Genomic DNA, 57,671 nt, shown 5'->3' with positions numbered 1-57,671 from the left:
CTGTGCGGCAACGTAGGGGTCGACCTTTCGTTTTGGTCGACCCGCAGAATTGAAAGGCCGACCGGAAAAGAAGGTCGGCCTCTACAGGATTGCCGCAGTCAGGTCGTCGGGTTTTCGTCCTGGTCGACCGCGAAGCAGGCAACCTGCTGACCGCCGTAGGACTTCAGCTGCGGCTGAAGCTGCACGCAGGTGCCGAACTGGCGGCGGCAGCGGGCATTAAAGGCGCAGCCCGGTGGCGGGTTGAGCGGGCTTGGCAGCTCGCCGGTCAGCTTGATGCGCTCGCGGCGCTCATCCGGGTTAAGGCGTGGGGTGGCCGACAGCAGCGCCTGGGTGTAAGGGTGGCGCGGATTGGCAAAAATCTCCTCTTTACTGCCCTTCTCCACGCAGCGGCCCAGGTACATCACCATCACTTCATCAGCGATATGCTCAACCACCGACAGGTCGTGCGAGATAAACACGTACGACAGCCCCAGATCCTGCTGCAGGTCCATCATCAGGTTCAGCACCTGCGCACGCACCGACACGTCGAGCGCGGAAACCGGCTCGTCGGCAATCAGCACGTCCGGGTCGAGCATCAGGCCGCGTGCAATGGCGATACGCTGACGCTGGCCGCCGGAGAACATATGCGGATAGCGGTCGTAATGCTCGGTTTTCAGGCCGACCTTGGCCATCATCTCCAGGGTTTTCTCGCGGCGCTCCGCTTTGCTCAGACTGGTGTTAATCAGCAGCGGCTCTTCAAGGATCTGGCTGACCTTTTTACGCGGGTTCAGAGAACCGTACGGGTTCTGGAAGACGATCTGGATTTTCTGACGGCGCAGCTTCTGCGCTTCCGGGTCGTGCTTCAGCAGGTCCTGCCCCTGATAGAACAGCTGCCCCTCGGTCGGGGTTTCGATCATCGTCAGCAGGCGGCCCAGCGTGGACTTGCCGCAGCCGGACTCGCCGACCACCGCCAGGGTTTTGCCGCGCTCCAGATCGAACGACACGCCGTCCAGCGCTTTGACCAGTCGCTCCTGGCCAAACAACCCCTTTTTCACCGGGTAGTGTTTTTTCAGGTCGATGGCCTGCATCAGCAGCGTGGCTTTATCGTGTTCAGGCTTCATAAGTTGGTCTCCCGGCATCATCCAGTGGGAAATGACATTTGGACTGACGCCCGGCAATATCATGCAGTGACGGCTCTTCGCTGCGGCAGCGATCCTGCGCATACGGGCAGCGCGGGTTGAGCAGGCAGCCGTTCGGGCGGTCATATTTGCCCGGCACCACGCCCGGCAGCGATGCCAGACGCGCTTTATCCGCCGCGAACTCCGGCAGCGCACGCAGCAGCGCCTGAGTGTACGGATGGCGCGGCGCTTTAAAGATGTCCACCGCTTTACCGGTTTCCACCACCTGCCCCGCGTACATCACGATAATATGCTGGGCGGCTTCCGCCACCAGCGCCAGATCGTGGGTAATCAGGATCAGCGCCATATTCTCCTGGCGCTGCAGATCGAGCAACAGCTCGATGATCTGCGCCTGAATCGTCACGTCGAGCGCCGTGGTTGGCTCATCGGCGATCAGCAGCTTCGGCCGGCAGGCGATCGCCATGGCGATCATCACGCGCTGACTCATCCCGCCGGAGAGCTGGTGCGGGTAAACGTCAAGGCGCGAAGCCGGATCAGGGATACCGACCTGGTTCAGCAGGTCGATAGCGCGCTGGCGACGGGTGCGCTTGTTGCCGCCCTGATGCACCTTTATCGCTTCCATAATCTGGAAGCCCACGGTGTAGCACGGGTTGAGGCTGGTCATCGGGTCCTGGAAAATCATCGCCACTTCCGAGCCCACCAGCTGGCGGCGCTCTTTTTCGGAGATGCGTTTCAGGTCGCGCTGGTTAAACACCAGGTTGTCGGCCATCACTTTGCCGGGGTAATCAATCAGCCCCATAATCGCCAGCGAGCTGACCGATTTGCCGGAGCCGGATTCACCGACGATCCCGACAACCTGCCCCTGCTCGACCTGATAGCTGATGCGGTCGACGGCGCGGAACGGTGCTTTTTCGTCACCGAAATGCACCGAGAGTTTATCTACTGTTAAGAGTGCCATCTCGCTGCCTACTGTTTGAGTTTCGGGTCAAGAGCGTCGCGTAAGCCGTCGCCCATCAGGTTAAATGCCAGTACCGTCAGCAGAATGGCAACACCCGGGAAGGTGACCACCCACCAGGCACTTTGCGCGAACTGCAGCACGTCGGAGAGCATCGTGCCCCACTCCGGCGTTGGCGGCTGCGCACCCATACCCAGGAAACCCAGCGCGGCCATATCGAGGATCGCGTTGGAAAAACCGAGAGACGCCTGCACGATCAGCGGTGCCAGGCAGTTTGGTAAAATATTGACGAACATCTGGCGCACTGCACCGGCTCCGGCCACGCGGGAAGCGGTAACGTAATCACGCGTCACTTCCACCAGCACCGCAGCACGGGTCAGACGGATGTAGTGCGGCAGGGCAACAAAGGTCAGCGCTATCGAGGCGTTAACAATCGACGGGCCGAAGATAGCCACCAGCACCAGCGCCAGCAGCAGGCTTGGCAGCGCCAGCATGATATCGACCAGGCGCATAATCGCCGCGTCGACCGCCCCGCCGACATAACCGGCAATCAGGCCGAAGATCACGCCGAAAATCAGCGACAGCACCACCACCAGGCAGCCGACCAGCAGCGACAGGCGCGCACCGTACATCAGACGCGACAGCACATCGCGGCCCACGTCATCAGTACCGAAGAGATATTGCCAGCTGCCGCCTTCCTGCCAGGCTGGCGGCTTCAGCAGCGCATCGCGGAACTGTTCGGCGGGCGCGTGCGGGGCCAGTACGTTGGCAAACACCGCGATAATGATCATCAGAACCACGTAAACCAGGCCGATCACCGCGCCTTTGTTACGCTTAAAGTAGTGCCAGAATTCCTGTATCGGGGTCATCGGCTTGGGTGCAGCGCTGACGCTGCCTGGATCCACAACAGACATGTTGGCCCCTTATTTCTTGTGACGGATGCGCGGGTTAACCACGCCGTAAAGCACGTCGACCAGCAGGTTGACGAAGATAATCAGCGTAGCCACCATCAGCACGCCACCCTGAACCACCGGGTAGTCACGGCGCTGTAGTGCGTCGATTAACCAGCGCCCCAGGCCCGGCCAGGAGAAGATGGTTTCCGTGAGGATGGCCCCGGCCAGCAGCGTGCCGACCTGAAGACCGATCACCGTGACCACCGGCAGCATGGCGTTGCGCAGCGCGTGAACCACGATCACCCGCATCGGCGTCAGCCCCTTGGCGCGCGCGGTGCGAATGTAGTCTTCGCCCAGCACTTCCAGCATCGCCGAGCGCGTCATACGCACGATCACCGCCAGCGGGATGGTGCCCAGCACGATGGCAGGCAGGATCATATGCATCACGGCGTCTTTAAAGTCGCCCGGCTCGCCCCAGAAAAGCGTGTCGATCAGCATAAAGCCGGTCAGCGGCATGCTGTCATCGAGGAACACCGTATCGCCCACACGCCCGGATACCGGGGTGAGGTTGAGCTGCACCGACACCAGCATGATCAGCATCATCCCCCACCAGAAGATAGGCATGGAGTAACCGGTCAGGGAGATGCCCACCGCGGTGTGGTCGAAGATCGAGCCGCGTTTTACCGCAGCCAGCACGCCTACCGGGATGCCGACGGCAACGGCAAACAGCATCGCGCAGATGCCCAGTTCCAGCGTGGCCTTAAAGCGCGGAACGAACTCGTCCCACACCGGCACGCGGCTTTTTAGTGACAGGCCCAAATCGCCATGCATGACACCGTTGATATAGGTGATGTACTGCTGCCAGAGTGGCTTATCCAGACCAAGCTGGGCCATCAGCTGTGCGTGACGTTCCGGGGAGATCCCGCGCTCGCCCACCATAATCATCACCGGGTCACCGGGGATCATATGAACAAACGCGAAGGTTAACAGGGTGATACCGATAAACGTCGGGATGACAAGTCCCAGACGTCGGAGTATGAACTGCAGCATAATCCGTGTTCTCTTTTATTTCCTGCAGCCGTAACCGACAGGATTATTATTGCTCACATCTTGCGAAAGAAGGGCCAGGAATGCCTGGCCCCTACGCAATTTACGGGGAGTTGTAGCTCTCCAACCCGCCGTATTATTCCTGGATATCAACCTGCGCGAAGTAGTGACCGCCCAGTGGATCCACTTTGTAATCTTTCACTTTCTTACTCACTGGCTCATACACGGTAGAGTGGGCGATGATCAGCGCTGGAGCCTGATCGTGCATCACCACCTGAGCCTGCTTGTAGTACTCAATACGTTTGTTGTGATCGTCAGTGGCACGCGCCGGCTGGATCTGATCTTCAAACGGCTTGTAGCACCAGCGTGAATAGTTAGAACCGTCTTTCGCTGCGGCACAGCTGAACAGGGTGGCGAAGAAGTTATCCGGGTCCCCATTGTCGCCGGTCCAGCCCATCATCACGGTCTGGTGTTCACCCGCTTTGGCACGCTTCAGGTACTCGCCCCACTCGTAGGTGACGATCTTGGCTTTCACGCCCACTTTCGCCCAGTCGCTCTGGATCATCTCGGCCATACGGCGCGCGTTCGGGTTATAAGGGCGCTGTACCGGCATCGCCCACAGGTCGATGGAGAAACCATCCGCCATGCCCGCTTCTTTCAGCAGCGCTTTGGCTTTCTCCGGGTCATAGCCATAGTCCTGAATCGCGTCGTTGTAGCCCCACATTGTTGGTGGGATCAGGTTCTTCGCTTCCTGGCCTGCGCCCTGGTAGACCGCTTCGATAATCGCTTTCTTATTCACCGCCATGGTCAGTGCCTGACGCACTTTCAGGTTATCCAGCGGCTTTTTCTCAACGTTGAACGACAGGTAGCCAACGTTCAAGCCAGGCTGTTCCATCAGGTTGATATTTTTATCTTCTTTCATGCGCGCGATATCAGCCGGGTTCGGGTACGGCATCACCTGGCACTCGCCCTTCTGCATTTTGGCATAGCGTACGGAAGCATCTGGGGTGATGGAGAACACCAGACGATCAATCTTCGGCTTGGTGCCCCAGTAGTCAGTGTTCGCTTTGTACAGAATGCGTGAATCTTTCTGGTACTGCAGCAGCTGGAACGGACCGGTACCGACCGGGTTCAGGTCGAGTTTGTCCGGCGTGCCGGCTTTTAGCATGTTGTCAGCGTATTCGGCAGACAGGATAGACGCGAAGTCCATGCCGAGGTCAGCCAGGAACGGTGATTCCGGGCGCGTCAGCTCGAAACGCACGGTGTAATCATCAACCTTAACGATTTTGCTAATCAGGTTAGGCATATCCATGCCTTCGAAATATTCGTAGCTGCCGCCGGAAACGCCGTGATATTTGTTGTTTTTATCCAACTGGCGTTCGAACGAGAACACCACATCATCCGCGTTGAAGTCACGCGTTGGCTTGAAATCTTTGGTGGTCTGCCACTTCACGCCTTTACGCAGGTGGAAGGTATAGGTTTTACCGTCTGCGCTGACATCCCATTTCTCTGCCAGGGCCGGGTGTAATTCAGTGGTACCGATGGTGAACTCAACCAGACGGTTGTAGATCTGACGCGAGCTGGCGTCATAAGTAGTGCCAGAGGTGAATAACTGTGGGTTAAAACCTTCAGGCGAACCTTCAGAACAATAAACCAGGGTTTTTGCCTGAACACCTGTGGCGATCAGCAGTGCAATGGCGCTGAGACCGACTTTCAGCATCCCGGATTTAGCCAGGGAAATACTCATGCTTTAGCTCCAATAAGTGATGTGATGTTGTGTGCTGTACGCCGACCGATAATTTTTGTGGGTGGTCTGTGCGTGGTGCCTTGCGGCTACAGTTAATCTGGCGGGGTTTGTGGGTTTCTGAAGCCGTGGACACTATCAGACAAATCCCCTTACCTTTTGTACTGAGGGTCCAATTTGTCAATAGTTTCAAGGAACGTCAATACAAGCGTCGGGTATTTACTCAGAGTGTGAGAAACAGCAAGCAAATATTAAAAAAACAATTCAATAACATTTGCAGTTTAAAAACGCACCACATCCATTCAACCTGGAATGAATCACTGCCTGACAGCCTGCATGACAGAACATCACGCCGAAAAAAAACTCGTAAAATAGTCCATGAAACGCTGCATTTTGCGTCATAAAAATGTCTATATGACGTACTTATAGGTAAAAATGCTGCAACGCAGGTATAAGAAACGATCAACAAGTCAGGAGCGGTCATAAGCGCAACGCGGCGCGAATTAAGTGAGCGATCGCAGGTGGGATAAGGAATTTATGCGGGTAATAAGGAATTTTTTTGGCAGGGAAAGTAGACGGGTAAAAACAAGGGAGTAGCAGAATATCCGGCGGGGATATTATAACCGTAGGGTCGAGGCATGCCTCGACCGGGCCAGGCATGCCTGGCCCCTACCAAAGCGGGTATTTACGGTTTCGCACACCAGTTGTTGGCCTGCTTGATGCCGCCATCCGGCGAGGTGTAGCCCAGGCAGCCGAGAATGGTGTCGAACAGCTCAACGTGACGGTGGGTTTTACCCGCCTTCTGCTCGGCCTGCAGGCGCTCAAAGGCGCTTTTGTTATTCGGGTCTTCAAGATACTTATCCGACGCCCACACCATCATCGGCACGCGGAACTGCTCCGGTGGTGCCATGTTGCGCGGCGTGCCGTGCAGGTGCATGTTCTCGTCGATCGACTCGCCGTGGTCCGCAGCATAGAACACGATGGCTTTCTTATCGCGCAGCTGATCAAACACGCTGTCGAGCATGGTGTCGACATACAGAATCGAGTTGTCATAGGCGTTAATCAACATCTCTTTACTGCAGGTATCGTCCACGCCCATACATTCCGGCTGGTAGCGGGCGAAACTGCGCGGATAGCGCTGAGAATACAGGTAGTGCGAGCCTTTGGTGTGCAGGATAACCAGATGCTTGCCCTTAGGATGGTCATCAATCGAGGTTTTCAGCTCCGGGATCAGCAGCATATCGTCAACCGATTTACCCTGATTACGCTGCTCTGAACCGATCTGCTCGCGGAAGGCATAGCTGTCCGCGTTGGTGTTGTTGTAGAACCACACTTCGCTCTGCATCGCGTACAGATCTGAGCTGAAGCCCAGCTCTTTCAGCACCGAGAAGACGTTCTGCTCTTTCAGCGTGCGCGCCGGGCCTTCCTCTGTCCCGCCTTCGCGCACGAACATGCAGCGCAGGGAGAGCTTAGTTGAGGTGTCGCAGGATTCACCGCGGAATGCCACCAGGTTCTTCTCTTTCGACAGCTTCGGCGTGTTATCGCGACTGTAACCCAGCATTCCCATATGGTCCCAGCGCGTGGTTTCACCAATCACAAACACCACATAGGTATCGTCCAGTCCCGCCGGGGCGTTATAGGTAAACTTCTTTGCCGGGTCGAACAGGCCTTTGCTGTCCATCTCTTCGTCATAGCTGGTGTAGGCAAACAGCCCCAGCGCCGTCACCCAGTTAGACGGCAGATAGGAGTGTGCAACAACCCCGCCATAGCTAGGCAGGTCAACGTTGGTCTGCTTTTCATTGGCACTTTGCTGCTTGTCGAGGTAGCGGATAGGCCCCCAGACCAGCAGCAGGGAGAGTAACAGCGTCAGCAGCGGCTTTATGCGCTGCCCCGGGGTTTTCATCTGTGCCAGCAGCGTGCCGGGCAGGCGGTTACACCAGATCAGCATCAGCGGGATGATGCTGACCAGCACCATCCACAGGATAAAGTGGTAGCCCACCACTTCTTTTGACAGGTCGGTATCGGTGGTCATCACTGAGGCAATAATGCCGTAGCCGATCACCACGTTGAAGAAGGTCATATAGTAGCTGGCTGAAACGGAGATCACCGTCAGCAGACTGACGGTAATGCGCCAGAACCATTTTCCGCCCAGCGAGAGCAGGCGCAGCAGAAAGAAGGAGAGCAGGAATGCCGCCATCACTTCGGCCAGCATCGAGAACGCCTTGAGGGCGTCAAATTTCGCCAATAGGGGTTCGAAACGACGATAAAATACCGGGATATTCAGTAAAATCCCGATATAAAAAGCCAGCAATAACGACAATTTCTGCTGGGTAAGCATTTTAATATAATTCATTCGACCTTAATCCTGGCTTTAACCAAACAATTACTAAACACGTTCTGAACGCTAATCAGACCCTGGCACTGCGTCAGAGTTCGACCACAAAGCCAATAATCCTTAATGCCGCCAATAACCAGAGAAGTCTGATGGTGGGTAAGGGGCGATCTCACAGGAGGGGCGTTAGTAAAACACACTTGCGGGGGTTAGTCTGCGCAACGGCGATATTTTCGGCAATATAGCGATAAAACGGTCACGTGGTTGTCTGGTAAAACAGCAAACGGGGGGAGAAAACTGCCCCGTTGCGGCAGCGATACCTGGCGGTATCGCTGCAAAAGTCAGGTGTTAGTCGTTGATAATATTCAGCGTGACGTCAATATTGCCGCGCGTGGCGTTAGAGTAAGGGCAGACGATATGTGCCGCATCCACCAGCTTCTGCGCTTCAGCGCTGTCCATGCCCGGCAGATGAATATTCAGCGTCGCTTCAATGCCAAAACCGGTCGGCAGCGGGCCAATACCCACTTCGCCTTCGATAAATGCCTCTTTCGGCATGGAGAACTTGTCACGGCCGGCAACAAACTTCATCGCGCCGAGGAAGCAGGCAGAGTAACCTGCGGCGAACAGCTGCTCCGGGTTGGTCACTTCACCGCCTGCCCCGCCCATCTCTTTCGGCACGCCCAGTTTAATATCCAGCACGCCGTCGGAGGAAGTGGCACGGCCATCACGACCACCGGTGGCTTTGGCTTTTGCGCGGTAAACAACTTTTTCTAAAGACATGGTAAGGCTCCTCAGTTGATTTATTCGCGATGAAATCGCGTGCTATTTAAATGGCTCTATAGGGTTAATGTTGCTTTTATCTTCGCCACGCGATCAGCCGTTAAGGTTATCGCGCAGCGTTTCCAGTTCGCCTTTCAACGCCTGTAATTTTTCGACTTCGCAGGCAGAGGCACAGTGCACCGACTCGGGTATATTCAGCGCCTTCTGGCGCAGCTGTTCACCCTGCTGCGTTAAGGTCACTACCACCTGACGCTCATCCTTGCGCGAGCGCTGACGGTGCAGCAGCCCCGCCGTTTCCAGCCGTTTCAGCAGCGGGGTTAAGGTTGCCGAATCGAGAAACAGGCGTTCGCCAATCTCAGAGACCGTGACATCATCCCGCTCCCACAGCACCATCATCACCAGATATTGCGGATAGGTGATCTCCAGTGGGGCCAGCAGCTGGCGGTAGAGCTTATGCAGCGCCAGGTTGGCAGAATAAAGTGCGAAGCACAGCTGCTGGTCGAGCAGCAGTGGCGCATCCTTCACTTTTTTGTCATCTTTATCTGTAGTCATGACAAACAATATAAATAGTGCACTATATAATTGCAAGCGACTTTATGCCCGGGAGAAAATCATGCTGCAAACACTGGAAGAGCAGGCGCGTCGCTATGCCACCAAAGCCCATGCCGACGCGGGCCAGCGCCGCAAATATACCGATGAGCCCTATATTGTCCATCCGGCGGCGGTGGTTGAACTGGTGCGTAGCGTCTGTGACGACGAAGAGATGCTGGCCGCCGCATGGCTGCACGACACCGTTGAAGACACGCCGAACACCTTAAATGATATCCGCAACGACTTCGGCGAGCGGGTGGCTTCGCTGGTTGAGATGCTGACCAATCGCGGTGCCACTGCCGGGCAGAACCGGGCAGCGCGCAAACTCGCCCATTTCCGCCACACCCAACAGGCCAGCCCCGATGCACAAACCATCAAGCTGGCCGACATTATCGACAACACGCGTTCAATTGTTCATTTCGATCCGCATTTTGCCAGGGTCTACCTGATTGAGAAACGCGTGCAGATCCAGCTTCTTACCGCCGGAAACCGGACGCTGTGGCAGCAGGCAGAACAGGTTATCGAGCAGGGGATTAGTCAGCTCAGCCAGCCGCCGCATAACGTCCCGGAAAGCTGGTTTATTCAACAGGAAGCAAAATATCGCCTGAAAGAGTAACGCTGCGGCGCGCTGGTTTGTGACGCACTGACTTAGCTTTTTGTGTCGCAAATTTCAGTAAAGCATAAAAGGAGTAGTTTCCAAAAAAACGCTCCCTATAATTGCCGTCCCTTGTGACACCGGGAGGCAACATGTCTGCAGATTTACGAATAATTATAAATAAAACACTCTCTTTTATCGGCCTGGCAGCCTTTCTCAGCCTGATGATGGGCCTGATCTTTATCGACGTGGTGTGGATGAATAACGCCGTCCATGAGGCCTCTTTCACCGAGTGCGCTCAGGAGATCATGCTGGGACTGATGGCGCTGCTGTTTTTCTGGCGCGCCTGGCGTTCGCCAGCGGAGCGGTCGATGATGGTGCTGGCCGGTGGCTTTTTCTGCTGCATGCTGATCCGCGAGATGGATTTCCTGTTCGATGAGTGGCGCCACGGCAGCTGGTTCTGGTTTGCGCTGGCCGTTGCGCTGAGCTGTCTGGCTATCGCTCTGCGTAAACCCGCCACCCTCATCAGCGGTCTGGCGGCCTTTATGCGCCACCCGGCATGGAACATGATGACGGCAGGAATGATCACCATTCTGGTCTTTTCACGGCTGTTTGGCATGCACGAGCTTTGGCAGCATCTGATGCTGGATGGTTACAATCGGACGGTGAAGAACATGGCAGAAGAGGGCAGCGAACTGTTGGGCTATTCACTCTGTCTGTTCGCTACCTTCAGCTATTTATGGCAACGCGCCGGCCATGCTGTAGAGCAGGAAGATAGGTCTGCCTCAACCATCAGGCTTGCCCGGACATCTTCAGCTCGGTAGCCAGCGCATCGGGTTTGGGGCTCGCAACGTCGGCAAGCGGGGTTGCGGAGGTGATGTCTTCCTGTTTCTCCGGCAGTAAGAAAACATGTTCGATAAAGATTTCGTGGCACCGGTGGCGTGAGCCTTCTGCTTTTGTTTTACGCGCCTGGATGCGAACAATCGCCGTTTTTCGCAGGATGTAGGATATCTGGAAGGAGGCCCGTCGTTCCGTAATAGCAAACGCGGCGGAGATCTGCTTGCGGCCGACCCAGCTCTTCTGGCGGCAGCACCACAGGGCGATCAGGATATATAACGGCTTGTCGGCATATTCACTCAGTTCGTCAGGCACGCGCCCGCCGTCATGATTGCTTTGCCTGACAATTTTGCTGGTCCCGGGTTGTTTTTTTTCTGTACACACTGCGATTTTTTTCATCATATGCTCGCTATCCTTAGCCGGAAAAATATCCCCATCCCAGGACGAGATGGGGATAGTGTTAACAGGCAATTACCATGAGTAACTTAACCCTACGTTCGCCTGCCATGGGCGAGAGATATCATCGCCTTTGGTGTAGTTGAAGCTGGCGTAACCCCCGACATCCTTCATCAGTTTCACCTCGGCACCGGCCCCCACCTGAACCGCAGCGCCATCGATACTGTTGTTCATGCTTACGTTGTTCAGCTTCATCTCATTGCTGTCGGCAAATTCGTTGATGCCTGCCAGATGAAAGTAAGGCTTTACGTAACCCTGATTGATATCGAAGGTGTAACCCACATCAGCACCTATCTCGCCTTGCAGTGATTTGTAGTCGTCACCATTCACCACCATCCCGTTGTTCATGGTGTAGTGCACACCATCAAAGGTACGGCCGGTCGCTTTGATATAGGGTTCAGCGAAGTAGCCCCGATCGGTCCAGGTGTAACCCAACTTCATGCCCAGACCATAGCCGTTGCCGGAGAAGTCAGAACGTGAACGCTGGCCGTCCAGCATATGGGCGTCGCCGCTGTTGCTGAAGTGGTCAAACTGCGCGTGAGTATCAACAAAGATGCCACTATCGAAGTGACGTGACAGATAGAACTGCGCACCGTAACTGTCCAGATCGCCGCTGCTGTTCATCACATTCATATCTGAACGTGCAGAAGAGAAGGCCAGACCGGCTAACCAGCTGCCACCATTCCTGGCATCAAACAGGTTATCCACACCCAACATCACACCGTTGGTGTTCAGCTTATATTTAGCCCCGGCATTGGTGGTGTTTTTGCTCTTGCCGCCGAAGTATGAAACCCACACGCCGCCCTCATCACCCGCGTGACGCGAAGCCGTCATATGCTGGGCCAGTGCATCCGTCTCCATACTGGCAACGTTGACCTGTGAGGCGGCCATGCTCAGCGCCGTGGCGGCGCTGTTGGACAAGTGACCGTTGTTTTTAAAGTACACGTTGTGTTCGTCATGAACGTTATCGTTGTACTGATCAACCGCCTCATACTGCCAGACACCCATCTCAGTGCGGCCATAGAAGTGTGCATCGCTGCCCTGGCCCAGATAGTTGATAAAGCTGTGCGGGTTATAGCTGCTGGCGCCATTATTATCGCCACGGTCAGCGATATAGCCCTCTTTGGCATAGGGCTCAGCGCCGGAGTTAGCTATCGCCAGCTGATACAAGCCCTGTGCTGAACCTTTCACCTGCATGGAGCCGTAGGTGTATTCACCGCCCAGATTCAGCAACGGCTCAGCCACGGCTTTACCGATATTAACCCGTGAGGTCAGGTAGTGACCTTTGCCATCTTTATCCTGCGACAGGTTACCGTGCACCACCACGCGGGCGGCGCCGAGGTCTTCATAACGACCGCGATCGCCAAGGGTTGAGCCGTCGGTATCCACATTGATCATATTCAGGGTGGAAGCAGACAGATTCAGGTCATGCACATCACTCACGGCCGGATAATTACTGGCGGTGGCTGCGGCATTCCACACGGCACCGTTTTTCACGTTCAGATCCGGATTCCACGCGATCACATTGGTGCCACCCACAATAAAGTCCGGCTGGGATAGAGAAGTGTTGCCCGCGACGCGACCATTCAGAGTGCTGTGGTCGAGATTAACCGTTACGGGAGTCCAGGCGCCGCCGGCGTTTGCCAGCAGAGTCTGGTTTGCGCTGCTCACGGCATTTTTATAGATTGCGCTGGGGGAAAGTGAGGCGAGGATATCGCTTTGTGCCAGCGGGACGGGGGCATCTGTCGCCGTCACATCCACCAGCTGCACGTCATAACCGCTCTGACCAGATGCGGTGATATCACCATTCACCACGCTGCTGTTGCCGATATTCACGGTAGTGCCGTTGTGCTGACGGTCCAGCAGGTTGGTGTTATCCACTGCTGTGCCATTAGCCACATAATCACCGGTTTTACTGTCGCGCACCACGGATACGGTGATAACCGGGCGGTAGCCATCATGGTTCAGCTGCACGCTGCCGTTCAGCGTCGAGTTGTTCAGGTCAACGCGGTTAGCGTGGCCCGACATACTCAGCGCATTACCGGCATTGTTGACACCCCCGGTCAGGGTAGATTGGTTGCCGATCGAGACAAACAGGCCAGAACCGGCGATGGCGACTGCCGTTGAGCCTTTGTCGGCATAACGGCCATAATCGATGCCGTGATTGAGGGCCTCGCCATTATCGTCACTGCGCACCGCAGCAATGTTCTTCGCCACGATGTGCGCGTTATCCAACAGCACATTTGCGCTTTTTGCCACCTGATGAGTCAGCACGCCGCTGTTGAGCTTATGGCCCTCTTTATCAAACTGATAGTCAACGCTGCTGCTGTTGATGCTCAGGCCGATGGCGGATGGACGTTCGCTATGCGCGTACTCATCATTGCCGCCCCCGCCGACATTACCGGCAGCACCAACGCGCACCGCGTCCTGATTCAGCGTGTTATCGATAGTGGTATTTTTCACGATCAGCAGGTCGCGCGCGCGCTGGCTAGCGCTGTTTTCCTGCAGGTTACCGTTAACGGCAACGGCGGCGGTGATATCGTTTTTCAGGCTAACGACTTTGGTGTAGATCGCCGCATTTTGCAGGCCGAAGCTACCGCCGCTGCTGGTCACCGGTTTGATATAGACATCAGAGTTACGTTCCAGTACCAGGGTTTTGCTGACGGTCACAGGTATCTGATTGCCCGCAGTATCCAGCTTAACGCTACCGTCGGCGTTCTTTTGGTACTGGATAGCGCCTGATGCATCACGCTGATAGAGCGTAACGGTCTGGGTTTTTTGATAGCGCCCCTCGGCAGTGCCCATTTTCAGGCCGTCAACCACGCCAACGGGCTCGGAATAACTCTCTTTACCCTGTGAGTGGGCCAGACGTTCACCGTGAACGGCACGCTGGTCGTCTTCACCGATTGGAGAGTGAGCATCTCCGGCGAGGGATGGCGCATTGGCATCCATGTAGGCTTTGTAGCCGCTGCTATTCACCAGTGCGGCAAATCCGGGGGTGTTTGGGTTGATACCGACCCAGCGGGAGCCGGTCATGGTATCATTAACGACTGAGAGGTTGTCACCGCCAATAAATACCGACCCGCCGCCAGTATATTGTCCCGGGCCGTTATGACTGAGTGCCGTGGTGTCTTTTACTGCTGGCGTTGCGCCTGCAGTACCGCTAAAACCGACGATAATGGCAACGGTTAATGTACTCAGCCTGAAGCTATTTTTTTTCATCACTGCAATTCCTTTTTTTATAAAAAATGATTAAACAACCGGCCTGCTGGCAGCTGTTTTCACTTATCCTTTTATTTCTAAAAAAGCTCCCCACACCAGAATAAGATTTATTCCAGCGACAGAGTTTGAGCAACTTAAATTATCAAAAACGATTAATGCGGACGCTTAATACCCTCTTTTAAATAGATAGAGTACTAGTGAGTCTGTTGATTGCAGCTAATAAGTGTAAAGTAAGAATAAATGATCATAAGGATCAATTTATTTTATTAACACGCTAACACCTAACGACAGAAGCCAGAGCGCTAAAAAAACCTATCACCATGATTTTTAATCATAAAAAACCTTAAATACCCATTATCAGCTGATTATAAGTGCAACATAAATGCCGATTTAACAGCTATAAATGTCGCTATGGATTTTTTAAGAGATGACCAGCCCATTATTTCCATGTTTAAAATAAATCGCCCTGTCTATCTGTAGCACATTTAATCAAAGGCAGTAAAAAGGCGTACGGGAATATATTTTCAATCCTTAAAATAATTAAAATACTCCAGAAAAAATCGCAATTCATCCAGCAAAGTTATTCTTTTTGAAAATTTCACAAAGAATTAATAAAAGGTTCATTCAGCTTCGCTAGCTTAGTTCACCTTTAGGGAACCAGGCGCAGAAGCGGCATCACCACATGAACTCATTTGAAGCCCACCCTCACCCACTCTCGACGCTGCAGCAGCAGGCGCTCGGCTGCGTCGCGGCGCTCTACCGCCCGCCGCAGCTGAATGCGGTTACGCCGCTGGACGCCACGCTGCGCTTTGGCCTGATCGCCGACCCGCAGTACGCCGACGTCGATGCCGACGTGCCGAAGAACCTCTATTACCGGCACGCGCTGCACAAGCTGCCGCAGGCGATTGATGCGCTGAACCAGCAGCCGCTCGATTTCGTCGTGACGCTCGGTGACCTGGTGGACCGCCACTGGCCCAGCTACCAGGCGATTCTGCCGCTGTATGAAACGCTGCGCCCTCCGCATGCGATGGTGATTGGCAATCATGATGCGCGCGTCATCTCCGACCGCCTGAGCGGAGCGCATACGCCGCCCGCCGGGCTGCCGAAAAGCTACTATCAGTTCCGCCTCGCCGGGTTCCGCTTTATCGTCTTTGATGGCAATGACATCAGCCTGTACTGCAATCAGGGCAACGGCGACGAGCGGCATCAGGCCGAAGCGCAGCTCGCCGATCTGCTGGCGCGCAACCAGCCGCAGGCTAAACCGTGGAACGGCGCGGTGGGTGCGCAGCAGATGGCGTGGATTGAGCAGCAGCTGATTGCTGCTGAGCAGCGTGCAGAAACGGTGGTGGTATTCGGCCACTATCCGCTGGCGCCACACAACAGCCATAACCTGTGGAACGGCGGCGAACTTGCCGCGCTGCTGTGCCGCTACCGGGTGCGCGCCTGCTTTAGCGGCCACGACCATCGCGGCGGCTATGCGCGCATCGGCAATACCGATTTTATCACCCTGAAAGGGATGCTCGACGGCGCCGATAGCGTGCCGTTCGCGGTGGTTGAGTTGCTGGATGGCGTGCTGCGGGTGAAGGGTTCCGGCGGGGAAGTGAGCCGGATTCTGGCGGCGGATTGATGGAGTCATATTTCCGGGCCAGGCTTTTCTGACCCGGAAACCGTCAGCGGCTAACAATTTAGCACCAGTAAAGTACCTAAATCTCAATTGCTGTAGTGGTCGACTGCGGTTCTGGTCAACCATAATGGATAGCAGGCATAGCAGATTAATTATCCCTAGCATATCAGGTCATCGCCAAGCCCATAGCTACAGGCAAAAGGATCGTCCCATTTATTACCTTTCAGGAAAAAAGTTGCTGATTTTCCATTGTCAAAAAAAACCCACCCCAAACCACTTGATTGCACTGTCCATCTTCCGGATGCTCCGTCCTTAAATTTTACTTTTCCTTTTGCCAGACAAGGTGAGTAATATTCATGAAGTAAGGTCCCATTATCTTTCGACTCTTTGGCGTGATTGAAAAAAAGTATCATCTGCTGTTTATTCGGCCTGAATGTTTTGCAGGCTCTTTTCTCATTTTCATTACCTCCATCATCATCTAACCCTACCTGATGGATACTCAGGCTGCTGACTGTCCTTCCTTGAGATTGAAATGAACAAGCACCTAAGAGAAATAAAGTTAAGAACATCATTTTTTTGTCATTTACCATTTGGCGCCGCTAGCCTCCGTGCGGTTCTTTCTGCTTATTTCAGGATGTCGGTATATTTGCATACTGACCATCCAGTGCCAGTAATACACTGCACTTTCACCTTTGTTAGTGGTCGACCGCTGTGTGGTCGACCCATGATGAGAAGCAGGTATAGCGGATTAATTATCCCTAGCATATCAGGTCATCGCCAAGCCCATATGTACAGGCATAAGGGTCGTCCCATTTATTTTCTTTATGAAAAAATACTGCCGATTTTTTATTTTCAAAAATCACAAAACCCAAACCGCTGGATTTTACGGTCCATCTACCCGATGATCCATCCTGGAATTTTATCGTGCCAATCGCCAGGCACGGCGAGTAATACTCATGAAGTAGTGTTCCATTTTTTTCAGACTCTTTAGCTAAGTTAAAAAAAGCAATCATCTGACTTTTTGTTGGCTTAAATGATTTACATTCTCTCTCTTCGCTCTTATCATTCCGTCCGTCCTCAACCAATCCAACGCCTTTTATCTCCAGCTGGCTTACTACCCGCCCCTTAACCTGAGGAGATAAAATACATAAAAAGGACAGTGTAATTAATAGCATTTTATTTGCATTTACCATGTTGCAGAACTAGCCTCCGTATCATTTTTTCTTCCTATTTCTGGATGGCGATATATTTCATTCATAGATACACTTAGCGTTTCCACTAACTCTTTCACTAACCATTTTAGGGCGTCATTTTGCTGTGATGTCACAGATTCATAAACATCCTTTCCTTTTCCCGTTTTAATGTCATCTATTTTTTTGGATTCGCCTACGATTTCGACTCCAATACTATCAGTATTATCAGGAAAACGGTCGGGGAATACTTTTTGCGTTTCTCTTTGATGCACTTTAAGCGTGTGCCCCAAAGACCTTTCCAGCACATCCATAGTTTTAAATTCGGTCGGCGCACATTTTTTGGTGAGTAAGCAGCGAGATTGTAAATATCCCACGTGCCACGTCATCTTATACAACGAGGCTGTTTGATAAATAGTGCCATCTTTATCTATCAGAAAGTGGGCACCGTTGGCATTGGCATTTTGATAGCTGTTGAAGGTGCTGCTGGCGGTTGGGCTGTCGGTCTGGTGCACGACAAGACCGTTGACCTTATCCATTCGTCCATGCTGTATCTTACTGAATATTTTCACGATAATACGTTCTGCATCTACGTGTCCGAGTTCATCAACATGTAACATCACTCTTCCTTAATTAATGTGGTTACCTTCAGGTGATTTTATTCGCCTTGATGTCGTACCCCATCGCCATCGTGCCCGCCGGGCCTCCCTCTGCGTTCTGTAGCACGTATTCCATTTTGACCCGTGAGAAAGACAAGCCGATCCTTTCGCGTGGCATACGCATGCTCTGATACTCGTGGGACTTTACCTTGCTGATGATAATTTCCTGCAGCGTGATGCGCAGAAACTCCAGCGGCGACCCCCCGGCCTTACGCACGGTGAGTATTGCTTCAGGGATATGCTTGCCGCTCAGGCAGTACTGCAGCAGGCTGGTGCTGGCTTTATCGAATCGGTGATCGAAAATGAGATCCTCAACGCGGCTTTTACCCGTGCCGCCCCCGCTGCCCGCGTGCATATTGGCCGGCTGGCTGACCGCTCAACGCCAGTAAAGCACCTCAATTTCACCCTGGTGAGCCGCATCGAGGGATTCACCTTCAATCCCTTTGATTTTGATGAAGATATCCTGAGACATCCGCTTACCTCCTTGTCGTAAAATAATCCGCGAGAGAAATAATATGAACAAGAAAGCCATTTTGATAGCGGTGGAAATGCTATTTTTAGCTTCACCTGATTGCAGGGGAGATAATTAATTACGGGTTCTACTAATAAGTAAAATAAATAATTTCATTCAATTCCGATAGTTATTGATGTCGGAGTAGGGATGACTGAAAAATTAAAAAAAGTTTGCCGCCAAAGAGAAACCATAAACCGTCGGGCCGACCGCTGCTCTGGTCGACCCGACAGTAAACAAAAATACAGGCTGAATTATTTCAAACGATCCTTAAAGAACGCAGCCAACCTGGCGAACGGGATCAGATCGGTACGATCGTAGAGATCGACATGCCCGGCATTCGGCACGATCACCAGCTCTTTCGGCTGGCCCGCCAGCTGGTAAGCCCGCTCACTGAACTCCTTCGAATGCGCCGCATCGCCGGTGATAAACAGCATCGGACGCGGAGAGATGGTTTCGATATCGTTGAACGGATAGAAATTCATAAACTTCACGTTGCTGGTCAGCGTTGGATGCGTGGTCAGCAATGGGGAAGAACCTTTCGGGGTAAACTCCCCGCGCGGCGTGCGGTAGAAATCATAAAACTCTTTTTCAATCGCGGACGAGTTTGCATCAATTTTATGCACGGTGCCGCTGGTGTATTTTGTTTCACCGCCGTCGAACTCCACGTCGCGCTGGGCAGCCGCTTCGGCGATAATTTTTTTGCGCTGCTCCAGCGTCAGCGAGTGATTAAGCCCGCTGCGGTTCGCGGCGCCCATATCGTACATGCTGACGGTGGCGATCGCTTTCATGCGCGGGTCGATCTTCGCGGCGCTGATCACAAAGCTGCCGCTGCCGCAGATCCCCAGCACGCCGATACGCTGGCGGTCAACGAAGGAACGCGTGCCCAGATAGTCCACTGCCGCGCTGAAAGATTCGGCGTAGATATCCGGCGCCACTGCGTTACGCGGCTGGCCGGCGCTCTCGCCCCAGAAAGAGACATCAATAGCCAGCGTCACAAATCCCTGCTCCGCCAGCTTCTGCGCATACAGGCTGGCGCTCTGCTCTTTCACCGCGCCCATCGGGTGGCCGACAATTATCGCCGCATGCTTATCATTCTGATCCATGCCTTTCGGCGTAAACAGATAGCCGGTGACGTCCATCTGATACTGATTTTTGAACGTGACTTTCTGCCGGGTGAGCTCTTTACTCTGATAAAAATTATCCGCGCCGCGCGACATATCGGCGGAGCTGGCGGCAAACGCGCTGATTAACAGCCCTAACAGCATGGCAAATCTTCTCATGGTCAGTCCTCAGTGGGGTTTAGTTATCTTTGCGCGAGGCCAGCAGGGCCAGCAGGGCTGCCGCCAGCAGCAGCAGCGCGCTAATCGTGAAGGTGCTGTGATAGCCGCGGTGGTCAAAGGCCAGCCCGCCGACCGTGGAACCCAGCGCGATAGAGAGCTGCACCACGGCGACCATCAGCCCGCCACCCGCTTCCGCATCCTCGGGTAACGTGCGGGCGACCCAGGTCCACCACCCGGTCGGTGCGGCGGTAGCAACCAGCCCCCAGAACCCCAGTAGCGCGGCAACTGTCCACAGCTGATGGGCGAAGAGCATCAGCGCTATCGCGGTCGCGGCCATCAGCAGGGGAATGGCGATCAGCGTGGGATACAGTCCCAGGGTTAACAACCTGGCGATCGCCAGCGTTCCCACCAGCCCCATCACGCCGATAGCCAGCAGGATCAGCGACAGCGTGGAGACCTCAACTTTGGTGACGGTTTCAAGGAACGGGCGCAGGTAGGTAAACAGCGCGAACTGCCCCATAAAGAACAGGCCGCAGGCCGCTATCCCCAACGCCACTAGCGGGTTCGCCAGCAGGCGAAAGACGTTGCCGCTGCGCGCTGCGCGGCTGTCGGTGTGCATTGCCGGCAGCGTGAACCACTGCCAGATGAAGGCAATCAGCGCCACCGGCACCAGGCAGAGGAACGCGCCGCGCCAGCCGATCACCGCGCCCAGATAGCTGCCAAGCGGGGCGGCAATAACGGTAGCCAGCGCGTTGCCGCCGTTAAAAATCGCCAGCGCGCGCGGCACCTGCTGCGCGGGCACCAGGCGGATGGCGGTAGCGGCAGAGAGTGACCAGAAGCCGCCGATAGCCACGCCAATCAGCGCGCGGCCTGCCATATAGCCCGGATAGCTGGCCGCCAGCGCGATGGTCGCGCCGGAAATCGCCATCAGCGCGGTCATCGCCAGCAGGAGCGTTTTACGGTTGAGATTACCCGCCAGCGCCGGGATCAGCAGGCTGGCCAGCAGGGCAAAAGCCCCGGAGATAGCAATACCCTGCCCTGCCAGCCCTTCACTGACGCCGAGGTCACGCGCTACCGGCGTCAGCAGGCTGACCGGCATAAATTCGGACGCCACCAGGGCAAACACGCACAGCGTCATCGCCAGTACCCCGCCCCAGTGGGCGGCAGCCTGCTGTGCCCCACTATCGCTCATGGTCATCACACTGTTTCCTTATCATTGCGCCGCGCGTGGCTGCGCTAGCGCCAGTTTCTGGGTGAAAATTCTACACGCGTGAAGTATGCTGACTAGCTAATCAATACTTAATGGCTTAATAAGCTGAGCTAATTAATCAGGGCGAAACAGGGCGATGAAGCGTAACCTCAATGATTTAATCTCGTTCGTCAGCGTAGCGCGCGAGGGCAGCTTTACCCGTGCGGCTGCCCACCTTGGCGTCACGCAGTCGGCGCTGAGCCAGGCCATTTCCGGGCTGGAGAACCGCATGCAGATCCGCCTGCTGACGCGCACCACGCGCAGCGTCTCCCTGACCGCTGCCGGTGAACGACTGCTGCTGGCGATTGGCAACCGCTTTGACGAAATTGAAGCCGAGCTGGATATGCTGACCGAGCTGCGCGATAAGCCCGCCGGAACGGTGCGCATCACCTGCGGCCCCAACGTGCTGCACACCACGCTGCTGCCGAAGCTGACGCCCCTGCTGCTGGAATACCCTGATATCAAACTGGAATTTGATGCCAACCACGGCTTTCGCAACATCGTGACCGACCGTTATGACGCGGGCGTGCGGCTGGGGGATACCATCGATAAGGATATGATCGCCGTGCCGATTGGCCCGCAGTTGCGCATGGCAGCGGTGGCTGCGCCGCACTATTTTGCCCGCCACGCCCCGCCGCAGACGCCGCAGGACCTGGTGCGCCATAACTGCATCAATATGCGCATGACCAGCTCGGGCGGCCTGTACGTCTGGGAGTTTGACGATGCAGAGGGGCCGGTCAACGTGCGCGTGGAGGGCCAGCTGACGTTTAATACTTCAGCGCATATGGTCGACGCTGCGCTCGCCGGGCTGGGCATCGCCTTTCTGCCGGAGGAGGAGTTTGCGCCGCATATTGCCGAAGGCCGCTTAGTGCGCGTGCTGGAAGAGTGGTGCCACCCTTTTCCCGGCTATTACCTCTACTACCCCAGCAGAAAGCAGCCCTCCCCGGCCTTTAAGCTGGTGTTAGAGGCGCTGCGGGAGTAGCGGCATGCTGGTTTTGTCAGAAAAACAGCCTTTTCGCGCAATAGGTTCAGGCTGGGGGATTTGTTTGAATCCAGGAATTGGATTTATCGGCGAGGCGCCGCAGCTGTTCGGTAAAACCGAACAGCTGAATGCCCGTACAGGGCATGCAGTAAGCCTTACGTTGAAGTTTTAAATAGGACTTACAGGCTGCTTGTCGTGGTCAACAAAACTGGCCACGGCTTTAGATTTTTGCGTTTAAAGACTCATTCTTTTTTTCGGCAAAGGTATTTACCTTTAATTACACCATCAAAAAAACGGCCTTTGGATTTTGCCGTTATGAAGTCATTATGAGTTTTTTCAGACACTTTAATGAACTGATAGGACAATGAATCAACAAAAGCCACCTCCAGCACTTTTTCTAATGAAAAATAACTGATGGATGTGATTCTTGATGATATGACTGTCTGAAAGTGCATATTATTCCCTCGTTATTAACCCTTAGTGCAACCATAGTTGTCTTTAAGGTTTGCTTCACAAAATAATGTTATTTTTGGACGAAAAAATTGTCAGTAAGCCATGTCGCAGACATTGTGTATCCGGGTCGAAAACAGCTTAAATGGAGTCCTATTATTCACTCTGACCGTAAAGTCATGTGAGACACTGCGGCCACTATACCACTGGCGATTTTAGCCTGATCGGGCACAGAAAGACTTACTGTGAACGTTACTGATAACTGCTTATTCTGAAAAACATGCGCACCGGTTGACCTGTGAATCATGAATATTATTATCTCTCAGGCATATTAAAAACACTAAGGGAGGGCAGGTAGTGGGCTGGAAATTACTCATCGGCGTTCTTACTGTCGCCATCGTTGGTTTTGCACTATTTGGTTTCGCTCTTTCACTCCAGCAGTTGAAGTAAAACGACGACCATCCTCTGAGCTACCCTGCCTGAAACGTAAAAAAACCGCTCAGGGCGGTTTTTTATCACGTTCACTTATCTGCTCAGGCTGATGCCGTCATCGCTGTCGTAAGTGTTCATGTCATTATCAGCTATTACAGCGTGATAACGTTAGCAGCTGCCGGACCTTTAGCACCATTCTCAATCGAGAACTCAACCTTCTGCCCTTCGTCCAGCGTTTTGTAATCGTTACTCTGGATGGCTGAGAAATGTACGAATACATCTTTGCTGCCATCTGCTGGCGTAATGAAGCCGAAGCCTTTTTCAGAGTTAAACCATTTTACTAAACCAGTCATTTTATTAGACATAGATACTTCCTTAAATTTTCTTTAGCCACATAAGGTGGCGAACATGGCCTGCTTGCAGATGAGGACTTATTGGGCACTTAGGAGGAGGCTCATGCAGAAGGGTATCTAAGGATAACGCTTGAAATGAGGACTGCTTTACTAAAACTGCTTTCATAAGGTCTGTATGACAAACCGATGAGGCATAGTGAACTCTTATGGGGAAACAATCAAGATTAGTTTTGTCAATGATTTGCTGGGAAAGCTTACAATTCAACGGAGGGAGTAATCTTAAAAGCCCTGCCCGTTGCAGCCAGGGCTTTTAAGGTACTACAGACTTCAGATTTAACATTAATGGACTTATTAAAGTGATACTACTATTAGTACTGCTTTTAAATGTACCCGTTAATTAAAGATAATACAGGGTGTTAATACGAAAAGCCCCCTCTGTTTATCCCGTTATACGCCTGTCTGCGCTTTTAAACCCAGCGTGACAATGCAAACAAGCACATCCCCCATCGCGACATAAACTCTTTGATGCGCTGCCCTTTGCCGGCATGGTTACGATAAATACACAAAACCACCCGCATGAACTCAAAAACAAGGCCTTACATCGTCGCGCTAACACTACCATTTTGCGCACCAGCACAAACACTACAAGGCCTGAAAGCGAACTACATCCCAAACAACAAACTTCGTGGCCTGTAAAGCAAAATGGGTTTCAAAATACTTCTTACTATTTAGTAACTTACTAACAACGTTTGTCGTGCTGATGGATACTAATTTACTCATTTAAGACTTGAGGTCAATGCTGTTTTTTAAAACATGTTTTTATTTACAGCGATAGTGACAGTGCTGCCTCACGCTACTCATTGTAACAACCTGCCAGCGGGATGGTGCTGGCGCCACAGAGGTAAGAAAGACTCTCCATATCAAGACGGGTCGGAAAAAAAGTCGCCCCCTACAGAAAAGGCGTTAACGGTAGGGGCTGGGCATGCCCAGCCCGGCTCAGGCATGCCTGAACCCTACGAAGGGCGGCTCATAGGGTTGTGCTTATTGCCCAATTCCTAAAGAGAGATGTTTTGTGGCTGACTTTCCAGACGTCTTAAGTCTGAACTTTTAAGCGTAACTTACAGGCTGCTCTGGCTGGCTGTTCGATTGCTAGTTGAGCCGGGGAGTAGGATTTGGCGGAAGATCACAGGAGTGATAAAAATCATTCAACTTCATGTTTTTATTGTAAATTCAATAAATGTAAAAACACTCCTATACACAATCTTATACACAAGCAATCTGGGTGAGATCATTCTTCTGAGTAAAAAGATTGAACTGATGCCAAAGAAAAATGATTTTGTAGAAAAGTGTTCACCCTGTTCACCTATGTTATTTATGTAATAAATATCAAAGATTTAAGTGGTGATTAGTTAGCCTGTGACTCTTCACTACTCTTCACCCCGGGTGAACACTCCTCTCTCATAGCCCAAAAATCCGGTCTGAGCCGGTTCAGTGGTTTTGGGTGGCTAAGGTGCTCAGACTGAGCTGGTCACATTCAAGCAGGGAGTTAAGCGTCAAGATCACGGTAACGAAAACGTATCAGGCCGTTAAAAATTGTCTTAAATTAGGCCGAGTAACCAGCCACAACGTCACAACTGCTTTGCAAAAAACCATCGTTAACGATGTAAGCCAGCTATTAGAAAAATGGAAGTTAACATCGTACCAATTCTTTATTTTTGCGGGGTGACCTAAAAAATTCGCATACATAAAATAGGAGTACTTACAAGCAGTTCCCCATATTTTTCTTCTTTACGCCGGCTGTTAGATCAGCTTTCGATACTCCTTCGATCTGTACCAGAATGGCGATAGCAAGGCTGTAAGCGCCAGAATGAACGTTGAGAAACTGCTGCATACGCCCTCGATTACATCCGCGTAGGTGCCAACATTGACTAACTAATCTGGTCTTTGCCTCACATGACCTCCGGCTCACGTTTTTTGAAAGACTGTTGGAATTTATTGCTATTATTTGGTCTTATATAGATAAGCAATGTTCACTTTGAGAGCCTACATGGAAATCCAAGAGTTCGTAAGTCACTACAAAAACCACCCTGTTCTTTTTATAGGGACAGGATTTAGTTTAAGATATTTGCAAAACTCATTTAGTTGGGATGGCTTGTTGATGAAGGTTGCAGTAGATTTGACTGGAAACCCTGAATTTTATTATGATATCAAAGCAGAGAGTCTTGAAAATGATGAATACCGATACGACTCTTTAGCAACAAAATTAGAAGAAGTTTTTAATAAAAAACTAGCTGAGGACAGAAACGGAAAGTTCGAAATAATAAATGATATTTTTTATGAAAACATGAAGATCGGAAAAAAACTTAGCCGTTTCAAAATATATTTAACCTCGATCTTAAAAGAACTGCCCTTAAAAGAAGATTTAAGAGAGGAAATTAACAGCCTAATAAAAACAAGAAAAAACATCGGCTCAGTGATTACAACAAACTATGACCAACTTATTGAGAACTTTTTCGATTTCATACCATTAATTGGAAATAATATATTACTAAGCAACCCTTACGGGTCTGTTTATAAAATACACGGTTGCGTTAGCGACCCAAATAACATAATAATAACCTCCAGTGACTATAGTAATTTTGATGATAAATATGAATTAATACGAGCCCAGCTCTTGTCCATTTTTATTCACAACCCAATAATATTTATAGGATATAGCATTAGTGATAAAAACATTAAATACCTCCTTCAAACAATATTTTCATATGTGGATTTAAATACTGAACTAGCGAAGAAAATAAAAGACAATTTCCTTCTCGTCGAATATGACGAGGGAAATATGTCCACAGTTATTTCTGAACATGATATTAATATTGAAGGGTTATCGATAATAAGAATTAATAAGATTAAAACCGATAATTACAAAGCCGTCTATGATGCTATATCCAACCTTGTCCTTCCTGTATCAGCAATGGATATAAGGAAAGTTCAAAAGGTCTGGAACACAATTAAGAGTGGGGGTGAAATTAAAGTTAAAATAACAGAAAATCTTGATGAGTTGCGAAATGAAGAATTAGTTATAGCTGTAGGGTCTGAAAGAACAGTCACTTACGAATACCAAACCAAATCTGAAATGATGCAAAACTATTTTAAAATAATCGATGAGGCTAACACACAACTTATCGCGCTCCTGAACAAACAAACTATCGCAAATCATGAGCACTTCCCAATTTATGCATTTAGCTCATTATGCCCGGAACTGGAAAACACTAAGTTATACAAAGAAAGGCAAGTAGATAAAATAATAAGCCAACTAACTAGAATTAAAGCTTGCAAGTGTGATGCAACAACTATAGATGAAATATTAGCAACTACTAAGGAATATAAAGTACCGAATACGATAATGTATTGCGTACTTAACGACTCAATATCTTTAATGGAACTCAGAAAATATCTCACATCCAAACCACATAAAATTGACACCCACTACCGTCGGCTATTGTGCCTGTATGACTTCTTATCGTATTAGAACCCCATCAAAACCACGCCAATGGTGTGGTTTTGATGAGCTTTGTGAATACACCCGATTAAATATCTTTTCCCAATTTATTTACTCAAGCGATTACCTAACATTTTCCTACCATGTTCAAACGAACAAATGATTAGAATCAGATTATGCACTGAGTTTGCTACAAAACCTTGTGAACATTTTTTATTAAAGAGAAGCTGGACTTATTCACGTTGCCGCATTACACAAACCGGCCGGAACCGGTTTGATGTTATTGGATTACTCAACCATCGCAACGCGGCAACCAGTCAGATTCGCAGTCGTCACTCAGCTCCAGGCTGGTCTGAATGCCGTTCTTCGTCTTGCGTTTCAGCAGCTCTATCTCGTACTCCTTGAGCGTCTGCGGGATGGCCTGCCCGAACGCCGTCAGGCTCATGGGGTGCTGGTGCCCCCTGGACTCCATAAACGACAGGTACGCGTGGTACAGGTAGCGCTTCGGGTTCAGGGGCCGGATGTTGGCATTGCCGATAAACAGCCCGGTCGGACTTGCCAGCGGCATCAGGTAGCCGCAGAAGTCGACCAGCGGGTCGGCGTGGCGTTTAATCTCCAGCGCCTCCCCCGAGGTCTGCTGCGCCTGTAACAGCTTTCTCGCCTCCTCCGGCTTTGCAAAGCGCTGCATCAGGTGACGTACGATAACCGCCAGCTCCAGGCGGATTTTGTCCAGCAGCTGCGGGTCGCGCTCGTCCGGCGGTATCGTCTCCGGGAACGGCAGGATAACCCGGCGGCGGGACACGCCCCCGCTGCGGTCGCTGAAGCGCATCGGGTTGTTGTTCACCGCCAGTATCACCGCAGGAATATAGGCCGAGTAGGCGTCGCGGTACTTCGGGTCAATCGCCACCGCGTCGCCGCCGGTAATGGCCTTGATGCCCGCCCCGTCGCCGCTCCATTTCTCCTGGTCAGGCAGGGTGATAAACGAATAACCGACCACGCTGGCGCGTTCACGCGACGACTCCAGCGTTTCAATGCTGGCTGAGGTGGTGTTGTCCTTCCCGGCCAGCAGCGTGCCGATTTCCGCCATCATGCTTTTCCCGCTGCCGCCGGGGCCGGTCACCTCCAGAAACATCTGCCAGTCGTAGCGGTTTGCCAGCACCATAAAGAGCGCCGCGAGGATGCGCTCCTGCTTGTCGTGATTGCAACCGGCGGCCCGCGTCAGCCACTTCCAGAAGTTTGGCGCGTGTTCTGCGAGGCTTTCGCCCGGCTTCGGCGCGGTGTAGCTCACGCTGTTGACCGAGCGCAGCCAGTTCTCCCGGTCGTGCGGGCTGAAGGTGCCGGTGGCGGTGTCATACACCCCGTTACGAAAGCCAATCAGGCGGCGCGCCGGGTCGCCCATCTGCGGCACCATCAGCTTCAGGGTGTCCAGGATACTGTTAATCCCGGCGGCGGAGAACGGGGCGCGGGCGGTCTGGAACAGCGCGGCAATCTCCCGGCGCAGCGTCTGCTGGGGCACGACCAGCCAGGCGCCGTTCTCATAGCGGCAGATTTCCTCCCCCACCGGCGGCACGGCCAGCGCGTTACCGTAGTGCGCAACCAGCAGCTCCGCCTTTTCGCTGGCGCTCATGCCCTTCAGGTCGGCCTCGCTCACCGACTCAAACGGGCCGGGCGCAGGCGGCTGCATGAACGCGGTCAGCAGCGCACGGGCGGCGGTATCGCCCTGCGTCTGCCACAGGTCGTTCCAGTCGCCTGCCACCGGCGGCAGGGCCGTCTTTCCGTCGCAGGCTTTTGCGGCCTCTTCGGCCTTACGCTGGCCCGCGCCGTTGTCGTCGCTGTCAGCGGCCAGCAGCATCAGCGCGTCGGGGTACTGCGCCCGGAGCTGGCGCGCCAGCTCAGGCAGGTTGTTCGCGCTGAGGGCGACGTACGCCGCTTGGCCGGTGAGGCGATGCACGGTCAGGCCGGTGGCAACCCCTTCGGTCAGCCAGAGCGTTTTACCGTCCGGGACGCCGCACGGGTGGAAGCTGCCCTTTACCCGCCCGTCCGGCAGGGTGCGCTTGTCGCCTGCCGCGTTAATGAGCTGCACGTTAACCACGTTGCCCTGCGCGTCGGTCAGCGGCACCAGCAGGTCACCGGCCTGAAAGGCGACGCCGCCGCAGCGCAATCCGGCGGCCAGCGTCAGCGCCCGCGTGCCGTCCAGCCCCTTCGACAGCAGATAGGCGTTATCCGTGCGGGCCACGGCGGCGGCAATCAGCCCGGCGGCACGTTCAGCCGCGTCAGCCCGGGCGCGGGCTTTCTCCTCCGCGCTCTTTTCTGCGTTCACCGGCAGGCCGGATACGGGCAGCGTGCCGAGCATGGCAGCGACCTTCAGCGCGGCCTCCTTTGCGCCCACTTCCAGCACCTTTTCAACCAAGTTCAGGCCGTCACCGGCTCCGCACTGATTGCACAGCCAGGTACCGCGACCGTCGCGGTCGTCAAAACGGAAGCGGTCTTTGCCCCCGCAGGCCGGGCAGGGGCAGTGTTGGCCGCCCGTGGTAACGGGGATGCCAAGCGCGGGCAGCAGCAGCGGCCACTGACCGGCGGCAGTCTTTACGGTATCTGAGACAATATTTTTCATGGTCTGCTTCTCCCTCAGTGCAGCGTGGCGCGGCTGGCGGTAGAGAGCTGACCGCAGAACAGCTCGTCCATCATGGTGACGCCGAGCGGGGTCAGGCGCGGCGGTGCGGTCAGCAGGTCAGACCCGACCATATCGGCCAGCATGGTGCAGGCCATCTCCATGCCCACCTCCGGGCCGTGGCGGCGCACGTAAAAGCCCTCCAGCTCGAAGGCGATGGTCATCTGAAGTTCGTCGAGAGTGGCCGCCACGCGGATGCCCTGCTGCCCGCAGGCGTTAAGGTAGCCCTGCGCCAGCGCACGGCGATAAACGGCGGTGCGCACCTCCACCGGGAGGCAGGAGTGGTTAGCTGTCATGGCGCAGCTCCTTTTCCAGAAAACCGTTCTCGCAGGTGGCGACCACCTTGCCGAGCTGGTCGGTCAGCAGGGCAATCACCGAGGCCAGCGCCTCGCCGTCAGGAACGTGACGCCTGTCGCCGGTAGCAATGACCAGCGAGAACATGTCGAGAACGGTAACGCCGACGCCGTGGGCGTGCTGGAGGCGCAGAAAGTCGGCGTGAGGGATGGCGTAGGTTTCGTCGCCGTGCATGCGTGCGGACAGGGTATTCATGCAGCCACCGCCTTAACGGGCAAGCGCCCGGCAAACGACAGCATGTAGTCACGTACCAGGCTCAGGCGGGCGGTGCGCTCGTCGGCGGCCACGGTGCGCAGCATGCAGGGACGGGCGTCGGCGCGTGAGCGACGGACGGCTGCAAAGATAAAGGTGAATTCGGGGTGAGCGGTAAGGTGAACCGTAGCCATGATGGCAGTCTCCATTGAGTAGCGGTTAACGCCACCACCGGAGTTCCTACACTCATGGGTGGTAGCCCGGACGGGGGTAGGAATACCGGCCTCAATGAACACCGGCCAGCCCGAAGGCTGCCCCGCCCGGGCCACCATTACGCAGACGGTATAACGGCGTGAGAACCGTTGCCCGTTAAATGGGTGCACTGAGGCGAAGACACAAAAAAACACGCGTGGCGCGTGCTGTGTCGCCATTGAGTAACTCGGGTTCCTACGCCCGGCTGCCGATTTTGCGGCAGCGGGAAAACTATAGACCGGCGGCTCGCCAGAGAAAAGGCTTTTTTCACACATCGGGGCTTTTTCCTCAGCAATCGGTCAGGACGTGATCGGACTGCTGCGGATTTGATCGGAACGACACTTTCTCTTTTGCGCCGTTTACGGCTTCAGGCTTCTGCCGCTCCGTTCGCACGCAGATATACCCGTGCGCGCCGCTGTTAAAGGCGGGAATAACGCCGGTCTTCCCCGCTGCGGCGGCCAGCAGGTTTTCAGCCACGTACGCAGCTTCGTCAGGCGTCAGCGGGAAAGTACGGGTGCCAATGTTGAGCGCGATCATGCTGCACCGCCTGAGCGCTGCGCGATACGGGCCTGCATCCAGTCGTCAACCTCTGACGCCAGCCAGGCGACGTTCTTGCCGCCGAGGGAAATCTGCGACGGGAACTGTTCCCGGCTGATTAAGTCGTAGATGGTTGAGCGCGACAGGCCGCAGGTGCTGATGACTTCGGGCAGGCGCATAAAACGGTCACGGGGGTAGTGCAGATGGCCCGCTGGCGGGGTGGCAGGGGCGGATGATGGAGAAACTAAAAGCATGGTGTTACCTCGTTTTTGTATCCGGGCGGCGCTGGCCGGTTCCGGCGGAATTGTTGCGGTAACCCCTTATTCTCAGCATATTTACCCCGGATGCAACAAGCTCCAAAAGCTCAGATAATGAGCTAATTAAAGGTTCGTCTGGGGCGCTGATTACTAAATAGTGCTGAATAATGTTAAATAGTGCTCATTAGATTTCAGGCTAAAAAATAATCGCAGTTCAAAATTTCTGATATCAAATATAATTCAGAGCATAAGTCTGAGTTAATTCATCAAAACACCAGAAAATCATTGCTAATAAAAAGAGGTCAACGGATTGAGATGTTTTGATCAGCAATCTGTCAGAACGTGATCATTCTGAAACATAATTGAATCCTGTTGTTCCCCCTGGCGCCCGCCGGGTGGCGTTCTTACCGACGAGTGAAATGCGCTAAGTAGCAGCTCGCTGCTGATTAAGTCGTAAATGAGCGAACACGTCTGGCGACGGGTGCTGATGACTTCCGGCAGGCGCATAAAGTGGTCACGCGGATAGTGCAGATGGCTAACTGGCGGAATGGCCGGGGATGATGAAGGGGAAGCGCAAAGCATGGTGTTACCTCGTTTTGTGTATCCGGGCGGCGCTGGCCGGTTCCGGCGGTACTGTTTCGGTAACCTCTTATTTTCAGCATATTTATCCCGGATGCAACAAGGTGCCTCTTGCTTAGAAATGACCAAAACCCGTTTCTGTTACACCCTGTATGCCAACAAATGCCAATGAGTGCCATTCAAATATTCCACCTATCAAACTCATGAAATTAAAAGATTTAAACATTCAAAAAAGCTCGCCAGAGAAAAGGCTCTTCATAACAAAGGTGAACAGTGGTGAACACTTAGTGAATACACTTCATCGAAGTATTCACCTCTTTACTTACTGTATTTACTGTCTTTTTTCTAAAGGTGAATAGTAGTGAATAGTTTTTATTAAAACTAAAATCTCAAAGGGGGTATGTCAGGGCTGAGGCAGGTCTGTTTGCTCACCGACAGGCAAGAGGCAATGAAATGATTTGCCCGCTGGTGAACGACAGAATAGCGACATACTTTACAGACGGAGAGATAACGCTATGAGCACCCCGGAAAAAAGCCCCGCCCTGAAGCACCTGGAAGAGACCCGCACCGCCCATACGGCGCAGATGATGAAAATAAACGACATCACCGCCGCAATTGCCCGTAGCAAAAAAGAGCGTGAGGCGGCTATTGATAACGGGAAAGAAGCGGAAACCAGCTGGCGCACCCGCTTTCGTGACCTGCGCGGGGCAATTACGCCAGAGATGCGCGCCGAGCACAGCCAGCGCATCGCCAGCCGCGAGCTGGCCGACGAGTTCGCCGGCCTGATTGAGGTGCTGGAGTTTGAGCATGAGGGCGAGATGATTGCCGCCGTATCCACCGGCCGCGCCTGGGTTAGCGCGCACAGAACTGCATTCACGCAGTACGCGGAGGAACAGTGGAATGCTGCCATGCGCACCCTCAGTCCGACGCTGATACGCGGTATTATTCTGAAGCTGATGTCACTCCGTCTCAACGACACCGGCCGCCAGACCGACCCGCTACACGAAGAACCTGCGGTGATACTCGCCCGCGAAGTCGGTAAGCGGCTGGTTGACCTGGCGGAGAGCTCGCAGCTGGATATGAGTACCGAGCCGGTACTGTCTGAGATTGGTATGCATCGCCCCGCGCTGACCGGCGTGGATATGCGTCTGTACAATAGCCCTGCTTCCATTCACACGCTGATAAGCGAGCGTAAAGCAAAAAGTGAAAGAAACAGTCAGAAGGAGAACCAGGCATGATGCACTGCCCGTTCTGCAAAAGTCCGGCACATGCCAAATCAAGCCGGTATATGTCCGAACAGGTGAAGGAGCGCTATCACCAGTGCACTAACCTCGACTGCTCATGCACGTTCAAGACGCATGAAAACATCACTAAAGTCATTACCTGTCCGCCTCAGCAGGAACCGGAGCCGGTGGCTCCAGAGCCGCAGAGTAAGGCACAAACAATCGGGCGCTATGGTTCAGCCTTCCGGTCACACTAACCCCGCATCCGGCCGCTGCCCGCACAGCGGCTTTTTTATGCCCGCCGTTTGCCTTTCGAAAGCCTTTTTTTTTGGCCAGCCCGCTTTGTAAAGAGCCGTGCATGCATAAGATGCATGGTTTTGCATGCAGATTGCAGGGTACATAATCCCCGGAAAAGGCAGGCACAGTGCGGCCTAAGCCACCCCATGCAGCTGCATTAAATACGACCGATAAAGCGGGCAGGCGAGGAGGGGGTAGCATTGCGCGCGAAGGTGATAATTACGATTCATTGTTATCTAGAGCATTTTCAAGAAAATCGAAAAATTCTTTCACTAATTTATCATTATTAATGGTCGTAAAACTTCTTTTGTAGAATCCAATACATGCGGAAAAGATTACTTTACTTGTTAACTCACTATATCTAGAAGAGTACAAAGGCTGCACTTCTCTATATAATGACCAAGCGCCATGAGCTATATCAGATCTAATTTCATACATTTCTTTTGAAATCTGACGCCAGTCTTTCTCATTTTGATAATAAATGGAGGCTAATAATGAAACTCGGCTCACAAAGTTCTTGGTAGTAGATGAATCTTTTTTCTCACTTGGTAGACTCACCAGTCTTTCAAGAGCTGTTGCTAACTTCACTATGCGCGAACTTTCATCTTTATCTTGCTGTGCACTACTAAAAAAATATATTGCATCTATCAATCGATCCGCAATGATAGATCTTTCACTTGGTTCTAATGCTAACTTTATCAGTTGAGATAAAACGACCCCCAAATCAGAATTATAATCGGCTTCAAAATTACTCCAGAACTTGTCACTCTCGAATATCCTTCCATTGGAAGAATGATTATAGTTAAAATCACCATCAGATTTTTTAGTAAAATAAAACCCCTCATAATTAGGGTAGGGGTTAATTGATAAACTCAAAAAACTTGATGGTATTTGATAGTGCTCACTAAAGAGTTGAAGTATCCCAACTACGAAACTTGCCACGTTTTTAGAAATTCTCTCTCGGCTTTGTTTTGAACGTTTGCTGACGGGAATTTTTAAGTAGTGTTCGTATGGGAATTTATTTGCAGAACAAAAACTTTTGGATAATTCAATGTGATGTTCCGTAAGTTTATCACCGATCATAGAATACATTTGCTTTGAAGATATTATTTCAGCACAACCAATAGAGATTCTTTCTTTTTTTAACCCTAAAGCTAAAATTGGAAAATAGAACTCTTCTTCAGACATCCCTCTTCTTGTTATTTTTAGTGCTTTATTAAGGAGTTGAGTATAACCTTTTTTACCATCATCGCCATTATCAATAAAGATATGTATGTATAACGCTCTTTTAAGACTGTCAACAAACTCACTAACATTAACCAGCATTTCTAATCTATTCGATTTTATAAATCTGGCTGCAATAGCATATAGTGCTTCTCTTGAAACGTATGAAAGATGTATCTGCCTATTTGGAATGGATTTATATTTACCGAGAAGATCATAAGGTGGATTTATAGTCATACCTATAGAACCGTGCGGACGATTATACTCTTTATCATAAAAATCCCTGAAATTAGATAAGTTCAACCCATCAGTTATTCTATATGCTTCAGAGATAATGAAGTCAAAGTCCTTAATATCCTCTAAACTTGCACTCATGATTTTCACCACTCTTTATCTGTAAGAAGATCGCTATACCATTGCATCATTTTCTTTCTACTTTCCCAATATTGGGCATGATTATATATCCCGCGAATTTTATTTTTATCTACATGAGCTAATTGCATTTCAATCCATGCACTATCAAACCCTTTTTCATGCAAAATTGTCGACATGCTATGTCGAAAACCGTGACCTGTAGCTCGCCCCTTATAACCCAACAATTCAATTACTTGCGAAACTGTTTCCTTAGAAATGGGTTTACTGCGGTTGTTCCTGCCTATGAAAATGTATGAATAATGGCCCGTAATAGGTTTTAGCTGCTTAAAGAGATCGATAACCTGAGTAGAAAGCGGCACGATATGAGGCCTACGCATTTTCATCCGTTCCGCTGGGATCTCCCAGATGCCTTTCTCAAGGTCCACCTCATCCCACGTCGCGAAGCGCATCTCCTGAGTTCTGACGCCAGTTAGCATAACAATCTTAGTCGCATTTTTCGTGATGATGCTGCCGGTATACGCTTCAAGATCTCTAACAAAATGAGTTAGCTCTTCGGCGGATAAAAACGGATGGTGCTTTTGCTTAGGAACGGCCAAAGCTATTGCTAAATCAGGAGCTGGGTTGTATTCAGCACGGCCAGTTATGATTGAGTAGCGATAAACCTCACCGCATCTCTGACGCACCTTACGTGTTTTCTCTAGTGCACCACGCTTCTCTATTCGTCGTAGCACCTCAAGTAGTTCCAGAGGTTTGATCTCACTGATAGGGCGTTTACCGATGTACGGGAAAACATCTTGCTCAAATGTCTTAATGATTTCTTCGCGGTATGCCAGGGTCCAGCGATCGGCTTTATTAGCATGCCATTCCCGACTTATTGCTTCAAAAGAGTTCTCGCTTGAGAGCTGCTGCGCCAGTTTCTGCACTTTGCGCTCCTCAACGGGATCTATCCCGTTAGCAACCTGTTTACGCGCCGCATCGCGTTTTTCCCGCGCTTCTGCAAGTGATACGAGGCTGTAGGAACCAAAGGATATCAGGCGAGCTTTACCTGCGAACCGGTAACGGAATCTCCAGCCCTTACTCCCATCGGGATTGATGAGTAGTGATAAACCCAGTCCATCGCTCAGGGTGAAAGGCTTGTCTTGCGCCTTTGCGCGTCGGATTTGAAGGTCAGTAAGTGGCATGTGTATAAGCTAATTTTGTGTATAAGGAATCTATACACACCACTATACATATTTTTCACGGATTTCGGGAGATGACCAGGGACTATTACGGACAACGAAACATCATAACTTTATGATTTTAAGTAAATTAAAGAATTAACCAGGAATCATGCGGACATTCTTTGGCGGAAGATCACAGGAGTCGAACCTGCCCGGGACCGCTGGCGACCCCAACTGGATTTGAAGTCCAGCCGCCTCACCGGAGACGACGATCTTCCCTTTTGCAGAGGCGGCGAGTATATCACTGCCTTTGCCCCTGTGAAAACTATGGCTTTAGCCATCACACCTTATGTCCCTCCGCGACGGCGATCTGTCCTTATGGGGAATTTAAGCGCAGCAATCTCTATAACCCGACATATCAACTTTTGATCAAGCTAATGACATTAAAGGCGTGAAGATTCATCATAATTAATTAAAATACATTTTATTTTTTTAGAGAAATTATCTTTTTGCTTATTGCTATTAGGCTTTTTAAATAGGGTATTGAATATATAAAACTCGTTAAGTCTATCACTCACCACTTAGCCTAGCACTGTCATAAAGTAATTTAAATCCTGAATGGGTGAATAAGACAACAGGAAATACAATTCATGTAAAAACCGTTAGAGAGATACGATAGTGATTACTCTTTATTAATACCGCCATCGCCAAAATAATTTTATGCAGAAACAAAATCTTGGCATCATCTGCTTTGACGGGTAAATTCTAAATATCCCTTCAAAAAAAACCTGACTAATAAAGATTGCTAATGTAATTCCTGGGAGACTCTCCCATTACTTTCTTGAAAGCGGTACTAAAAGCGCTTTCGGACTCATAACCCAAGTCAAATGCAATTTGACTTATAGTTTCTTTATTCCTTATCATGCGATCTATTGCAAGACTGAAGCGCCATATACGAATATATTTTTTAACACTACACCCCAGCAGCCTTCTAAATTTTGAGGTGAAAGCAGAGCGTGACATACCAGCAACGCTTGCAAGTTCATCCAAAAGCCACTTTCTTCCAGGCTGCTGGTGCAAACAGGTTAGAACAGGGCCAATATTATTATCCGTCAAAGCATAAAACATACCTTCCTCACCTCCTGACGCTCCTGTAAAAATATGAACTCTTAGTGCTTGTGTCAGAATTATTTGCAATAAGTGCTCAGTAATCAACTCACTACCCGGCTTAGGCTTCTTTATCTCTGAAAAAAGATGAATTAAGAAATCGCTGATCACGTTGTTCTCTTCACTTTGCGCTGAAATAATTATAGGCTCAGGCAAAGCAGTGATAAAACGAATCGTTTCATTTATATGAAGCACAAACCTGCATCCGATAAAAGAGAAATCGTCACCTCCGTTGGTAAAAAAAGTGGAGCCCCCCTTTACCACTTGGATTTTATCTATATCGATGCATTCCGCTGAGTCGTGGTCAAAAATATCAAATGCCTTTCCACTTGATAAAATTACAATATCACCTTCATTAAAAGGGTATATTTTTTTATCACCTTGTGCCTTAAAAAAAAGTCGGCCTTTTTTTGCTATATAGATCTTCATTCCATCATATTCTGGAAAAACCGCTTTAGTATTATTTTTAAACTCAAAACTAACGACTCTTTGGCTACTTATTTTTAAACGTGAAACAATATCAGATAAAGGGCTCATGAAGTCCTACTTAGAGCATGGTTACTTGAGTTATATAATTGTTAAGGGAAGTTGATTACGAGGAATTTTCAGCTTCAAAACCCCGCCCCCCCCCATAAAAGCACACACAAAAATCACATCCTGATATTAATATCTAATTTATTAACATCAGGATATTTAAAATTATCTTAGCGCATGTACTTTACATCCCAGAATCTTTTCTTTATATGATAAAGGGAATTTTACCATGCTGTTAATTATCTATATGCATAAGTGAAATTCTTGAGTGAACTTAATTACTCTGAGAACAAACATATAGAGGTGATGCATTCTCCGTTATGATAATATCACCACCTTTAGTTTTCAACACTAATGGATAATACTGCAACCCGGGTGAGTAAGATTTATTCCAAGCATCCTCATCTGGCACGCTATCATTAGGATTCTTTTCAACCCCTGTGAGCTTCAAAGTTAAGAGTCCACCTTTGTTTTTATTCTTTATGATGAAATCTATTTGTCTATTTATAAGGTACTTTTCCTGCCCAACAATTAAACTCCCTCTATGTATTATTAACCCAGTTTCATCACTGTACATAAGGATTTGAAAATCTGAATGCAAAGACCCTTTCGGAAAAAAATAGTCAACATGCGAAGAGCAAGAGAATGTATTCTCTTTTTTCTTTGCATAAAAAACCAGCGTCATAGATATTATCACTGAGATTACTAACATCACATTCTGAATTTTTATTTTCATTTTATTTATTCACCGAATTCATGAATAGTTTCACATTTTCTAGAGTCAGAGTTATGAATATAGGTACATGCAGCTATAAAATAATTTTGCTTATTACCCCCTCTCCCAAAAGTAGTTTGGTAGTAAATGTTTTTTTTAACATTTATACAGGATATATCGTATTGCTTTAACTTTTCGATGATATTGCTTTTGAAGATTTCTTTATCCGGCACATGACCTAAAGAAATGTCGTGACTAAAAACGTCGCAAGTTCCATATTTAAATGCATATTCATCTTTTGAAACACCAATGGGAAGCTTCCTTTCGAAAGTCGAAATGAAATATAGTATTGATGGTATCACTATCGCTAATGATATTAAAGCTTTAATTTTTACGTGAGATCTCTTATCTTTTAGGAAATATGTCTCCAATTCATTGTCAGATACTGGTAATTCCTCAACCTCTACCAAGGAAACAGTTTCACTATTTATCTCTTTTTCTGCTGGATTGGTGTCGCTTGATAGTTGTGTGTTTGAAACACCATCTTTTATCTCGAAAACATCAATAGCAGCCTCAAGCGTCAAACCAACTTTTGGAATTGTTTTTATTAGTTCAATATCCTTCCAAAGAGATGTGAATGCCTTTCTCAACTCACTGATAGCCATGTAAAGGTTGTTGTTTGATGGGGTATATCCATAATCCTCCCAAACATTTTTTAGTAGAAAATCTCGCGTCACAACATTATTAGCATTCTGAATTAAAGTTAAAAGCAGCCTAGTGGCTGGTTTTGAAAGCACCACACTGTTGTGTTGATCATTTATGAGGGAGATCTCATTAACGTCAGGGTTGAATTTCAAGCCCTTGTTTAAAATGAAGTACATGCGCCATACCTGTGTTTATGGAAATTTTTTCAATGCTTTTATCTAGCATAAGCCTATTTTGTCAATTTTTATTAAAAATAGATAATTTTTTTCATTAACAAAGCCAGAAAATGCATCTTTGACGATGCTGACAAACCTTTTTTTAACTCTAAATAAAACTGTACTGAGATAGTAGAATAGCACAAAAATCTGTTTTTTGTCTATTTTGCAATACAAATAACCACCAATGCCGTTCTCCGATAAAGTATGTCCTATCGCAACAACAGAACAGAGACGTATGTAATGCAATGTTCACCAGGCTGTTGTGACTACTACGTAAATAGAGAGTGCGTAGAAAAGCTAACCTTAAAAAATTTGGAGATAAAAATGAAACTGAACAAAATCATGATGGCAGCAGTAATTGCTTTCGGTGCATCCTCTGTGGCTCATGCGGCCAACCAGGGTCAGGGTGTAGTTAACTTTGAAGGTTCTATCATTGACGCTCCTTGCTCAATCAACCCTGAGTCTGTTGACCAGACTGTTAACCTCGGCCAGGTTTCTAAAGTTGCCCTGAAGAACGGTGGCCAGTCTACACCAAAAGAATTCCAGATTTTACTGGAAAACTGCGAAATTGAAGAAGGTAAAGAGAATGTTTCTGTAACCTTTACTGGTGTTGAAAATGAAAGCGGTCGCCTGGCTATCAACGGCGCAGCCAAAGGTGCAAGCATCGCACTGACCGATACTGCTGGTAAACTCATCAAAATGGGTGAAGCAACTTCAACTCAGAAGGTTATTGAAGGTAAAAACATCCTGCGTTTCCGAGCTTATCTGCAGGGTGATAATGCATCCGAAGCTGTTATCCCTGGTGACTTCACCAGCGTGGCCGACTTCACCATGGCCTATCAGTAATATTTTTTGATGTAGCAATATTCAAGCATGCGGAAAATTCCGCATGCTTTATAAATGACTCAAATGGTTATCAAGGTTATGACTCAACATCATTATTGGGTAGTGCCTCCTTCATTGTTGATAATACTGGCTTCGTTTTTTTCTGTGTCGCAAGCCTCTGCCACTTTCTCAGGATGGGGCATTGTCAATATGGAAGGAGCTATTATTGATAGTGCATGTGCTATTTCATCAGGAAGTCGCGACCAGACTATTGATATGGATACAGTGCCAACTGGTGAGATAATTCAGGAGGGTTTTGGGAGATCAAAACCATTTAGTATCAAGTTGATTAACTGTGAGCTTACACGCCCTCACTCAAGTTTACCTGGCTGGCAGTATTTCCAGGTAACCTTCGACGGCAATGTAGACGGTAAGTTTTTTGGGATAGATGGGGATGCTAAAGGAATCGCACTTGAAATAAAAGATTCCCAAGGGAACAGTGCGATCCCTGGCGAAGCCATGCCTATGCGAGAAATAAGCCATGGAAGCATGAAGTTGGATTATACAATGAGGCTTGTTTCCAACAAGCAGCTCTTAGTTTCTGGTAGATACAAATCATCAATACGGTTAAAAATGGCTTATTATTGAACGCCGGGAATTGATTGTAACAATAACTGTTGCTCTTCATTTTAAAGGTCTGGTTTTATGGTTGGGTTATTATCCACAACGAGGAAAATCTTTCGTCTTAATGCATTGGGGTTGAGCATTTCTTTGGCTATTGGGAGTTCCTCAATTTGGGCTGCAGAAACGATTGAATTCAACATTGATGTGCTGGACGTTAACGACCGGAGCAATATTGACCTGAGTCAGTTTTCTCGCGGTGGGTATATTATGCCAGGAGCCTACACCATGGCTATACACATCAATAAAGATGACATTCCTGAGCAGGTCGTCAATTTTTTTCCACCGGAAAATGATCCCAAAGGAAGTCGTGCCTGTTTGTCACCAGAGCTGGTTGGCCTGCTTGGTTTAAAGCCCGATGTAGCTCAAGATCTGCTCTGGTGGCATCAAGGTGGATGTTTAAATGTTGATAGCTTGAAGGGGATGGAAGTGCGCCCTGATCTTGCGACGTCCTCCTTATACCTGAGTATTCCACAGGCATATCTGGAGTATTCCTCGCCGGACTGGGATCCACCTTCTCGCTGGGATGAAGGAATTCCAGGAATAATTTTTGACTACAACGTTAATGCTCAAACACAGCGTCAACAGCTTAATGGCAACCAAAATTATTCCCTGAGTGGTGCCGGAACCGCAGGAGCAAACGTGGGGGCATGGAGGCTACGCGCGGATTGGCAAGGTAATGTCGACCATCAGGCCGGAAGCGGCCAGGCAGCGACTAAAAGACTGGACTGGAGCCGATATTATGCTTATCGAGCCCTTCCTGCTCTGCGATCCAAGCTGACCATTGGAGAAAGTTATCTTGATTCCGGTATGTTCGACAGCTTCCGCTTTACTGGCGCAAGCCTGGTATCGGACGACAATATGCTACCGCCTAACCTGCGAGGTTATGCCCCGGAAGTTGTCGGCATAGCGAAAACTAACGCCAAAGTGGTCATTAGCCAGCAGGGGCGGATTTTATATGAAACTCAGGTTGCTGCAGGGCCATTCCGCATCCAGGACATCAACGATGCGGTCTCGGGCGAGTTGGTCGTGCGGGTAGAAGAACAAGATGGCAGCGTGCAGGAGTTCACTATGAATACTGCCAACATTCCATACCTGACGCGACCGGGTTCGGTGCGCTTTAAGTTCGCCGCCGGAAAACCATCTGACATTGCGCACCGCTCAAACGGTCCAGTGTTTAGTACCAGTGAATTTTCCTGGGGAATAAGCAACGGCTGGTCGTTATACGGTGGGGCCCTGTTTGGGGGCGATTACAACGCCCTTTCAGTCGGTATCGGTCGCGATCTGATGATCTTAGGTGCGTTGTCGTTTGATGCCACGCAGTCGCGGGCAAAACTGCCAGGAGAAGCGGAGACGCTTAGCGGCGGATCTTATCGGGTCAGCTATTCAAAGACCTTCGAAGAGATCGACAGTCAGGTAACTTTTGCAGGCTACCGTTTCTCGGAAGAGGATTTTATGAGCATGAGCGAATACCTCGACGCGCATAATAACGGTTACCGGGTTGGTGGCAGTAAGGAAATGTACACGCTCTCTTTCAATAAGCAGTTTCGTGATTTAGGGCTAAGTGCATATCTGAATTACAGCCATCAAACGTACTGGGATCGCCCGGCTAACGATCGCTACAACATGACACTATCACGCTATTTTGATATCGGCCGCTTTAAGAATCTTAGCATGTCACTGTCGGCTTATCGTAACCGTTACAACGGTAGTGATGATGACGGTATGTATCTATCGCTGTCAATGCCGTGGGGTAACAATGGCAACGTCAGTTACAACGCCACCGTTGATCGGAAAGATATCACTCACAGAGTGGGTTATTACGACCGCATTGATGAAAACAACAATTACCAACTGTCTACGGGAACGTCTCGTAGCGGAGCTAATGTGAGTGGTTACTATAATCACGACGGTGATATGGCGCGATTAAGTGCTAACGCGAGCTATCAGGAAGGGCGTTACAGCGCAGTCGGATTCTCTGCTCAAGGTGGTGCGACTCTTACTCCAGAAGGCGGAGCGCTTCACCGTGCGGGCATGATGGGTGGGACACGTATGCTGTTGGATACCGAGGGAGTGCCGGATGTGCCAGTACGTGGGTATGGTGCAACATCAAATACCAATGCCTGGGGCAAAGTGGTCGTGGCAGATGTCAGCAGCTACTACCGAAATAAGGCCAGTATCGACCTTAACAAGCTAGGTGAGAACGCAGAGGCAACTAAATCGGTGGTTCAGGCCACGCTGACTGAAGGTGCGATCGGCTATCGTAAATTTGGTGTAATCGCGGGAGAAAAAGCGATGGCCATTATTAAGCTGGCCGACGGTAGTTCTCCACCATTCGGGGCAACTGTCCTGAACAGTCGTAAGCAGGAGACAGGGATTGTTAATGATGGCGGAAGCGTATATCTGAGCGGAATTAACGCAGGCGATCGCATGATGGTGCACTGGGATGGTACGGCAAAGTGCGAAATAAACCTACCGGCTCCGCTATTAATAGACTTGCAGAGCAATCTGCTACTGCCCTGCCATGTAATGGCAGCGGAAAACCTTGTTACAGATGACAGTAAGCAGAATATGACAAAAAAAACAGCTCAATCATAAGCTCGATTAAAACCTGAATTGTATCTGGTGAACCACATTAATAAAACATGAGAAATTAGCGATGAAACAAAAATATATTTTGACGACGGCCCTGGCAGCAGCGTGGATGTTCTCAATAGTTGCACAGCAGGCTCAAGCCGCGATTGCTCTTGACCGTACCCGAGTTATTTTCAACGGAGATCAATCATCGATCAGCCTAAATATCAGCAATCAGAATAAGCAGCTGCCTTACCTGGCTCAAGGCTGGCTGGAAGATGAGTCTGGCAAAAAAATCCAGGAACCGATGACGGTCCTGCCACCAGTGCAGCGCATCGAACCGGGTAAGCCAAGCCAGATTAAAATCCAGGCCCTACCGCTAACTAAACGACTGCCACAGGATCGAGAGAGTCTGTACTACTTTAACCTGCGTGAAATACCGCCTAAAAGCGATAAGCCCAACACGCTGCAGATAGCGCTACAGACGCGTATCAAGCTCTTTTACCGCCCCGCCGCGATTGCAATTCAAAAAAATGCAGCGCCGGCTCAGGAACAGATGACGCTGACCAGGCAAGGTGACAAGTTTGTGGTAAACAATCCCACGCCTTACTACGTCACTATCGTGGATGCCAGCAACAAGATCGCAGGTGCCGGCGCGAAAGGATTTGAACCTTTCATGGTGCCACCTATGAGTAACGCACCGCTGACAGTCAGTGCTGCGAGTGTAGGTACCACACCGGTACTGACCTACATTAACGATTACGGCGGGCGGCCACAGCTGAGTTTCAGCTGTAGCGGAAGCAGTTGTCAGGTTGTTCAGAATAAAAAAGCGCCATAACCAAACAAATCGTGCATAACGATTAAAAAGCTTAGTGTTTCATGAGGTAACTAAAATGACTGAAAACAATAATAAAAAAGCAAACTCAGATCGCTGGCTTAATGATTTTCGCTATTACAGTTACATCGGTGCGTTAGCGATAACGTTGTGCGCGATCCAGATGACGTTGCTGCCGCTACACGCGGCAGATAACTGGGAGGTAGAGGGTGCTAACGGCACCTTGCATATACAGGGTGTGTTGACTGAAAGCGCTTGTCGGCTGGAGATGAATAGCGCACGTCAGGATATCTGGCTCGGAGAAGCCGGTACAGCACAACTAAGTTCCCCTGGGGAAAGGGCTTCGCCAGTTGCTTTCGAACTGAGACTAACGGACTGCTTACGAAACTCTGCCAGTCAGCGTGATGAACGGACTGGCGCCCGGTACTGGGCAGCTATACAGCCGACGGTCAGCGTTAGCTTCATTGCTCCCGCTGATATGGACAACCCTCAGCTAATCAGAGCAGATGGAGTTTCCGGACTTGGGCTGCGCTTGCTAGACGGCAGCGGGCATGATGTGCGGCTTGGGAGTCGTGGCGTCCCCCTGTTCCTTGCTCAAGGCCAGGACAGTCTGACTTATACCGTGACGGCTGAACGAACTCCGGCACCCCTGGTGGCCGGAGCTTACCGCGCAGCGGTAGATTTTCAGCTCAGTTATAACTGAGGAGATTCCTGTGAAAATAAAAAACAATCATGCTGCTGCTGCCTTAGCTTTACTGGTTTCAATTATGTCTATTTGGAATTTTAGCGCGGGTGCTGCTATGTCGACGGTTCAGGTAAAAGTCACCGTGGTCGCTCCTCCTCCCTGCATCATTAACGGGGATAAAACGATCGACGTGGACTTCGGTACTAATGTAATTACGAAGAACGTAGACGGCATCAATTACCTAAGATTAGTAGATTACAGTCTTGAATGTAATGGTAACTTCTCCAACGCTATGAAACTAATGGTCATGGGAAATCAGACCTTTTTCGATACCAGTGCACTACAAACGAACATCGCTGATTTTGGGATAGCGCTACGGGCAAACGGGCAGCCATTAACCATTAATAACTGGGTACAATTCACCTATCCCGATAAACCTGTATTGCAGGCAGTCCCGGTAAAAAAGGCGGGGGCTACGCTAACGGGTGGAGAGTTTAATGCTGGCGCAACTCTGATGGTGGCGTACCAGTGAAAGGTGATAAACAGATGAAGATAAAAATTTTGCTAGTAGCCCTGGTGTTATGCATAGTCAGTGCATGGTTGGCTTCTCCCGTTATGGCGGATGATAACATGACTTTTCATGGTACCTTAATGGAGAACCCCCCCTGTGAAATAAATAATGGCCAGCCAATTGAAATCTCTTTTGACGAAGTAGGTGTTAATAAAATCGATGGCCAGAATTACGCACAGACATTCAATATGATGTACCAATGTTCGGGTAACGGTCAAGACGTCGTCGTCCGATACGTCGGCGATGTTACAGCTTTTGATAATGCCGCAGTGAAAAGCAATATTACGGACTTTGGCATTAACTTACGTAGCCAGTCGGTTAACGGCGTTCTGACGGATTTTAACGTGGGAACGACGCTTCCTGTTTCGGCCGACCAGACTTCGTTGACCTTTGTAGCAACACCCGTAAAACGGAAAGGAGCTGATTTACCCGGTGAACATTTTATCTCGTCCGCCATGTTGCAGCTGGAATATCCGTAGGAGTAATGAAGTGCATTTAAAAAAAGCAAGCTATGGATTGATCTTAGTATTGGCAACAATTAATACAGCTCAGGCCGCCTCTGCACCATCAGTAAATGTATCCTATAGTGGTAATCTGGTGGCGGAACCCTGTACGCTTCTTCCTGAAGATGAAAGTATTGCAGTTAATTTTGGTTCAGTAATCGATAAATACCTGTATTTGAATACGCGCACTCTCAGCAAGCCATTCCAGCTGCGCCTTATGGACTGTGATACGACATTAGGAAATACAGTAAAAGTAACGTTCAGCGGCACGGAGAGCATTAGCCTGCCTGGGCTGCTTGCTCCAGCCAGTGGTAGTGAAGCCAGTGGTATCGCCATCGGCCTGGAGACACAAGATGGTGTTGCGTTAGCGTTAAATAAACAAAGTCGCGGGCAGGATATTACCGATGGCAACAACGTTATCTTTCTCCAGGCTTATGTAATGGCTGAACCGGATGCTCTTAGCGAACGAAAAATCAAGAAAGGTGATTTTAGCGCGGTGGCTAATTTTAACATTGCATACGAATAACAAGTAATATCACACTATTGGTGGGAAACCCCGACCATGTACTTGTTTGTCACCCTTATAATGGCTGAAAATATGGAATTGGAAAGTTGTAAAACTTTGCTGTATTCGTGCAAGTAGGGTTTCCATACTTTCCCTAATTGAGTGAAAACCTAGTCCAATTATGGCGTAAGCTTTTTCAAATCAATGAAAAAATTTATCATGACGCTTAAAGAATGAAAATATGACACACGCCTTATCAATATTTTTCTTTAGATTATTTAACTGTGGAAGATGATTTCTTTATCGCATCTTAATGCCTGAGTCAGGTCTTGATTTTTTATTTATTAAAATTATTTTTATGGGGCTCTATTGATGCAAAAGGTTATTTTCGCCTGCCCGGTTATAATCTCGTTTTTTGGCATGCATGGCTACTTCTTGAATCAAGGAGCTACAGGCCTGTCGTTGCCTATGAATATTTTTTCATGGGCTACAATGGCACTATTTATACTTATAATCACCCTGAACTTCAAAGCTAAGAAAATAATTTTTAGCACTATTGCATTACCGATGTTTATCGTTGGTGTGGCCGTGCTTACCGTTCCGCTATTGTATGCCGATCCGGCTGCAGCACCGCGTGCGGCCTGGCGTTTAGCCGGTTTGTTTGCCGGCCTCGTATTTTATTTTACCTGGCTACAGTTGCGTCTTCGACGGGATCAGCGCCAGGTGCTGTGGCTGATTCTACTATTGGCGGCCTGCGGGCAGGCGGTTCTGGCGCTGGTGCAGTTGTTTTTCCCCGAGTTTGCCTGGGTTCCTGTAAAGGGTAATCGCCCTTATGGCATTTTCCAGCAGCCGAATATACTGGCGAGTTTTACGGCCACCGGGTTGGCGTTGGCGCTGATGCTGTTTCTGCTACCGGGTTTTATCCTGCGTAAGGCATGGCATGAGCACTGTCGCCAGGCTTTCCTGATATTTTCGCTGCTGGTTATGCCTGCCTTACTGGTATGGACACAGTCCCGGGTAGGTTGGCTGGGCGGGGCATTGGTTGCAGTGCTGTTCCTGTTGCGTTTTAAAAATGCATCACCCTTAGCCTGTAAGAGAGCCGCGATGCTAATAGTCATCGGGGTTGTGACTGGCGTTGCTTCGATGCTGCTTTCAACTGCCGAAAGCAATCTGGAGTACATAGCTCATGATGCGTCCAACCACGCACGCTGGACTATGCTCCGCGACACGCTGCGCATGATTGACGAAAGACCCTTCTCAGGTTGGGGCTATGGCGGATTTGAATACCAGTTCCTTCACTATCGTATTAACCAGGTGCCGCCCACGCTAGTGACAGAGATCGCCAGTCATCCCCATAATGAGCTTTTGCTCTGGTGGGTGGAAGGCGGTGTTGTAGCCCTTCTTGGTATGGGGCTGCTGATATCAGGTGGCTTGCGCCTTGCGGTACGCGCGTGGCAAATGGATCGACGTGAAATCGCTGCAGGCAGCAACCAGGCCGGCGAACAGATAGCTCTCTGTCTGCTGTTACTACCAATGGCGCTGCACACCCAGCTTGAGCACCCTTTTTACCTGTCTGCGCTGCATTTTATGATTTTCCTGATCATCTTGGGAACACTGGAGTGCCAGGTCAGTGGTATAGCAGAGCGTAAACCCTTACCACGCTTTGCTGGCCTCACATTGCAGTATCTACTCCCTCTGGCAGCGGCAGCCACATTAGTGCTCATGTTTTTCACCCTGCAAGGCGGCCTGACGCTCACCCGTGCAGAACGGAACGGTCTTATTGATGTTAAGGAGGTGCGCGCAATGCCGGCGCTTTCGCGCTGGGTACATCAGGAACGCGTGGACTTTGATGAACAGGTAAATGCCTTACTGACCTATAACCAGACGCAAAATGAAGCATTGCTTACGGGTTATGCCCGCTGGGCACAGGGCTATCTGACCCGCCGTATTGATGCCAATGTTTACGCCAGCCTGATATCCATATTGCACTACCAGCAGCAATACCAACTGGCAGAGCATTATCGTCGTGAGGCAGCCCTGTTATTTCCTGACGATGTACTTTTTAACGTGGAGATTCGCCGCTCAACTGAATCAGTCGGGGACACTCAATGAATAAGATCATGACTATATGCGTAATTGATACCAATAGATTTTTTGCTCAGGGTGTAAAGCTGATTTTATTACCCTATTTTAAACAACGGGGACAAGGCGTCTTTTTTGTCGGTGAGGAGAGCATCGCGCGGGCTGATCTGGTCCTATGGTCCGTAAATAACGAGTTGCCGAAACCATTATTCATTCAATCGCGCCGCCGGGGTGCAAGATCACCGATATACATAGTCGTACGTGACAGCATGGAGAATAAACCTGGTGGATACCGGTGCCTTTGTCACTATGGCAGCCTGTTACGTGCAGCCTCCCCTCAGTCCCTTCTGGCCATAGTTGAGAAGGCGTTAAGTGAACGTGATTCATCAGTCTTTCCTGCAAGAAACTGTCGGTGCTGTGCGTTGTTGAAATTGACTAAACGCGAAAAGGAAGTCATGACTTGCCTGACACAGGAAATGCCACAAAAAAGTCTTCCACAATACCTGAAGATTAGTGCCAAAACCGTCAGCGCACATAAGCGCACGGTAATGCAAAAGCTGGGATTCAAGCGTAATGAAGAGTTGTATCACTGGCTTCGCTGCGGTGGACTGTTTCACCTAATGAGAAACTGAACGTGAGAAAAATTTATTTCCTGTGTCGTCGATTTGCACCGATCTGCCTGCTACTGGGCTTGAGTCATTTTCTAAGCGCTTGCGGAACCAACAAACCGCCAATAGATAGCAATAGAGCTAAAGAGGCCCAAGACACTGTGCAGTTGCAGTCTCCTGCATTAAAGGTAGCTGAATCAACCAGTGAACCTAAGCGTATAGCGCCCAAAATGGTGCTCTGTCAGAACCAGTTGGATATGCTGAAGCAGGTCTCTGCGCGACAGCATAAGCAGTACCATCAAGCTTTCAACAGACTGATGCACAGTACAGTGCAGTATGCCCGCATGCGAGCGCAGGTTAACGATAATACTCAGGAGACGATGGATGCGCTTTACCAGTTTAAGGTTAATCGCTTGTGCTCCAATATTAGTCAAGCCCTGCTTAACGCGCTGGTTGACGGGGTGGAGTCAGTTAAATGAAATTGACCGCCCGTTTGCGTCGTCTGGTATTAATGCTTCCTGTGCTGTGGACTGCAGAAAGTGTACGTGCCGAGGATGGTATTCCAGCTCTGTTAGAGTTTGCCGAGCAATATAGCAGCAAACATATCAAAGAGCAGGCCTCACAAATTTCACATAAACCGGCTAATGGTTTGGCTCAGGCCATGCCTTCCGAAAGTCCTGCGCTGCGCCATGCCCTGAAGCAGCGCGACGCTCAAATCGCCAGGCAGCAGGCCACTTTGAATAAACAGGAGAGTGCCTTAGCGGCAGAAATTGCCCGTCGGCTTCAGGCTGAGCAAAACTTAAATAACCTAAAAAAAGTGCCGTTAAGTCAGCTTTTCAATGGACTGCGCAATGTGTTTACAGGTGTGTCAGATGAAAATCGCGCCAGTGCGTTAATCGCTCAACTGCAGGAACGCGTCAGACATGAACGTGCATCTTTGCAGCAAGCGCAGGACCAAATCTCCATTTTGAATAAGCAAATCATACTGCTTAAGCGACAGCAGTCGGACGATGAGACAAAAACCAATGATGGCCAGCGCCCCATGGCGGAAAAACTTGAGGCCTTGCAACTGGTTCTCGATGAGAAGAGCAGCGACCTTTTGCATCAACAGCAGAAGCTGGCGGCTGAACAGGAGCAGCATAAAGCACTTAAGGTTGAACTTAAATCGCTGCAAGCCGAACAGAAAACACTGCGCTCAACGCACGCTTTGCGTCTGGAGAAAGAAAAGGCAGAGTTCACTGACCAGTTGGCGCTCAAAGACCAGGAACTGAAGAAGTTTGAGAAACGTGCTAAAGACCTCCAAGTGATCGCCGAGCAAAAAGACGCGTCGCTATCGGCTCTTAAGCAGGATCGCGAAAAGCTAAAAGTACAAAGTGATCTACTGACCAAACAGATGAGTGAACGTGAGGCTGAGTTGACCAGAGAGACTCAGAACCTCAAACAGATGAAGTCCGAGATGGATGAGCTACGTAGGCGTGCAGTATGGCTGGCTAAACCGCAAATGCTGAATCACCCCTCACAACAGCAAGCCTATGCTGCTGGCGATGCGCTGGGGCGTGACATCCTTACATTACTCAAGGAGCGCGAAACGTGGGGCTTGAAGCCAGATCATAAGACGATATTAGCCGGGGTAGTGGATGCCTTTAGCGGAGAGCCTCAGCTGCCGCGTGATGTTCTCATCCAGGCCTTGGCTGATTCGGAACAGGCAGTCAACGTGGCCCGAGAGAAGATGATCGCCACTCAGCAAAAATCAGGCGAGACATTCATAGCCGACTTCATTAAGCAACAGGGTGTGAAGAAGTCATCATCCGGGTTCTGGTATCGGGTGGATTACGCTGGTGATACACCACTTCACGAAACGGCAATCGTTGATGTTGTAGTCAAGGAAACCTTAACGGACGGGACGGTGATTCAGGATATGTCACTGACAGGTAACGTGCTATCTCAGCCACTTAGCGCATACCCGCCATTGTTCCGTGAAGCTATCGGTCATCTAAAAAATCATGGGTCGCTAACCATGGTGGTACCAGCGGAACTGGCTTACGGCGAGAAAGGCTATGCACCAAATGTACCACCTAATGCAACCATGGTGTATGAGCTCAGAATAGACAATAGCAAAGCCGCGCCAGCCCCCCCAGGTCTTTGATCGGTTATTTGGCACAGGCAATCACCCGTCCCGGGAAGGAGATCTTATGGATGTGATAGTGACTCAAGTGATAGTACCGTTTTTGGATGATTTATTGGCGCTCCGTTTATATGCCATCAAGCATATGCAGGGTACTGAAAATCCCGCGGCATTACCGGTGATTGTGATGTGCAATGATTTTTGCGGCGTACAGGAAATGTTGTTGCCTGATATTGCACAGTTTTTTGCCAAAAATGGGTTTGCGGTCGTGACCTTTGACTATCGCGGCTTTGGCCACAGCACTGGCGAAAGAGGTAGGTTGATTACGGCACATCAGCAGGAGGATATACGTGCGGTGCTTAACTGGATACACCAACACCCCCAGTTGGATGAACATAGTGTTAGCTTATGGGGGACCGGTCTGGGCGGAGCCCATGCTTTTTGTGTTGCCTACCGCAATGCTCAGGTGCGCTGTGTAGTCAGCCAGATGCCGCTGCTGGATGGTCCTGCTTTAGTAAGCCGCGGCATGACCGCCGAGGCGCGTAAGAATTTATCTCAGGCATTGCAGGAGCGAGCTCGGCTTCAACGTATTGAAGGCAGAGAACTGTGGGTACCCATAAGTAGACTGATACGCGATCGCTCGTCCAGACAATTTTATTGCCAACAGCGGCGTGCTTGTCCGGCGATGGTTACCCGGATGCCATATTTGACTTTACGTGAACTATTACATTTTCGGGTCGCTCCTTATGCAGCAGGGGTGCATCAGCCAACGTTGATGATGATTTCCCAATACGACGACATGATACCTATGGACCAGGTGAACGAAGTCTACGAAGGATTAAATGGCGTCAAATATCTCTACAGGGTTGCAGGTGCAGCGCGTTATGACCTGTACCGTTCCCCCTGGCGTGAGGAAGTGCTCTCGGCGCAAATTTCATGGTTTAACGAGCACATATAAAAGTTCACTGCTCATGGTTTTATGTTTTGGAGTTAAGGATTAAGAAATCCATGAATAAATGAAACTTTAACACTGGGATTAGTCAACAAAATAACTTGTAAGAATAAAATCCATGCATAAAACAAAGCTTGAGATTTGTTATTTAAAATAAGTCATTAATGGGATTTAGGGTCATCGCAAAAACACTCCAGGCAGAATTACTCTTGTTTTATACGAGTTTCGCAAACTAATAACATTTATGCGAGAATGACAATCATCAACTTAAATCCCCTGAAAAATTTTAATTATTCCAAAGCCATACATTGCACTTGAGGTAGCTGATTCAAGGGCTGTAAACCGCCTCCTTCAATAGTCCTTTAATAAGAGGGAAGACTGCTTACCTTCAAGGCACCAAAGTCTGACATGTTGCCCTTCAACCACACAAAAGACTTTGCAGCCACTAAAAAAACAGAACAATAACCCATAAAAACACCAATATAAGGCACAAAAATCTAAATCACGAACATTTACAGTAACCATAAAAAATAAAAATCTATTTATGGGCATATCAAAAACCTAGTTTGCAAGCATTACATTCCCTCACTAAGATTAAATGAAAATGGAATCTGTTGTTTTCTACCTTACACCCCGACTCAAGTTAAAAAAGCAACCATCAAGAAAAAAAGAATACCACAATAAAATTGTTAAAAAAAAGACCTACTATACATACACATTGAAACAAAAACTGCCACAAAGGATACTTTTTAGCAAAAGAATGTGCATTCTAGCGTTTCGTGCACATCAGTTTTTTGATGATAATTTTCTCGACAATCCGGATAAAAAGATAAATGATCTGTAAATTAGTAAACCTATCAATAAAAAAACCAATTCTGCTAATGCTGGTTTTCATTTGCGCGAGTGGAAATTATGCGCAGGCTGAAGTCAAACTGACGGAGGAATGGAAAGAGTTGTCAAATGGTTTGTGGTCATTTTTTATTACCCCAAGAGGGACCTTGGAGCCACGTTATTATAACAATCCAAAATGCTACGTTCCAACTTCTAATGGATATTGCAATGCAACGTGGCGCTTGGTTATTACTAACGGGGTGGCAAACTATTCAGCAATATGCCGCCCAATGGTTAGGATACCTAGAGGAACCTCCTACAAGGCCTCTATGAATTTGATCAATGCTCAAACGATGGGAGAACGTTGTGGTATTGGTAACTTTGAAGTAAATGGAAATGAAAAAATTTGCTTTTATAATACTACAGACGGAACATGGAAAGACGATCAGCAAAGCATTTATAATGGCATTAATTTTTATGGAAATGAATACTGCTACGGAAATGGAGAAGGAGCGGTAAAACCGCCAATTGAACCCGTAAATTGCAACATCGGAGATATCACGATAAATCATAACCAAGTCCCAGCAAATGAAATTAACAACTCATTAGCCAGCGCACTAAGTAAAATCACGTGTAACCGAAAAGCTAATATTAAGTTAAGCATTAAGAACAGTGGAAAGGTTACGCTGAACAAAGATGGAACTTTATACTCTACAATTTCAATAAACGGTACTGCTGGAGGTGGGCAGATTACAGTCGAAAAAGAAGTTTCGATTGACGTTACATCAAAACTGAGCTACATCGGTAAAGATCATTTAAATGGTGATTTTAATAATACTGCGGTGCTAACTTATACATTTCAGTGATATTTACTGATAAAAAACACATATGGGATTTGATGTTAAAAAAACCCAACCCCAAAAAGTTATTAACGGAATTAACACCAAATAAGTTTAAATTAAAATAGTGAAACCTTTGAGAAATAATTATTTTCACGATTACGATCTAGTAACTGCAATTTGCAATTCAGGCTTGATGCAACATTTGATTTCCTTAGAGCAACATGCAGCATTGTCATCTCCTTTAGTTAATATACCAAAGCATTTAGAGGCTCCCGTGAAGAAAATTGAAAAAACTGTAGGTAAGAATGAAGAGCTGAAATCACTTTTATCGAAAAAACTTGATGAACACAACTCTAAATTTATGTTTAATAACTGCGAAGAAATTTCGTTTCGAATTATTGATGACAACAAAAATACTATTGCAGGGATTACGGGCGAGATTTATGGACATGGGCTGTACATTCATCTTTTATGGGTCGATGAAAAGCAGAGAGGTAATGGTCTGGGAGAAGTGCTATTAAAGAAAGCTGAGGAGTATGCATTATCATCAGCTTGCAAATTCATCACTCTGGACACTTATAACTTTCAAGCACCTGATTATTACAAAAATCAGGGCTATGAAAGTTTTGGAATTTTAGATTGCCAGCATGGAATTAGACGCATATACATGAGAAAAGAAATATAAGCCACTCATTCGTGTCAATCGCAAAATTTTCACAGTGTAAAAAACTTTCTTCTCCAGGGAGAGCTCTACGAAAAAAATTAAACTAAATTATGTCAAGTCGGTCCCCTACTTGTAACGGAATCAGCGGATGCACATCCTTGTGCATAGATAATTATTTATTTGTAAACCACGCAGGAGGTACTTCCGACTGAAGTGTAATAGTCTTGGTCTGTGTATAAGCATTGAGTGTTTCTTTGCTGAACTCCCGGCCAATGCCGCTGTTTTTGTATCCTCCAAAAGCTGTCCCATCGGTAATATTCGAATAGCGGTTAATCCATACCGAGCCAGCTTCCAGCCTGTCCGCTGTATCCATGGCATTTTTCAAACTACTTGTGTAAATCCCTGATGCCAGCCCGTACTCACTGTCGTTGGCTTGAGCGATCATATCTTCATAGTTTGACCATTTTATCAGCGTCAGTACCGGCCCGAAAATCTCTTCCTGGCATATCCGCATTGAATTTTTTGCTTCAAAAATAGTGGGTTCTATAAAATATCCTTCCTCGCAACCCGCTACAATGCGGCGCTTACCTCCGGTAAGTAGAGTGGCACCTTCATCTTCGCCCATCTTAATATAAGAGAGAACTCGTTTACCCTGCTTTTCAGAAACAAGGCAACTCACTCTCGAATCCTCATCCAAAGGAGAGCCAATACAAATACGTTCAAACGAAGCGATAAGCTTTCTGCTAAAACTGTCATAGATTTCTGAGTGAACAAACAGCCGGGTACCGGCAAGGCAGGATTGACCGTTATTGTGTATAGCTGCGAAGGTTACGTTGTCTACCACAGCATCCATATCCATGATGTCAGGAAAAACAATGTTAGGACTTTTTCCACCCAGCTCAAGGGTAACAGGCACCAGACGTTCTGCTGCAGCTTTGGCCACTAGCTTGCCCACTTCCGTGCTTCCGGTGAAGGAAAGTTTACGTACATGCTTATTTCTAGTCAGTGCTGCACCCGAAATATTCCCCAAGCCTGTAATAATATTGACTACGCCGGCAGGGAAAATTTTAGTTATCAACTTACCCAATTCCAGTGTTGACAACGAGGCATTTTCATCTGCTTTTAGTACTACCGTGTTGCCGCTAACCAGCGCTGGTGCAAGTTTGAAAGCTGCCATAATTGCTGGTGCATTCCAGGGTATAATTTGCCCACAAACACCGAGAGGCTCCCGCTTGGCGAGACTGTATCCATCTGCTATATTTCTGCCTGTATCTTCGTGACCCATGATAATTGCAGCAAAATAGCGATAGTGCCGGACCGCCGTTTGATAATCACGCCGGATTTCATTAATGCAACGCCCTACATCATATGCATCGATTTCGGCCATCCTTTCCATATTGTCTTCTAACGTATCGGCCAATTGCTTAACCATAGACGCACGGACCTGTTGCCCCAAAGCCTTCCATGCGGGAAATGCTGCATGTGCCGCCATAACTGCACGCTCGACATCTTTTTCGCTGCAATAATGCAAATTCGTCAGGCACTGACCCGTTGAGGGTGAAATTACGGGATGAGTATCTTGGCTATCAAACTCAAACACACCGTTGATTAACGGGCCGTAAAATTTATCTAATTTCATATTAATATTCTCAAGTAAAGTTAATGCAAGCCGCCGCCGATGATAAGATTTTCGCCGGTAACCCAGCCGGCCTCATCTGAGGCGAGGTAAGCTACGGCTGGTGCGATATCACCAGGTTCACCAATACGGCCAAGAGGGGTCATGGATTCAATGTACGTTTTGAAGTCGTTATCGAAAAATCCACTGTCGTGTACACCCTCAGTTATGACCAACCCCGGATTTACCGCGTTAACGCGAATGTTTCTTCCCCCCAGTTCGTTAGCTAGCGTCTTAGTTATAGAATCAACAGCAGCTTTTGATGCGGTGTAAATGAGCGAATTGGATGGTGTAAATGAAGTTACGCTTGAGCTAATATTAACAATACTCCCCCCCGACTTGGGCATAGCAGTTACCGCAGCTTTGCAACAATAGATAAGGCCTTTAACGTTTAGGTTAAAATGCCTGTCATAGTCACTATCATTGAACTCTTCAAGACGGTTGGTAGCGTAGACACCAGCATTATTAATCAACACGTCTAACCTACCATATTGCTCAGCAATTTTATGTATCATGCCATTTACCTCACTTTCAATACCCACGTCGGCCTGTATACATAAGGAGTTCCCACCTTGTTTATTAATATAGTCCACTAAATTTTCGGCACTCTCTTTCCCGCGCGAGTAGTTTATACAAACAATACCTCCTTCTGCAGCAATCCGTTTAGCGGTGGCGGCCCCGATTCCTTTCGAGCTCCCTGTAATTAACACAACTTTATCCTGAAAACGCTTCATTAATTTCTCCCTCTATAGTATGGCAACACTGCAAGAGGATAGAATAAAGACGAAGGAAAAATAATTTCCGCGCGAACAAAATACTTTATCAATCGGACATTTTTTCTATGAACTATCTCATCCCTAAATTTTATCCTTATATCCTTTTAAGATTAAGTGTAATCTTTACCTTATAATTAGGGTTTTTTATACAATGCATTAGTGAAGACTGTTTAATCAGTTATATTTATTTTACTTGCAGTGTGCCGTAGAGGAAAATGACGCTTAATGTAATCAATCCTGCTCAAAGTCATAACTTTAGCAATACATTACACCCGGTCATAAATTGTGAAAATTAATAAATTTCGAATTAATGAACAATAGATCTCATTACCCTAAAGCAGGGAGAGATTGATATTACCATGCCAAAAACCGGCAAGATTCTCATATTCTTCGACGTCATTCACTGCCAAGTTCGTAAGAGGAAATACAGAGTAATCCCTTCAATGCAAACGGTCTGTAACGTCTGTAGACAATGCCATGATGAACATATAAGCATAAATTCTCGCAAGTCCATTATCAAAATTTTGGTTATAATTTCATGATCTTCATCATGTTTAACTCAGTCCATCATGCCTTCAAGATAAATAAATGCAGAGCATTAATCTTTAAATCGACAGTAATTTAGTTTTTTTATCTGTTATGTTTCATTGGATTGAATATTTTGAAATTAAAGTT

Annotated in this window: 53 protein-coding genes, 1 tRNA gene and 1 pseudogene; 23 read left to right on the top strand and 32 right to left on the bottom strand. The window is 49.2% G+C overall.

The features are described 5' to 3' along the window. Nucleotides 1–98: 98 nt before the first annotated feature. From dppF to ID864_RS18760, 8 genes are all read right to left on the bottom strand, one after another. On the bottom strand, nucleotides 99–1,100 hold the full coding sequence (gene dppF, locus ID864_RS18795; RefSeq protein WP_048917850.1) for a dipeptide ABC transporter ATP-binding subunit DppF: 1,002 nt from the start codon (nucleotides 1,098–1,100) through the stop codon (nucleotides 99–101). Beyond that, nucleotides 1,090–2,076, bottom strand: coding sequence for a dipeptide ABC transporter ATP-binding protein (gene dppD / locus ID864_RS18790; RefSeq protein ID WP_048917851.1), 987 nt, complete (start codon nucleotides 2,074–2,076; stop codon nucleotides 1,090–1,092). The genes dppF and dppD overlap by 11 nt, the downstream gene beginning before the upstream one ends. A gap of 8 nt (nucleotides 2,077–2,084) precedes the next feature. Further along, nucleotides 2,085–2,987, bottom strand: coding sequence for a dipeptide ABC transporter permease DppC (gene dppC, locus ID864_RS18785; protein ID WP_099754325.1), 903 nt, complete (start codon nucleotides 2,985–2,987; stop codon nucleotides 2,085–2,087). Nucleotides 2,988–2,996: 9 nt separating this feature from the next. Next, nucleotides 2,997–4,016: a dipeptide ABC transporter permease DppB gene (dppB, locus tag ID864_RS18780; RefSeq protein WP_048917853.1), complete on the bottom strand. Its 1,020-nt coding sequence runs from the start codon at nucleotides 4,014–4,016 to the stop codon at nucleotides 2,997–2,999. A gap of 133 nt (nucleotides 4,017–4,149) precedes the next feature. After that, nucleotides 4,150–5,760: a dipeptide ABC transporter periplasmic-binding protein DppA gene (gene dppA, locus ID864_RS18775; RefSeq protein ID WP_048917854.1), complete on the bottom strand. Its 1,611-nt coding sequence runs from the start codon at nucleotides 5,758–5,760 to the stop codon at nucleotides 4,150–4,152. A gap of 682 nt (nucleotides 5,761–6,442) precedes the next feature. Beyond that, nucleotides 6,443–8,110, bottom strand: a complete 1,668-nt coding sequence (gene eptB / locus ID864_RS18770) for a kdo(2)-lipid A phosphoethanolamine 7''-transferase (RefSeq protein WP_048917855.1) — start codon at nucleotides 8,108–8,110, stop codon at nucleotides 6,443–6,445. 327 nt (nucleotides 8,111–8,437) lie between these two features. Then, complete coding sequence (locus tag ID864_RS18765) at nucleotides 8,438–8,869, bottom strand: organic hydroperoxide resistance protein (RefSeq protein WP_048917856.1); 432 nt, start codon at nucleotides 8,867–8,869, stop codon at nucleotides 8,438–8,440. 93 nt (nucleotides 8,870–8,962) lie between these two features. Further along, nucleotides 8,963–9,421, bottom strand: coding sequence for a MarR family winged helix-turn-helix transcriptional regulator (locus ID864_RS18760; RefSeq protein ID WP_048917857.1), 459 nt, complete (start codon nucleotides 9,419–9,421; stop codon nucleotides 8,963–8,965). Nucleotides 9,422–9,485: 64 nt separating this feature from the next. Between ID864_RS18760 and ID864_RS18755 the strand changes: the two genes are divergently transcribed. Further along, nucleotides 9,486–10,076 (top strand): HD domain-containing protein, encoded by a 591-nt coding sequence (locus tag ID864_RS18755; RefSeq protein WP_048917858.1) that lies wholly within the window; start codon nucleotides 9,486–9,488, stop codon nucleotides 10,074–10,076. Between the two features lie 131 nt (nucleotides 10,077–10,207). Then, nucleotides 10,208–10,879: a hypothetical protein gene (locus tag ID864_RS18750; protein ID WP_048918602.1), complete on the top strand. Its 672-nt coding sequence runs from the start codon at nucleotides 10,208–10,210 to the stop codon at nucleotides 10,877–10,879. Here ID864_RS18750 and ID864_RS18745 read toward each other — a convergent pair. Continuing rightward, entirely contained in the window at nucleotides 10,848–11,294 is a 447-nt protein-coding gene (locus ID864_RS18745; RefSeq protein ID WP_191150212.1) for a CaiF/GrlA family transcriptional regulator, read from the bottom strand. The genes ID864_RS18750 and ID864_RS18745 overlap by 32 nt on opposite strands. A gap of 69 nt (nucleotides 11,295–11,363) precedes the next feature. Beyond that, nucleotides 11,364–14,570: an autotransporter outer membrane beta-barrel domain-containing protein gene (locus ID864_RS18740; protein ID WP_191150211.1), complete on the bottom strand. Its 3,207-nt coding sequence runs from the start codon at nucleotides 14,568–14,570 to the stop codon at nucleotides 11,364–11,366. A 682-nt stretch (nucleotides 14,571–15,252) separates the two neighbouring features. Here ID864_RS18740 and ID864_RS18735 point away from each other — a divergent pair. Further along, complete coding sequence (locus tag ID864_RS18735; RefSeq protein ID WP_191150210.1) at nucleotides 15,253–16,197, top strand: metallophosphoesterase; 945 nt, start codon at nucleotides 15,253–15,255, stop codon at nucleotides 16,195–16,197. 155 nt (nucleotides 16,198–16,352) lie between these two features. Here ID864_RS18735 and ID864_RS18730 read toward each other — a convergent pair whose 3' ends face one another. The 6 genes and pseudogenes from ID864_RS18730 to ID864_RS18705 all read right to left on the bottom strand — a co-directional run bounded on the left by ID864_RS18730 (nucleotide 16,353) and on the right by ID864_RS18705 (nucleotide 21,035). Then, on the bottom strand, nucleotides 16,353–16,766 hold the full coding sequence (locus ID864_RS18730) for a hypothetical protein (protein ID WP_191150209.1): 414 nt from the start codon (nucleotides 16,764–16,766) through the stop codon (nucleotides 16,353–16,355). 186 nt (nucleotides 16,767–16,952) lie between these two features. Then, a complete protein-coding gene (locus ID864_RS18725; protein WP_062818516.1) occupies nucleotides 16,953–17,387 on the bottom strand; it encodes a hypothetical protein in 435 nt (144 codons plus the stop codon). Continuing rightward, nucleotides 17,381–18,004, bottom strand: a complete 624-nt coding sequence (locus tag ID864_RS18720; RefSeq protein WP_191150208.1) for a peptidoglycan recognition protein family protein — start codon at nucleotides 18,002–18,004, stop codon at nucleotides 17,381–17,383. Before ID864_RS18720 ends, ID864_RS18725 begins: the two co-directional genes overlap by 7 nt. Before the next feature lie 28 nt (nucleotides 18,005–18,032). Continuing rightward, nucleotides 18,033–18,515 (bottom strand): annotated as a pseudogene (locus tag ID864_RS18715) (Hcp family type VI secretion system effector). A gap of 293 nt (nucleotides 18,516–18,808) precedes the next feature. Beyond that, on the bottom strand, nucleotides 18,809–19,837 hold the full coding sequence (locus tag ID864_RS18710) for an alpha/beta hydrolase (protein WP_048918691.1): 1,029 nt from the start codon (nucleotides 19,835–19,837) through the stop codon (nucleotides 18,809–18,811). Nucleotides 19,838–19,856: 19 nt separating this feature from the next. Further along, nucleotides 19,857–21,035 (bottom strand): MFS transporter, encoded by a 1,179-nt coding sequence (locus ID864_RS18705; protein WP_048918690.1) that lies wholly within the window; start codon nucleotides 21,033–21,035, stop codon nucleotides 19,857–19,859. A gap of 148 nt (nucleotides 21,036–21,183) precedes the next feature. Between ID864_RS18705 and ID864_RS18700 the strand changes: the two genes are divergently transcribed. Beyond that, nucleotides 21,184–22,068 carry a LysR family transcriptional regulator gene (locus ID864_RS18700; RefSeq protein ID WP_099754330.1) on the top strand — a complete coding sequence of 295 codons (885 nt, stop codon included), beginning with the start codon at nucleotides 21,184–21,186 and terminating at the stop codon, nucleotides 22,066–22,068. 4 nt (nucleotides 22,069–22,072) lie between these two features. After that, a complete protein-coding gene (locus tag ID864_RS18695) occupies nucleotides 22,073–22,240 on the top strand; it encodes a hypothetical protein (RefSeq protein WP_180276758.1) in 168 nt (55 codons plus the stop codon). Between the two features lie 70 nt (nucleotides 22,241–22,310). On the opposite strand, the gene ID864_RS18690 is transcribed toward ID864_RS18695, so the two are convergent. Beyond that, nucleotides 22,311–22,523, bottom strand: coding sequence for a KTSC domain-containing protein (locus ID864_RS18690; RefSeq protein ID WP_048918688.1), 213 nt, complete (start codon nucleotides 22,521–22,523; stop codon nucleotides 22,311–22,313). 579 nt (nucleotides 22,524–23,102) lie between these two features. After that, nucleotides 23,103–23,315, bottom strand: coding sequence for a cold shock protein CspG (gene cspG, locus ID864_RS18685; protein WP_048918687.1), 213 nt, complete (start codon nucleotides 23,313–23,315; stop codon nucleotides 23,103–23,105). A 2,035-nt stretch (nucleotides 23,316–25,350) separates the two neighbouring features. Between cspG and ID864_RS18680 the strand changes: the two genes are divergently transcribed. Continuing rightward, entirely contained in the window at nucleotides 25,351–26,832 is a 1,482-nt protein-coding gene (locus ID864_RS18680) for an SIR2 family protein (RefSeq protein ID WP_191150207.1), read from the top strand. A gap of 262 nt (nucleotides 26,833–27,094) precedes the next feature. On the opposite strand, the gene ID864_RS18675 is transcribed toward ID864_RS18680, so the two are convergent. The 6 genes from ID864_RS18675 to ID864_RS18650 are packed head-to-tail and all read right to left on the bottom strand — an operon-like array spanning nucleotide 27,095 to nucleotide 31,062. After that, nucleotides 27,095–29,416: a primase-helicase zinc-binding domain-containing protein gene (locus tag ID864_RS18675; protein WP_191150206.1), complete on the bottom strand. Its 2,322-nt coding sequence runs from the start codon at nucleotides 29,414–29,416 to the stop codon at nucleotides 27,095–27,097. 14 nt (nucleotides 29,417–29,430) lie between these two features. Next, the gene (locus ID864_RS18670; RefSeq protein WP_191150205.1) at nucleotides 29,431–29,769 is read right to left on the bottom strand and encodes a DUF5375 family protein; all 339 of its coding nucleotides are present in this window, start codon (nucleotides 29,767–29,769) and stop codon (nucleotides 29,431–29,433) included. After that, on the bottom strand, nucleotides 29,759–30,022 hold the full coding sequence (locus ID864_RS18665) for a hypothetical protein (RefSeq protein WP_191150204.1): 264 nt from the start codon (nucleotides 30,020–30,022) through the stop codon (nucleotides 29,759–29,761). The genes ID864_RS18670 and ID864_RS18665 overlap by 11 nt, the downstream gene beginning before the upstream one ends. Then, nucleotides 30,019–30,546 (bottom strand): host cell division inhibitor Icd-like protein, encoded by a 528-nt coding sequence (locus tag ID864_RS18660; RefSeq protein ID WP_191150203.1) that lies wholly within the window; start codon nucleotides 30,544–30,546, stop codon nucleotides 30,019–30,021. The genes ID864_RS18665 and ID864_RS18660 overlap by 4 nt, the downstream gene beginning before the upstream one ends. A gap of 13 nt (nucleotides 30,547–30,559) precedes the next feature. Beyond that, entirely contained in the window at nucleotides 30,560–30,808 is a 249-nt protein-coding gene (locus ID864_RS18655; RefSeq protein WP_191150202.1) for a hypothetical protein, read from the bottom strand. Further along, entirely contained in the window at nucleotides 30,805–31,062 is a 258-nt protein-coding gene (locus tag ID864_RS18650) for a helix-turn-helix transcriptional regulator (RefSeq protein WP_191150201.1), read from the bottom strand. Before ID864_RS18650 ends, ID864_RS18655 begins: the two co-directional genes overlap by 4 nt. Before the next feature lie 1,097 nt (nucleotides 31,063–32,159). On the opposite strand from ID864_RS18650, the gene ID864_RS18645 reads away from it, so the two are divergent. Beyond that, entirely contained in the window at nucleotides 32,160–32,882 is a 723-nt protein-coding gene (locus tag ID864_RS18645; protein ID WP_191150200.1) for a hypothetical protein, read from the top strand. Continuing rightward, nucleotides 32,879–33,124 (top strand): ogr/Delta-like zinc finger family protein, encoded by a 246-nt coding sequence (locus ID864_RS18640; RefSeq protein ID WP_191150199.1) that lies wholly within the window; start codon nucleotides 32,879–32,881, stop codon nucleotides 33,122–33,124. Before ID864_RS18645 ends, ID864_RS18640 begins: the two co-directional genes overlap by 4 nt. A gap of 259 nt (nucleotides 33,125–33,383) precedes the next feature. Here ID864_RS18640 and ID864_RS18635 read toward each other — a convergent pair whose 3' ends face one another. The 6 genes from ID864_RS18635 to ID864_RS18610 form a co-directional block, all read right to left on the bottom strand. Further along, complete coding sequence (locus ID864_RS18635; RefSeq protein ID WP_191150198.1) at nucleotides 33,384–34,763, bottom strand: HEPN domain-containing protein; 1,380 nt, start codon at nucleotides 34,761–34,763, stop codon at nucleotides 33,384–33,386. Nucleotides 34,764–34,768: 5 nt separating this feature from the next. Then, complete coding sequence (locus ID864_RS18630; protein ID WP_191150197.1) at nucleotides 34,769–35,944, bottom strand: tyrosine-type recombinase/integrase; 1,176 nt, start codon at nucleotides 35,942–35,944, stop codon at nucleotides 34,769–34,771. A gap of 162 nt (nucleotides 35,945–36,106) precedes the next feature. Beyond that, nucleotides 36,107–36,201 (bottom strand) — tRNA-Sec (locus ID864_RS18625). A 514-nt stretch (nucleotides 36,202–36,715) separates the two neighbouring features. After that, a complete protein-coding gene (locus tag ID864_RS18620) occupies nucleotides 36,716–37,627 on the bottom strand; it encodes an AraC family transcriptional regulator (RefSeq protein ID WP_191150196.1) in 912 nt (303 codons plus the stop codon). A 271-nt stretch (nucleotides 37,628–37,898) separates the two neighbouring features. Then, nucleotides 37,899–38,360 carry a hypothetical protein gene (locus tag ID864_RS18615; RefSeq protein ID WP_191150195.1) on the bottom strand — a complete coding sequence of 154 codons (462 nt, stop codon included), beginning with the start codon at nucleotides 38,358–38,360 and terminating at the stop codon, nucleotides 37,899–37,901. Nucleotides 38,361–38,365: 5 nt separating this feature from the next. After that, on the bottom strand, nucleotides 38,366–39,220 hold the full coding sequence (locus ID864_RS18610) for a winged helix-turn-helix domain-containing protein (RefSeq protein WP_191150194.1): 855 nt from the start codon (nucleotides 39,218–39,220) through the stop codon (nucleotides 38,366–38,368). A 366-nt stretch (nucleotides 39,221–39,586) separates the two neighbouring features. Here ID864_RS18610 and ID864_RS18605 point away from each other — a divergent pair, with 366 nt between their 5' ends. From ID864_RS18605 to ID864_RS18535, 15 genes are all read left to right on the top strand, one after another. Beyond that, complete coding sequence (locus ID864_RS18605) at nucleotides 39,587–40,108, top strand: fimbrial protein (RefSeq protein ID WP_099755124.1); 522 nt, start codon at nucleotides 39,587–39,589, stop codon at nucleotides 40,106–40,108. Nucleotides 40,109–40,162: 54 nt separating this feature from the next. Continuing rightward, complete coding sequence (locus tag ID864_RS18600) at nucleotides 40,163–40,735, top strand: fimbrial protein (protein WP_318153240.1); 573 nt, start codon at nucleotides 40,163–40,165, stop codon at nucleotides 40,733–40,735. 57 nt (nucleotides 40,736–40,792) lie between these two features. Beyond that, complete coding sequence (locus ID864_RS18595) at nucleotides 40,793–43,366, top strand: outer membrane usher protein (RefSeq protein WP_191150193.1); 2,574 nt, start codon at nucleotides 40,793–40,795, stop codon at nucleotides 43,364–43,366. A 61-nt stretch (nucleotides 43,367–43,427) separates the two neighbouring features. Continuing rightward, nucleotides 43,428–44,180, top strand: a complete 753-nt coding sequence (locus ID864_RS18590) for a fimbria/pilus periplasmic chaperone (protein WP_099755122.1) — start codon at nucleotides 43,428–43,430, stop codon at nucleotides 44,178–44,180. Between the two features lie 55 nt (nucleotides 44,181–44,235). Beyond that, complete coding sequence (locus tag ID864_RS18585; RefSeq protein ID WP_099755121.1) at nucleotides 44,236–44,880, top strand: fimbrial protein; 645 nt, start codon at nucleotides 44,236–44,238, stop codon at nucleotides 44,878–44,880. A 10-nt stretch (nucleotides 44,881–44,890) separates the two neighbouring features. Then, nucleotides 44,891–45,394, top strand: coding sequence for a fimbrial protein (locus ID864_RS18580; protein WP_288500051.1), 504 nt, complete (start codon nucleotides 44,891–44,893; stop codon nucleotides 45,392–45,394). Nucleotides 45,395–45,408: 14 nt separating this feature from the next. Next, the gene (locus ID864_RS18575) at nucleotides 45,409–45,912 is read left to right on the top strand and encodes a fimbrial protein (RefSeq protein ID WP_191150192.1); all 504 of its coding nucleotides are present in this window, start codon (nucleotides 45,409–45,411) and stop codon (nucleotides 45,910–45,912) included. Nucleotides 45,913–45,922: 10 nt separating this feature from the next. After that, a complete protein-coding gene (locus ID864_RS18570; protein ID WP_191150191.1) occupies nucleotides 45,923–46,462 on the top strand; it encodes a fimbrial protein in 540 nt (179 codons plus the stop codon). A gap of 351 nt (nucleotides 46,463–46,813) precedes the next feature. Beyond that, the gene (locus tag ID864_RS18565; protein WP_224750554.1) at nucleotides 46,814–48,553 is read left to right on the top strand and encodes a PglL family O-oligosaccharyltransferase; all 1,740 of its coding nucleotides are present in this window, start codon (nucleotides 46,814–46,816) and stop codon (nucleotides 48,551–48,553) included. Next, nucleotides 48,550–49,155 carry a helix-turn-helix transcriptional regulator gene (locus ID864_RS23895; RefSeq protein ID WP_099755204.1) on the top strand — a complete coding sequence of 202 codons (606 nt, stop codon included), beginning with the start codon at nucleotides 48,550–48,552 and terminating at the stop codon, nucleotides 49,153–49,155. Before ID864_RS18565 ends, ID864_RS23895 begins: the two co-directional genes overlap by 4 nt. A 2-nt stretch (nucleotides 49,156–49,157) precedes the next feature. After that, on the top strand, nucleotides 49,158–49,610 hold the full coding sequence (locus ID864_RS18555) for a hypothetical protein (protein WP_099755205.1): 453 nt from the start codon (nucleotides 49,158–49,160) through the stop codon (nucleotides 49,608–49,610). Next, the gene (locus tag ID864_RS18550) at nucleotides 49,607–51,277 is read left to right on the top strand and encodes an FKBP-type peptidyl-prolyl cis-trans isomerase N-terminal domain-containing protein (protein ID WP_191150190.1); all 1,671 of its coding nucleotides are present in this window, start codon (nucleotides 49,607–49,609) and stop codon (nucleotides 51,275–51,277) included. The genes ID864_RS18555 and ID864_RS18550 overlap by 4 nt, the downstream gene beginning before the upstream one ends. A gap of 46 nt (nucleotides 51,278–51,323) precedes the next feature. Beyond that, nucleotides 51,324–52,214, top strand: a complete 891-nt coding sequence (locus ID864_RS18545) for an alpha/beta hydrolase (protein ID WP_191150189.1) — start codon at nucleotides 51,324–51,326, stop codon at nucleotides 52,212–52,214. 827 nt (nucleotides 52,215–53,041) lie between these two features. Beyond that, nucleotides 53,042–53,905: an MrpH family fimbial adhesin gene (locus ID864_RS18540; protein WP_143355102.1), complete on the top strand. Its 864-nt coding sequence runs from the start codon at nucleotides 53,042–53,044 to the stop codon at nucleotides 53,903–53,905. 169 nt (nucleotides 53,906–54,074) lie between these two features. Beyond that, entirely contained in the window at nucleotides 54,075–54,566 is a 492-nt protein-coding gene (locus tag ID864_RS18535) for a GNAT family N-acetyltransferase (RefSeq protein WP_191150188.1), read from the top strand. 151 nt (nucleotides 54,567–54,717) lie between these two features. Here ID864_RS18535 and ID864_RS18530 read toward each other — a convergent pair whose 3' ends face one another. After that, on the bottom strand, nucleotides 54,718–56,184 hold the full coding sequence (locus tag ID864_RS18530; protein ID WP_099755269.1) for an aldehyde dehydrogenase family protein: 1,467 nt from the start codon (nucleotides 56,182–56,184) through the stop codon (nucleotides 54,718–54,720). 20 nt (nucleotides 56,185–56,204) lie between these two features. Then, a complete protein-coding gene (locus ID864_RS18525; protein ID WP_099755268.1) occupies nucleotides 56,205–56,954 on the bottom strand; it encodes an SDR family NAD(P)-dependent oxidoreductase in 750 nt (249 codons plus the stop codon). Nucleotides 56,955–57,671 lie beyond the last annotated feature (717 nt).

It is taken from the genome of Erwinia aphidicola, assembly GCF_014773485.1.
Taxonomy (GTDB): Bacteria; Pseudomonadota; Gammaproteobacteria; order Enterobacterales; family Enterobacteriaceae; genus Erwinia; species Erwinia aphidicola.
This window is presented reverse-complemented; position numbering and strand designations above follow the sequence as displayed.

What these genes read in the sequence shown, in the direction of transcription:
- dppF (WP_048917850.1), bottom strand. Translation starts at nt 1,100, where the DNA reads ATGAAGCCTGAACACGATAAAGCCACGCTGCTGATGCAGGCCATCGAC.
- dppD (WP_048917851.1), bottom strand. Translation starts at nt 2,076, where the DNA reads ATGGCACTCTTAACAGTAGATAAACTCTCGGTGCATTTCGGTGACGAA.
- dppC (WP_099754325.1), bottom strand. Translation starts at nt 2,987, where the DNA reads ATGTCTGTTGTGGATCCAGGCAGCGTCAGCGCTGCACCCAAGCCGATG.
- dppB (WP_048917853.1), bottom strand. Translation starts at nt 4,016, where the DNA reads ATGCTGCAGTTCATACTCCGACGTCTGGGACTTGTCATCCCGACGTTT.
- dppA (WP_048917854.1), bottom strand. Translation starts at nt 5,760, where the DNA reads ATGAGTATTTCCCTGGCTAAATCCGGGATGCTGAAAGTCGGTCTCAGC.
- eptB (WP_048917855.1), bottom strand. Translation starts at nt 8,110, where the DNA reads ATGAATTATATTAAAATGCTTACCCAGCAGAAATTGTCGTTATTGCTG.
- ID864_RS18765 (WP_048917856.1), bottom strand. Translation starts at nt 8,869, where the DNA reads ATGTCTTTAGAAAAAGTTGTTTACCGCGCAAAAGCCAAAGCCACCGGT.
- ID864_RS18760 (WP_048917857.1), bottom strand. Translation starts at nt 9,421, where the DNA reads ATGACTACAGATAAAGATGACAAAAAAGTGAAGGATGCGCCACTGCTG.
- ID864_RS18750 (WP_048918602.1), top strand. Translation starts at nt 10,208, where the DNA reads ATGTCTGCAGATTTACGAATAATTATAAATAAAACACTCTCTTTTATC.
- ID864_RS18745 (WP_191150212.1), bottom strand. Translation starts at nt 11,294, where the DNA reads ATGATGAAAAAAATCGCAGTGTGTACAGAAAAAAAACAACCCGGGACC.
- ID864_RS18740 (WP_191150211.1), bottom strand. Translation starts at nt 14,570, where the DNA reads ATGAAAAAAAATAGCTTCAGGCTGAGTACATTAACCGTTGCCATTATC.
- ID864_RS18735 (WP_191150210.1), top strand. Translation starts at nt 15,253, where the DNA reads ATGAACTCATTTGAAGCCCACCCTCACCCACTCTCGACGCTGCAGCAG.
- ID864_RS18730 (WP_191150209.1), bottom strand. Translation starts at nt 16,766, where the DNA reads ATGATGTTCTTAACTTTATTTCTCTTAGGTGCTTGTTCATTTCAATCT.
- ID864_RS18725 (WP_062818516.1), bottom strand. Translation starts at nt 17,387, where the DNA reads ATGGTAAATGCAAATAAAATGCTATTAATTACACTGTCCTTTTTATGT.
- ID864_RS18720 (WP_191150208.1), bottom strand. Translation starts at nt 18,004, where the DNA reads ATGTTACATGTTGATGAACTCGGACACGTAGATGCAGAACGTATTATC.
- ID864_RS18710 (WP_048918691.1), bottom strand. Translation starts at nt 19,837, where the DNA reads ATGAGAAGATTTGCCATGCTGTTAGGGCTGTTAATCAGCGCGTTTGCC.
- ID864_RS18705 (WP_048918690.1), bottom strand. Translation starts at nt 21,035, where the DNA reads ATGACCATGAGCGATAGTGGGGCACAGCAGGCTGCCGCCCACTGGGGC.
- ID864_RS18700 (WP_099754330.1), top strand. Translation starts at nt 21,184, where the DNA reads ATGAAGCGTAACCTCAATGATTTAATCTCGTTCGTCAGCGTAGCGCGC.
- ID864_RS18695 (WP_180276758.1), top strand. Translation starts at nt 22,073, where the DNA reads ATGCTGGTTTTGTCAGAAAAACAGCCTTTTCGCGCAATAGGTTCAGGC.
- ID864_RS18690 (WP_048918688.1), bottom strand. Translation starts at nt 22,523, where the DNA reads ATGCACTTTCAGACAGTCATATCATCAAGAATCACATCCATCAGTTAT.
- cspG (WP_048918687.1), bottom strand. Translation starts at nt 23,315, where the DNA reads ATGTCTAATAAAATGACTGGTTTAGTAAAATGGTTTAACTCTGAAAAA.
- ID864_RS18680 (WP_191150207.1), top strand. Translation starts at nt 25,351, where the DNA reads ATGGAAATCCAAGAGTTCGTAAGTCACTACAAAAACCACCCTGTTCTT.
- ID864_RS18675 (WP_191150206.1), bottom strand. Translation starts at nt 29,416, where the DNA reads ATGAAAAATATTGTCTCAGATACCGTAAAGACTGCCGCCGGTCAGTGG.
- ID864_RS18670 (WP_191150205.1), bottom strand. Translation starts at nt 29,769, where the DNA reads ATGACAGCTAACCACTCCTGCCTCCCGGTGGAGGTGCGCACCGCCGTT.
- ID864_RS18665 (WP_191150204.1), bottom strand. Translation starts at nt 30,022, where the DNA reads ATGAATACCCTGTCCGCACGCATGCACGGCGACGAAACCTACGCCATC.
- ID864_RS18660 (WP_191150203.1), bottom strand. Translation starts at nt 30,546, where the DNA reads ATGTGTGAAAAAAGCCTTTTCTCTGGCGAGCCGCCGGTCTATAGTTTT.
- ID864_RS18655 (WP_191150202.1), bottom strand. Translation starts at nt 30,808, where the DNA reads ATGATCGCGCTCAACATTGGCACCCGTACTTTCCCGCTGACGCCTGAC.
- ID864_RS18650 (WP_191150201.1), bottom strand. Translation starts at nt 31,062, where the DNA reads ATGCTTTTAGTTTCTCCATCATCCGCCCCTGCCACCCCGCCAGCGGGC.
- ID864_RS18645 (WP_191150200.1), top strand. Translation starts at nt 32,160, where the DNA reads ATGAGCACCCCGGAAAAAAGCCCCGCCCTGAAGCACCTGGAAGAGACC.
- ID864_RS18640 (WP_191150199.1), top strand. Translation starts at nt 32,879, where the DNA reads ATGATGCACTGCCCGTTCTGCAAAAGTCCGGCACATGCCAAATCAAGC.
- ID864_RS18635 (WP_191150198.1), bottom strand. Translation starts at nt 34,763, where the DNA reads ATGAGTGCAAGTTTAGAGGATATTAAGGACTTTGACTTCATTATCTCT.
- ID864_RS18630 (WP_191150197.1), bottom strand. Translation starts at nt 35,944, where the DNA reads ATGCCACTTACTGACCTTCAAATCCGACGCGCAAAGGCGCAAGACAAG.
- ID864_RS18620 (WP_191150196.1), bottom strand. Translation starts at nt 37,627, where the DNA reads ATGAGCCCTTTATCTGATATTGTTTCACGTTTAAAAATAAGTAGCCAA.
- ID864_RS18615 (WP_191150195.1), bottom strand. Translation starts at nt 38,360, where the DNA reads ATGAAAATAAAAATTCAGAATGTGATGTTAGTAATCTCAGTGATAATA.
- ID864_RS18610 (WP_191150194.1), bottom strand. Translation starts at nt 39,220, where the DNA reads ATGTACTTCATTTTAAACAAGGGCTTGAAATTCAACCCTGACGTTAAT.
- ID864_RS18605 (WP_099755124.1), top strand. Translation starts at nt 39,587, where the DNA reads ATGAAACTGAACAAAATCATGATGGCAGCAGTAATTGCTTTCGGTGCA.
- ID864_RS18600 (WP_318153240.1), top strand. Translation starts at nt 40,163, where the DNA reads ATGACTCAAATGGTTATCAAGGTTATGACTCAACATCATTATTGGGTA.
- ID864_RS18595 (WP_191150193.1), top strand. Translation starts at nt 40,793, where the DNA reads ATGGTTGGGTTATTATCCACAACGAGGAAAATCTTTCGTCTTAATGCA.
- ID864_RS18590 (WP_099755122.1), top strand. Translation starts at nt 43,428, where the DNA reads ATGAAACAAAAATATATTTTGACGACGGCCCTGGCAGCAGCGTGGATG.
- ID864_RS18585 (WP_099755121.1), top strand. Translation starts at nt 44,236, where the DNA reads ATGACTGAAAACAATAATAAAAAAGCAAACTCAGATCGCTGGCTTAAT.
- ID864_RS18575 (WP_191150192.1), top strand. Translation starts at nt 45,409, where the DNA reads ATGAAGATAAAAATTTTGCTAGTAGCCCTGGTGTTATGCATAGTCAGT.
- ID864_RS18565 (WP_224750554.1), top strand. Translation starts at nt 46,814, where the DNA reads ATGCAAAAGGTTATTTTCGCCTGCCCGGTTATAATCTCGTTTTTTGGC.
- ID864_RS23895 (WP_099755204.1), top strand. Translation starts at nt 48,550, where the DNA reads ATGAATAAGATCATGACTATATGCGTAATTGATACCAATAGATTTTTT.
- ID864_RS18550 (WP_191150190.1), top strand. Translation starts at nt 49,607, where the DNA reads ATGAAATTGACCGCCCGTTTGCGTCGTCTGGTATTAATGCTTCCTGTG.
- ID864_RS18545 (WP_191150189.1), top strand. Translation starts at nt 51,324, where the DNA reads ATGGATGTGATAGTGACTCAAGTGATAGTACCGTTTTTGGATGATTTA.
- ID864_RS18540 (WP_143355102.1), top strand. Translation starts at nt 53,042, where the DNA reads ATGATCTGTAAATTAGTAAACCTATCAATAAAAAAACCAATTCTGCTA.
- ID864_RS18535 (WP_191150188.1), top strand. Translation starts at nt 54,075, where the DNA reads ATGCAACATTTGATTTCCTTAGAGCAACATGCAGCATTGTCATCTCCT.
- ID864_RS18530 (WP_099755269.1), bottom strand. Translation starts at nt 56,184, where the DNA reads ATGAAATTAGATAAATTTTACGGCCCGTTAATCAACGGTGTGTTTGAG.
- ID864_RS18525 (WP_099755268.1), bottom strand. Translation starts at nt 56,954, where the DNA reads ATGAAGCGTTTTCAGGATAAAGTTGTGTTAATTACAGGGAGCTCGAAA.